At 71.5% G+C, this 43,483-nt stretch carries 37 protein-coding genes, 1 tRNA gene and 1 pseudogene; 29 read left to right on the forward strand and 10 right to left on the reverse strand.

What is annotated here, in order from left to right:
* Nucleotides 1-52: 52 nt before the first annotated feature.
* The 8 genes and pseudogenes from DT057_RS18400 to DT057_RS18435 all read right to left on the reverse strand — a co-directional run.
* Nucleotides 53-438: pseudogene (locus DT057_RS18400) on the reverse strand (transposase family protein); the annotation flags it as partial.
* A 36-nt stretch (nt 439-474) separates the two neighbouring features.
* Nucleotides 475-666: a hypothetical protein gene (locus DT057_RS18405; RefSeq protein WP_128563560.1), complete on the reverse strand. Its 192-nt coding sequence runs from the start codon at nt 664-666 to the stop codon at nt 475-477.
* A 94-nt stretch (nt 667-760) separates the two neighbouring features.
* Entirely contained in the window at nt 761-1,078 is a 318-nt protein-coding gene (locus tag DT057_RS18410) for a hypothetical protein (RefSeq protein WP_128563561.1), read from the reverse strand.
* Nucleotides 1,079-1,662: 584 nt separating this feature from the next.
* Complete coding sequence (locus DT057_RS18415; RefSeq protein ID WP_128563562.1) at nt 1,663-3,804, reverse strand: TonB-dependent receptor; 2,142 nt, start codon at nt 3,802-3,804, stop codon at nt 1,663-1,665.
* 440 nt (nt 3,805-4,244) lie between these two features.
* Entirely contained in the window at nt 4,245-4,577 is a 333-nt protein-coding gene (locus DT057_RS18420) for a hypothetical protein (protein WP_128563563.1), read from the reverse strand.
* A 317-nt stretch (nt 4,578-4,894) separates the two neighbouring features.
* Nucleotides 4,895-6,853, reverse strand: coding sequence for a N,N-dimethylformamidase beta subunit family domain-containing protein (locus tag DT057_RS18425; protein ID WP_128563564.1), 1,959 nt, complete (start codon nt 6,851-6,853; stop codon nt 4,895-4,897).
* A gap of 288 nt (nt 6,854-7,141) precedes the next feature.
* The gene (locus DT057_RS18430; protein ID WP_128563565.1) at nt 7,142-8,182 is read right to left on the reverse strand and encodes a hypothetical protein; all 1,041 of its coding nucleotides are present in this window, start codon (nt 8,180-8,182) and stop codon (nt 7,142-7,144) included.
* A gap of 492 nt (nt 8,183-8,674) precedes the next feature.
* On the reverse strand, nt 8,675-10,741 hold the full coding sequence (locus tag DT057_RS18435; RefSeq protein WP_128563566.1) for a hybrid sensor histidine kinase/response regulator: 2,067 nt from the start codon (nt 10,739-10,741) through the stop codon (nt 8,675-8,677).
* A 682-nt stretch (nt 10,742-11,423) separates the two neighbouring features.
* On the opposite strand from DT057_RS18435, the gene DT057_RS18440 reads away from it, so the two are divergent.
* The 13 genes from DT057_RS18440 (at nt 11,424) to DT057_RS18500 (ending at nt 26,775) form a co-directional block, all read left to right on the forward strand.
* Entirely contained in the window at nt 11,424-12,821 is a 1,398-nt protein-coding gene (locus DT057_RS18440; RefSeq protein WP_128563567.1) for an LLM class flavin-dependent oxidoreductase, read from the forward strand.
* Between the two features lie 182 nt (nt 12,822-13,003).
* The gene (locus DT057_RS18445) at nt 13,004-14,392 is read left to right on the forward strand and encodes an LLM class flavin-dependent oxidoreductase (RefSeq protein ID WP_128563568.1); all 1,389 of its coding nucleotides are present in this window, start codon (nt 13,004-13,006) and stop codon (nt 14,390-14,392) included.
* A gap of 105 nt (nt 14,393-14,497) precedes the next feature.
* Nucleotides 14,498-15,337, forward strand: a complete 840-nt coding sequence (locus tag DT057_RS18450; RefSeq protein ID WP_203236316.1) for an ABC transporter permease — start codon at nt 14,498-14,500, stop codon at nt 15,335-15,337.
* Between the two features lies 1 nt (nt 15,338).
* A complete protein-coding gene (locus DT057_RS18455) occupies nt 15,339-16,145 on the forward strand; it encodes an ABC transporter ATP-binding protein (protein ID WP_128563570.1) in 807 nt (268 codons plus the stop codon).
* Between the two features lie 43 nt (nt 16,146-16,188).
* Nucleotides 16,189-17,268 (forward strand): ABC transporter substrate-binding protein, encoded by a 1,080-nt coding sequence (locus tag DT057_RS18460; RefSeq protein WP_128563571.1) that lies wholly within the window; start codon nt 16,189-16,191, stop codon nt 17,266-17,268.
* Nucleotides 17,269-17,348: 80 nt separating this feature from the next.
* Nucleotides 17,349-18,080: an SDR family NAD(P)-dependent oxidoreductase gene (locus DT057_RS18465; RefSeq protein WP_128563572.1), complete on the forward strand. Its 732-nt coding sequence runs from the start codon at nt 17,349-17,351 to the stop codon at nt 18,078-18,080.
* Nucleotides 18,077-19,438, forward strand: a complete 1,362-nt coding sequence (locus DT057_RS18470) for an LLM class flavin-dependent oxidoreductase (protein ID WP_128563573.1) — start codon at nt 18,077-18,079, stop codon at nt 19,436-19,438. The genes DT057_RS18465 and DT057_RS18470 overlap by 4 nt, the downstream gene beginning before the upstream one ends.
* 308 nt (nt 19,439-19,746) lie before the next feature.
* Nucleotides 19,747-21,108, forward strand: coding sequence for an NtaA/DmoA family FMN-dependent monooxygenase (locus DT057_RS18475; protein ID WP_128563574.1), 1,362 nt, complete (start codon nt 19,747-19,749; stop codon nt 21,106-21,108).
* The gene (locus tag DT057_RS18480; protein WP_128563575.1) at nt 21,105-22,325 is read left to right on the forward strand and encodes an acyl-CoA dehydrogenase family protein; all 1,221 of its coding nucleotides are present in this window, start codon (nt 21,105-21,107) and stop codon (nt 22,323-22,325) included. The genes DT057_RS18475 and DT057_RS18480 overlap by 4 nt, the downstream gene beginning before the upstream one ends.
* 30 nt (nt 22,326-22,355) lie before the next feature.
* The gene (locus DT057_RS18485; RefSeq protein ID WP_128563576.1) at nt 22,356-24,014 is read left to right on the forward strand and encodes a rhodanese-like domain-containing protein; all 1,659 of its coding nucleotides are present in this window, start codon (nt 22,356-22,358) and stop codon (nt 24,012-24,014) included.
* 173 nt (nt 24,015-24,187) lie between these two features.
* Nucleotides 24,188-24,952 (forward strand): ABC transporter permease, encoded by a 765-nt coding sequence (locus DT057_RS18490; protein WP_238314321.1) that lies wholly within the window; start codon nt 24,188-24,190, stop codon nt 24,950-24,952.
* Entirely contained in the window at nt 24,939-25,703 is a 765-nt protein-coding gene (locus tag DT057_RS18495) for an ABC transporter ATP-binding protein (protein ID WP_128563578.1), read from the forward strand. Before DT057_RS18490 ends, DT057_RS18495 begins: the two co-directional genes overlap by 14 nt.
* A 40-nt stretch (nt 25,704-25,743) precedes the next feature.
* Nucleotides 25,744-26,775, forward strand: a complete 1,032-nt coding sequence (locus DT057_RS18500) for an ABC transporter substrate-binding protein (RefSeq protein WP_203236317.1) — start codon at nt 25,744-25,746, stop codon at nt 26,773-26,775.
* A gap of 605 nt (nt 26,776-27,380) precedes the next feature.
* Here the strand turns inward: DT057_RS18500 and DT057_RS18510 are convergent.
* Nucleotides 27,381-27,470 (reverse strand) — tRNA-Ser (locus DT057_RS18510).
* 567 nt (nt 27,471-28,037) lie between these two features.
* On the opposite strand from DT057_RS18510, the gene DT057_RS18515 reads away from it, so the two are divergent.
* The 16 genes from DT057_RS18515 (at nt 28,038) to DT057_RS18590 (ending at nt 42,205) form a co-directional block, all read left to right on the forward strand.
* Nucleotides 28,038-28,388 carry a hypothetical protein gene (locus DT057_RS18515; protein ID WP_128563579.1) on the forward strand — a complete coding sequence of 117 codons (351 nt, stop codon included), beginning with the start codon at nt 28,038-28,040 and terminating at the stop codon, nt 28,386-28,388.
* Between the two features lie 250 nt (nt 28,389-28,638).
* A complete protein-coding gene (locus DT057_RS18520) occupies nt 28,639-29,121 on the forward strand; it encodes a hypothetical protein (RefSeq protein ID WP_128563580.1) in 483 nt (160 codons plus the stop codon).
* A gap of 301 nt (nt 29,122-29,422) precedes the next feature.
* Nucleotides 29,423-30,583: a substrate-binding protein gene (locus DT057_RS18525; protein WP_128563581.1), complete on the forward strand. Its 1,161-nt coding sequence runs from the start codon at nt 29,423-29,425 to the stop codon at nt 30,581-30,583.
* A 100-nt stretch (nt 30,584-30,683) separates the two neighbouring features.
* Nucleotides 30,684-31,520: a branched-chain amino acid ABC transporter permease gene (locus tag DT057_RS18530; protein WP_128563582.1), complete on the forward strand. Its 837-nt coding sequence runs from the start codon at nt 30,684-30,686 to the stop codon at nt 31,518-31,520.
* Nucleotides 31,513-33,312 (forward strand): branched-chain amino acid ABC transporter ATP-binding protein/permease, encoded by a 1,800-nt coding sequence (locus DT057_RS18535; RefSeq protein WP_238314323.1) that lies wholly within the window; start codon nt 31,513-31,515, stop codon nt 33,310-33,312. The genes DT057_RS18530 and DT057_RS18535 overlap by 8 nt, the downstream gene beginning before the upstream one ends.
* A gap of 2 nt (nt 33,313-33,314) precedes the next feature.
* Nucleotides 33,315-34,025 carry an ABC transporter ATP-binding protein gene (locus DT057_RS18540; RefSeq protein ID WP_128563583.1) on the forward strand — a complete coding sequence of 237 codons (711 nt, stop codon included), beginning with the start codon at nt 33,315-33,317 and terminating at the stop codon, nt 34,023-34,025.
* A gap of 110 nt (nt 34,026-34,135) precedes the next feature.
* Nucleotides 34,136-34,888 carry a DUF1028 domain-containing protein gene (locus DT057_RS18545; protein ID WP_128563584.1) on the forward strand — a complete coding sequence of 251 codons (753 nt, stop codon included), beginning with the start codon at nt 34,136-34,138 and terminating at the stop codon, nt 34,886-34,888.
* Entirely contained in the window at nt 34,885-35,766 is an 882-nt protein-coding gene (locus DT057_RS18550; RefSeq protein ID WP_128563585.1) for a nitrilase family protein, read from the forward strand. The genes DT057_RS18545 and DT057_RS18550 overlap by 4 nt, the downstream gene beginning before the upstream one ends.
* A gap of 57 nt (nt 35,767-35,823) precedes the next feature.
* Nucleotides 35,824-36,129, forward strand: a complete 306-nt coding sequence (locus DT057_RS18555) for a hypothetical protein (protein ID WP_128563596.1) — start codon at nt 35,824-35,826, stop codon at nt 36,127-36,129.
* A gap of 169 nt (nt 36,130-36,298) precedes the next feature.
* Nucleotides 36,299-37,090, forward strand: coding sequence for a DUF2189 domain-containing protein (locus DT057_RS18560; protein WP_128563586.1), 792 nt, complete (start codon nt 36,299-36,301; stop codon nt 37,088-37,090).
* Between the two features lie 128 nt (nt 37,091-37,218).
* Nucleotides 37,219-38,058 (forward strand): cytochrome c oxidase subunit II, encoded by an 840-nt coding sequence (locus DT057_RS18565; RefSeq protein WP_128563587.1) that lies wholly within the window; start codon nt 37,219-37,221, stop codon nt 38,056-38,058.
* Between the two features lie 13 nt (nt 38,059-38,071).
* Nucleotides 38,072-39,847, forward strand: a complete 1,776-nt coding sequence (locus DT057_RS18570; RefSeq protein WP_128563588.1) for a cytochrome c oxidase subunit I — start codon at nt 38,072-38,074, stop codon at nt 39,845-39,847.
* The gene (locus tag DT057_RS18575; RefSeq protein WP_128563589.1) at nt 39,844-40,548 is read left to right on the forward strand and encodes a cytochrome c oxidase subunit 3 family protein; all 705 of its coding nucleotides are present in this window, start codon (nt 39,844-39,846) and stop codon (nt 40,546-40,548) included. Before DT057_RS18570 ends, DT057_RS18575 begins: the two co-directional genes overlap by 4 nt.
* Before the next feature lie 18 nt (nt 40,549-40,566).
* Nucleotides 40,567-41,334 (forward strand): heme-copper oxidase subunit III family protein, encoded by a 768-nt coding sequence (locus DT057_RS18580; protein WP_128563590.1) that lies wholly within the window; start codon nt 40,567-40,569, stop codon nt 41,332-41,334.
* 9 nt (nt 41,335-41,343) lie between these two features.
* A complete protein-coding gene (locus tag DT057_RS18585) occupies nt 41,344-41,673 on the forward strand; it encodes a cytochrome C oxidase subunit IV family protein (protein ID WP_128563591.1) in 330 nt (109 codons plus the stop codon).
* 88 nt (nt 41,674-41,761) lie between these two features.
* Nucleotides 41,762-42,205: a YybH family protein gene (locus tag DT057_RS18590; RefSeq protein WP_128563592.1), complete on the forward strand. Its 444-nt coding sequence runs from the start codon at nt 41,762-41,764 to the stop codon at nt 42,203-42,205.
* Nucleotides 42,206-42,406: 201 nt separating this feature from the next.
* Here the strand turns inward: DT057_RS18590 and DT057_RS18595 are convergent, their stop codons facing one another.
* Nucleotides 42,407-43,273, reverse strand: a complete 867-nt coding sequence (locus DT057_RS18595) for a UTP--glucose-1-phosphate uridylyltransferase (protein ID WP_128563593.1) — start codon at nt 43,271-43,273, stop codon at nt 42,407-42,409.
* Nucleotides 43,274-43,483 lie beyond the last annotated feature (210 nt).

Consider the following 43,483-nt stretch of genomic DNA (forward strand, 5'->3'; position numbering starts at 1 on the left):
TGATCTCAACCCCAATCTCGATCCGCAAACCTGTTACTCGGACGGGCTCCTAGGCCTTGAAGCGCGACCGCCGCGGCTTGTCCCCGTCGGCTTCCGCCAGCCGGCTGATGCCGTGACGCGGCAGGCAGCGGTGGAGGCTGGAAAGCGTGAGGTATGGGAAGGTGGCCTGGAGCGCGTAGAGGCAGTCGTCGAGCGGCAGGAGTACGCGGCGACGACCGGCGCGACGACCGCCTCGTCCTCCGGCGACAGCACGGGCGAACGTGGACCCTTCGGCCCCGTGCGCTGGTCCACAACCGAGGTCCGCTGCTTCCACTTGGCAACCGTCTCCGGATTGACCCCGTAGCGCTGCGAGAGCGCCCTCAGGCTCGCTTGACTGTGCTGGATCGCCCGACGGACAGCCTCGGTCGTCGTGGCGCTGTCGTGATGAACCTGGCTCATCGCGCATCTCTCCACTGCCGAGTGAAGGACGCACTATCAAATCCTGAGATCAGACACGGCGCAGACCAGCAATGCGTGGTGCAGTTCGCCCGCGACCACGCCTCTCATCGCCCACGCACCCGGATGGTCTGCGGCGTTCCGCTCCAGACCGATGGCGGTGACGGCGTGATGCCCTCCGACCCGTTCGACGGCGATCTGGCCACCGGCATCCACCTGGTCGACCCGCACGCGGCCCGATCGGGATGGCGCGAGGGGCACGTCCCGGGTGGCAACGGGGCCGGTCGCGCCCTTCTGGACACCCGCCGCGGCGGGAGCGTCGGCCTCAGGCCGAGAGGTTCACGAGCTGACCCTTCGCGCCGCTGCCCGTCATCATCGTCTTGATCGTCTCCTTGATCTGGTCCTCGACCTTCTGACGCTGGGCCAGCGGCAAGGAACCCAATTGTTCCTCCGTCAGGTCCATGCTCTTCAGGATGTTGGCCCGCATCCGCTCCAGCGGCGACATCTTCGCGTACTTGAGAAAGTCGCTCTTCACCGACTCGGACGACGTGCTGCCGGCGTCCTTGGCGGCGGGACTGACGCTCGTGCTGACGGACCTGGAAGCAGGCCATGCAGGAGACGCACCGGTGCTCGAAACGTTCATCAGCCGAACTCGCCTGGACGGTGTTTCGCGTCGCAAGGCGGATGCCAGGGGAGGCGCATCAATTCGGCCAGACTCGTCAGAGACTTACGCGGTTGGATCGCTCATCCGGGCGGCGTGGCGGTCGGCCGGAGCCGGCATCTCTTGCCTGGGAGGAGACGATCTTGCCGCGTGGCGGCCTGCCGCTCGCCGGGCGCCGTCGCGTGGTTCGCCGGCGTCGTGGGTGATGGCGGCTCGCCGCCCCACCCGGCCGTTCCCGGAGCCGCGCGACGAGGTGCGTGACGCGCGCGAACCGGCGTGGAGGTGGCGTCCGTCTCGCCCACCGTGCCCGGCGGTGCCTTCGACCGCGACCGTGAGGCGCAGGATCCGCGCGTGCCCAACCTCCGGGTTCCTCCCGGCCCGCTACGAGCGGGCTCCTCGGCTCGCCAAGGGGCCGATGGCCTGCGGCGCGGCAGTCCACCGGGCGGTCCTGGCCTCGGCGGACCCCAGAGCATTTTCCGGCGAAGTGGACACCGGTTCGCCGCAGACAATGCGGCAGAATCAAAAACCTAGAGCCGCGGCCGATTGCAGCGTGATCGGAGGCTGCTCTAGAACCGCGCCGTCAGGAACAACCGGACGCTGCGGCCCGGCAGCAGGATCTCGTCCTTCTTGAACGAGGCCGAGTTGCGGATGTCGTCGTCGAGGAGGTTGCGGCCCTGCACGCCGAGCGTCACCTCGCTCGCGCCGTACACCGCCGGGTCGAGGGCCCGGGTGTAGCTCACCTCCGCGCGCAGGTCGTTGTAGCCCGGGGTGTCGGTCTCGAACGGTGCGATCTGGGTGTGCGCGAAGGCGTGCAGCAGGTTCACCCGCGCGAACCAGCCGTCGGCGCGGACGTAGACACCGCCGCCGAGCCGGTAGGGCGGGATGCGCGGCACGTTGGTGCCGTCGTCGAACCGCGCACGGACGAAGTCGAACTGGCCTTCGACGCCGAAGAAGCCGGTGCCGACCGGGACGGCGTCGTACTGCCCGATGATCTCCGCACCGTAGAAGGTCGCGTTCTGCTGCGAGTAGACGATCTGGCGCAGTTCGTCGCCCGAGCCGCAGCTCGCGAAGTCGTCGTTGCAGAAATTCCCGGTCAGGCGCTTGTAGATGAAGCCGGTGTAGCGGGTGTAGTAGCCGGTCGCCTCGAACCGCAACGGGCCCTCGCCGTGGCGGATGCTGGCTTCGAGCGTGCGCGCCCGCTCCAGCCGCAGGGTGGGATCCCCGATCTCGAAGGTGGCGGTCGCGTCGTGCGGTCCCTGCGAGAACAGCTCGTAGCCCGTCGGCGCGCGCTCCACGTAGGAGGCGGTGAGGCTCGCCACGAAGCCGGAGGGCAGGTCCTGGAGCACGCCGGCGCTCGCGCTCTTCGGGGCGAACCGGCGGGTCAGGGCGTAGCCCGGCGGGTCCTCGCCCTCGACCGGGAGGTAGTCGCCCGGGAACCGCACGGCGGTGCTGCCGAGGCGGTCGCCCTCGATGCGGCCGGCGGCCTGGAGCCGCGTCCCGGGCGCGATCTCGAGCTCCTCGAACAGGTAGACGGCGTTCGCCCGCGACTCGGTCCGCGGCAGGAACGCCTCGAGCTCAGTGTTGATCACCCGCCGGTCGATCTGCACCCCCACCGCCCCCGTGAGCGTGCCGAGGGCCGTGAAGACCGGGACGTGCTGGGCCTCGACCCGCGCCTCGGCCTCGCGGTTCTTGAAGACGGCCTGCCTGGCGTCGATCCCCTCCGCGCCGATGCCGATCTCGTCGTGGCGGTAGACCGAGTAGCCGGCCCAGTAGCGGATCACCTCGAGCGGACCGTCGAGCGGGCGGTACTCGCCCCGCGACAGCACCCGGTCCTGGTTCGGGGTCAGGCGCGTCCGGGCCCGCTCCGCCTCGCCGCCCGGTATGGCGTAGACGGCGTCGTAGTGACTGACCGAGACGCCGACGAAGCCCCGGTCGCCGATCGCCGAGAGGCCGACGGCGCCGCCCTGCGACGCGTTGGCGGAGTTGCGCTGGATCCCGCCCGGGATCGCGTAGCTGTCGGCGGCGGTCCCGAAGCCGTCCGCGTGCACGGCGATGCCGTCCCCGCCCGCATCGATCATCGCGGCGCCGAGGCGGCCGTTGTCGACCGTCGAGTAGCCCGACGTGACCTGCCCGGCGTAGCCTTTGGCCGGGATGACGGTCGGCACCCGGTTGTTCTCGGCCGAGACCACGCCGCCGATCGCGCCCGAGCCGTAGCGCAGCGTGGCGGGGCCGCGGATCACCTCGAGGCGGTCGGCCACCAGCGGGTTGATCGGCACGGCGTGGTCCTCGCCGAGGTCGGACACGCCGCCGTTGACGATGCCGTTCTCCTGGATCCGCACCCGGGCGTTGTCGAGACCGCGGATGATCGGCCGCGAGGCCGCGCCGGGTGCGTAGGTCGTCGAGGACAGGCCCGGACGGTCGAACAGCGCGTCGCCGAGGGTGCGGGGCTGGTCGCGCGCCAGCTGCTCGCGCGTCACCACGGTGACGGGCGAGAAGGTGGTGGTCGCGACCGGCAGCACCCCGACCGGGACGGTGGCCCCGGCACCGGCGGCCGGTCCGGTCGCGGGCCGGGTCACGATCGGGCTCGGCGACACGACGTCGATCTGGTCCAGCCTGATCTCCTCGGCCCTGCCGGCGGCCGGGGCGAGCAGGATCGCGGGCAGCGCGGTGCCGAGCGCCAGGGTGCGCGGGCGGATGCGGGACGGCATCGGGGTCTCACACGAACGTTATAATGTTGCATTAGCACGTGCTGGAGCCGCGCTGGCAAGCGCCCGGTCGGCGCCCGACCGGGAATCGCCGACGCTGTAACACTATTACAACAAGGCGCGCCGAACGGAGCCCGGCGGGACCGTACGCCCGGCCAGGATCGCCCGCCCGGCCGGAGGGACGGGCGGTCGTGGTGTCGTCCCGTGAACAATGCGCTTTCGCCGCCTGCGCGTTCCGCGAGGCTCCGGGAAGGCCTGACGTCGACCCGCTCCTGCTGCGCGTCCTCCCCGGCGATCATCGCCCACGCGGGCCGCGCCTGCGGGGTCGCAGCGTGACGGTGTGGCGCGCCGGGGCGGACGGGCGGTGTCCCGAGCGATCCCCGGACCGCCGCCGGGGACTGCTCGGGGCGCGATGCGGGGGAGGATGCCGGCGGGAACGCCGCTCAATCGCGGGCGAGACCGTTGGCCGGACCGCCGGCATGGCTGCCGGAGTAGCGGTAGGCCGGCGCCCTCACCCGCTGCGGCACCGGCTGTGGCGTCCCGTCCGGGATCAGTGCGTCGGCGGGCCCGCCGGCGTGGGATCCGGCGTACCGGTAGACCCGGGGAGCGAGCGAGCCGGTGGCGAGCGGGAACTCCGCGGGCGGCGCGGCACCGGTCTGCCAGGCCGGGACGCTGAAGGTGTGGCCCCAGGCGTCGAAACTGCCGGCCTCCCGGGCCAGGGCGGACCCCGTCGTGCCGGCGAGGAGTGCGAACGTGAACAGCAGCGTACGGGACATCGGATCATCCTCCATTGCAGGTCGGCGGCCCTCGCCGCGAGAGTTGATGGAGGTCATATTGCCGGAACGACGTCGGTATCGTAGATGCACGTCAGTCTCTGGCGCCTATACCTGTAAATCCCTTGCACATACCTTGGTATGCTGCGGCGTCGGCAGGCAGGAGGACGGCAGGCGGCAGCGGCGGCCGTCCCACGGGCCGCCGGGACGCGTTCGGGCCTGGCCGCGTGGCGGGGGGTCGTGCGCCGCAACGCTCTCCGGCGCCGGCGCGACCGGATCGCGGCCCCGGGGGGCGCACCGGTCGGCGGCCGCGCCGCTGCCTACAGGCCCATCATCCTGCGCTTCGCAAGCAGCCGACGGCGCCTGGCCACGAAGGCGAGCAGAAGCGCGCCGCAGCCGAGCACCAGCCCGACAAGGCCCGCGTAGATCAGTCGCGCGAAACCGCTGACCTTGATGGTGACGCTCGTCGGCACCGGCTGCAGGTTCCCGCTGTCGTCGACGGCGCGCGCCAGGATCGAGACGAAGGAGCGGCGGTCCGGCGTGAACGTGTAGCTCCAGTCGCTGACGCCGTTGGCGGGGTGCCAGTTCGCCCCGCCGTCGACCGACACTTCGATCCCGGCCGGCACGCCCCCCTGGTCGGTCGCCGAGCCCGAGACGGAGACCGGAAGGTGGAACATGTGGTCCTCGAGCGTCCGGGGAGACCGGATGGAGGCCACCGGCGGCACGGTGTCGGGAGGCGCCTGGGTGACGACGAGCGCCCCGTTGGGCGAGGCCGGGAACAGCGACATGTCCGCCAGCAGGTTCACGGTGGCCTGCTGCAGCCTCAGATCCGTCGGGGCGGACTGCTTGTCCGGATCGTCGTGCGTCGCATCGAGCGCCCATCCCCACAACGTCGTGCCGGCTGCAAAGACCAGGGAGCCCGACTTGTGGCGGAACAGGGTGACGTTGTGCGTCACCGTGTCGGATCCGTAGTTGGAGCCGAAGTCGCGCAGCGCGGCTTCGACGTCCAACCGGGTCGAGGACAGGCGCACGAGCCCGGCCGGCCGAGAGCCGTTGTCGAGATCCGAATCCCACTCGAACCCGACCGTGCGCAAGCCCACCAGGACGGACTGGCTCCTGCTCAATGTGTCGAGGCCGGTGTTGCGCCAGAAACGCGCCTTTGCCTGATCGGCCGACACCGTGACCGCGTCGAACCGGCAGCAATTCGCGACGTAGATCGTGCCCTTGAGCGCGTTCTCCGGCCGGGCACTGTCGTTGGGAGGGCTGAAGCGCGGGTCGCGCCAGGTGCCCGTCGCGAGCGGCGAGGGATCGATCTTCTCGCCGGCATGCGTTTCCTTGTAGCAGACCAGCGTCCGGTACTCCCGTCCGGACGCATCGATCGACGGCTCCCACCGCGTCTTCCAGAACACCGAGTTGCCGCTGAAGAACGCCAGGTTTACTCCGGCGTCCCGCGCCGCCTCGACGTTGTCGCGCTGGTCGCCCGACCAGTACTCATCGTGACCGGACGACACGAACAGCTTGTGCCGCCGGATGAGGTGCCCGCGGCGCGCGGTGTCGACGCCGCTGAGGTAGCTCACGTCGTACCCGTTGGCTTCCAGCCAGCGGATCATCGGGTACTCGTTGGCCCAGAAGGATGTCCGCCGGTACTCCGAGCCGCGCACGATCAGCGGGCGGTTGTAGCTGACCTTGTAGGCGCGGCCGGCCGGCTCCCCCTCGTAGAGCGAGTTGCCGCCGTAATCGTTGTAGGCCTGCCACGTCGTGTCGGAGGTTTGGAGCAGGATGCCGGACCCGCCGTCGTCATCCCGAACGACGAACATGATGTGGCTGGCGCCGGACGTGTCGGAACGGATGATCCTGGCGACGTAGACACCGGATCGGGATCGGGCAGGGACGTCCCACGATGCCGAGACCTGCCAGTTCCCGCAATCGACGAGTCCGGTCTCGGCCTGCTTCAGGCACTCGGGCTGACGCACCGCGAACGTCTCCGCCTCGCCGATATCGGCGACTTTCCGCGCGCCCGCTCCCCTGTAGTACCCGACGCGGTAGATCTCCACGCGAAAGGCGGACGCGTCCGTGGTGACCTTGAAGCGGACCGTCTCACCGCGATTGATGCTGATGTCCGTGGCGAAGCCCTGGATCGTCGGATCGCCGGCCCCGTCGACGTCCCACAGTGCGGCCGGCGTGCCCTCGAGGGCGTTCTCGTCGACGACGCTCCTGACGCTCTCGCCCGCGGCCCAGCACCGCGCCTCGTCTACGAGGCAGAGCGCCAGGACGATCATCACCCCTGCCCAGCGCGCCAGCCACCCGCAATCCCGCTCTGCTCTCACGTCCAGCCATCCCCGTCGATACGCCAGCTGCGTCGCCGAGCGAGCGCGACAGCGTCGTCCGGCGATCCGGTCGAGACATCGGTCTCCGCGCACGAGCCGACCTAGAGCAGCATCCGATCACGCTGCAATCGGCCGCTGCTCCAGGTTTTTGATTCTGCCGCATTGTCTGCGGCGAACCGGTGTCCACTTCGCCGGAAAATGCTCCGGCGCCGATCCCGGCAGAGCGCCCGGCGCCGGACGTTACTTGACGATCTCGGTCCAGATGACTTCCGGCGCGTCTGCGAGCCTGAACGACAGCGTGTAGCGGACGATGCTGGCCGCAGGCCGGCTCCAGACGTGGTTCTCAAGTACGCTTCCCTGTGCATCTCGGATCCTCACCTGTGAGATCGTCCCGTCGGGCTCGCGCCGGATCTCGGACGTCGCCACCAGGGTGTCCTCGCGTCGGATCTCCACGCGATCGAGAAGGCCTGAGACGTTCGGGCACACGCTGAGCTGGACCTCTTCGAAATCGAGCGTGTCGGGCATGACGGGATCGGAGAACAGCGGATGGCTCCTCGGCGTCCGGGTGGCGTGGTGGTACGTAAGGCGGCGGGGGCAGGCGGCATCCCCGTCCGTCTCGTAGAAGCCGGCGAGCCGTTCGAGCCGCCGAATCTCGCGTGCCTGCCTCGTGCTCAGGTCCGTGCGCGATCCGTTCAGGCCGTTCGCGAGGTCTCCCGCGTGCAAATCGAATGCCTGAAGGTCCGCTCGCGCGGAGCGCAGCAGGGCGTCGTCGTCGATCATCCCCTGGATCGCCCGCGCCATGCCCCGTTCGGCGAGGGCGCGCTTGCGGCGCTCGATCTCGACCTGCGCGCCGCACCCCCAGACGCCGCAGGACGCGCGTTCCGCGTCCCGGAGCTTTGCGCTGGCCGCGGCCCAGTCGGCTTGGAACGCCGCGAGCGCGTGCCCGTTCGCCGCCCGGTTCCGGCCCGCGGTCTCGACGGCGGTGCTCAGCGCCTCGTAGCGAAGCAGGCGACGGACGCGCCGGCTCAGCGCGGCCAGGGCCGACGTCTCGGGATCGAGCGCCCGCAGGCGCAGCAGACGATGGAAGATCGCGGATTCGCCGAGGTCGGCGACCGGCTCGCGGAGCCGGGAGGTGAGACCCTCGCCCATCCCGCCCATCAGCCGGAGAGCCGATTGCGCCGCCGCGGGAAGTGCGTTGACCTCGTCCGATCCGACGTCTCCCCGCCGGTACGGCGACCACGCGCCGCGGAACGGATACCAGAAGTAGACGGGGTTCCACACGAAGGCGCGCGGGGGGCTGCCCGGCGAGGGATCCAGGTAGCCGCGGTACCGGTCGTAGGCGGGCTCCGCCGTCGCGCCGGCAGGCCTGACGATGCGCTCGCGGACCGCCCTGCCGGGACTCGCGGCCGCACGCGGCGGCTGGGCCTGGCGGCCGCCGCCCGGCTCTGTCGGGGTGGACGCGCGCGTGACCCCGGACCCCAAAGACTGAAGCAAGACCAATGTGCACAGTGCATGTATCAACATACATGATTCTCGATCAGTCTTGCGTCACTGCGACGCCGCTTCATAGATGAAGTGTAAGATCGTCACAAGATCGGTCCGGGTCGTTCGGGGAGAGGTCGGCCGGAGCGCGTCCGGGTCCGGGCGCCGGCGGCGCGCCTTCGGCGGTCCCTGCGGATTGTGGCGGCGTTCGGGGTCCCGGCGCCCGCCCTGTCCCGGCGTCGGCCCGGCCGCACCCCGGGCGCCGGCCCTGCCGCACGCCGGGCGCGTCGATCAGCGTGGCGCGTCGGCGCGGCGCCCGGACCGGGAGGGATCGCGGCGCGGCGGGTTCGCCACCTTGCGCAGCAGGCGCGAGAGCTGTTCGATCGAGTAGGGCTTGTGCAGCAGGTCGAAGCCCGCCGTCCCGGTCTGGGCCAGCACGTGGCTGTAGCCGGAGGCCAAGAGCACTGGCAGCCCGGGATACGCGTCACGGATGCGACGGGCGAGCTCGATCCCGTCCATGCCCGGCATCACGACGTCCGAGAACACGACGTCGAACCGGTCGGCATCCTTGGTCAGCTCGGCCAGGGCCTCGAGGGCATTGCTGGTCAGGACCGACTGGTAGCCGAGATCGTTGAGCGTCTGGACCGCGAAGGTGCCGACGGCGGCGTTGTCCTCGACCACGAGCACGTAGGTCCCGTGGCCGTCGATCAACGGCTCGGGCTCGAGGCCGGACGCGGCCTGCACCGCGTCGAGGGCGCGGGGCAGGTAGAGGGTGAAGGTTGTGCCCTGGCCGAGCACGCTCTCGACCAGCACCTCGCCGCCCGACTGCTTGGTGAACCCGAACACCTGTGAGAGCCCGAGCCCGGTCCCCTGCCCTATGACCTTGGTGGTGAAGAACGGCTCGAAGATCTGCGCGAGGTGCTCCTCCGGGATACCGCTGCCGGTGTCGCTGATCGCCACGGCCACGAACGGGCCCTGGGCGGCAGGATGGGCGCGCACCGCCGGCATGGCGTCGACCACCCGCACGCTGATGGTGAGCCGCCCTTCGCCGCCCATGGCGTCGCGGGCGTTGACGGCCATGTTCACCAGGGCCGTGTCGAACTGGCTCGGATCGGCGTTGACGGAGCAGGCCTGCGCCGGCAAATCCGTGACGATGCCGATGCGCGAGCCGATCAGCGTGACCATCATGTCCGAGAGCGCCCGCACGCTCTCGCAGGCGTCGAACACCTTGGGCTGGAGCGCCTGGCGCCGCGCGAAGGCGAGGAGCTGCGCCGTCAGCTTCGAGGCCCGATCGACGGTGTCGGAGATCGCCGCGATGTAGCGCTCGCGCCGCGCGCTCGGCAGATCGGGCCGCTTGAGGAGGTCGGCGGACGACCGGATGACGGTGAGCAGGTTGTTGAAGTCGTGGGCCACGCCGCCCGTGAGCTGACCGATGGATTCGAGCTTCTGGGACTGGCGCAGGGTGTCCTGGGTCGCGGCGAGCTCCGCCTCCGCCCGCAGGCGGGCCGAGATGTCCCTGGCGTAGTGGAAGGCGCCGACGATGCCCCCGCCGGCATCGCGCAGGGGCGCGTAGGAGACCTCCCAGTAGGGCTTGGCGAGGGTCGGGTCGCCGAACTCCTCGGTGACGATGTAGGTCTCGCCCGCGAGGGCGCGGGTCATGAACCCGCGGATCACGGGCGCCTGGTCCGGGGGGAAGAGGTCGGGAAAGACCTCGCCGAGCTGCACCCGGTGGCCGAAGATCCGGTAGAACTCGTCGCTGTGCGCCTGGTTGAAGGCGATCAGGCGGAACCCGGTGTCGAACGCGCAGATCGGCGCGGCGCTGGCCTGGATGATGTCGGCGTAGAGCTTGAGCTGCGCCGTGCGCTCGGTGTCCTGCTCCTCCAGCGTCGCGTTCAGCGCGCGCAGCTCGTGTTCCCGCCGCTGCAGCTCGGCCTGCGCGCGGACCCGCGCCGTGGTCTCGGTGCAGGCGCAGAACATCCCCCCGACGGTGCCGTCCTGCTCGCGCACGGGGGAGTACGAGAACGTGAACCAGGTGTCCTCCTCGAACCCCTTCCGCTGCATGCGCAAGGGCAGATCTTCCGAGAACGTGGCCTCGCCGGCCATGGCGCGCTGGACCAGCGGCTCGACGTCGGACCAGATCTCTTCCCAGATCTCCCGGAACCGGCCACCGAGCGCCGAGGGATGCTTGCGCCCGAGCACGTCGATGTAGGCATCGTTGTAGAGGAAGCCGAGACCGGGCCCCCAGGCCACGAACATCGGGAAGGCCGAGCCCAGCATCAGGCTCACGGTCATCTGCAACGGCGCCGGCCAGGACTCCGGAGGCCCGAGCGGCGAGGCCGACCAATCGTGCGCGCGCATCAGCGCGCCCATCGCGCCGCCGCCGGTGAGGCACGGCACGGCTGACGTCGGGTCAGACCTCACTGCGCGCGCCGGAGGGCCTGCCGGTGGGTGTCGCGGGCCTGCGGGCGCGGCCCGATCTCAGGCGATCGCGGGCGAAGGCGTCCTGCGCCGGCGTGATCGACACGGTGGTGGTTCCGCAGACGGACATGCCGCATGATAGCGAGATCGCGCACGCGAAGTCACTCCGTTGATGACGTAAGGGGGCGCGAGCCCCGGCACCCGCGTCGCACCGAGGCCCGTCCGGCCCGGGGCGGCGCGTTCTATGTGGCGAACACGATCCTGTGACGCACAGGCTGCCCTCATGCGAACTTGTCGTAAGCTCTGTAATTCAAAATCTCGCATCATGCGCAACACCCCTGTGCAGTAATAATCTGGATGTACCTTTTCATCTGCAATCCAGAGAAAATTCATCCACAAGCTGTGGTTCTATAAAAAGAACAATTTCGTTGACGGATGCGCGTGGCGACGGCAGGTTCGACGGGCAGGGCGGCTGTCGGACCGTCCGGCCGTGCCGGCGAGGCCGACACCCGGCTGGAGCGCGTCGTCGATGGGTGCGCGAGCCGGCGCTCCGGGGACCGGCCGCCACGCATCCGCCGCCGCGGTCGCCGGGATGACGCACCTGACGCAGGATCACGCCGTCATGCCCAAGGAAATTCGCGTTAATGCCTTCGCCATGCCGTCGCCCGTGCATCATTCGCCGGGACTTTGGCGACATCCCGCCGACCGTTCCCTCGACTACACCCGCCTCGACTACTGGACCGAACTCGCGCAGATCCTGGAGCAGGGGAAGTTCGATGCCCTGTTCCTCGCCGACAGCATGGCCTCGAACGACGTGTTCGGCGGTTCCTATCACGCCGCTCTTCAGGTCGGCGCGCAGGTGCCGAAGCTCGACCCCATCGTCAGCATCGCGGCGATGGCCCGCGTCACCGAACATCTCGGCTTCGGCGTCACCAGCAACGCGCTCTACGAGCCACCCTTCCCGTTTGCGCGGCGGATGAGCACGCTCGACCATCTCACAAGGGGCCGCATCGGCTGGAACATCGTCACCGGACACGCGACGTCGGGGGCCCGCGCGGTGGGCCAGGCCGGCCTCACGCCGCACGACGACCGCTACGACATCGCCGACGAGTATCTCGACGCCGTCTATGCCCTCTGGGAAGGCAGCTGGGACGACGATGCGGTGCGGGGCGACCGCGACGGCCGCGTCTTCGCCGATCCGAGCAAGGTACGGCGGATCACGCATCGCGGCCGGCATTTCCACGTCGACGCGATCCACCTCGCCGAACCCTCGCCCCAGCGCACGCCCGTTCTCTTCCAGGCGGGAGCCTCGTCGCGCGGGCGGGCCTTCGCGGCGCGCCACGCCGAGTGCATCTTCGTGAGCGGGCCGAGCCCCGCGGTGATCGCCCCCGTGGTGGCGGATACCCGCCGGCGCGCCGCCGAACAGGGGCGCGATCCGGCCGCGATCCTCTTCTTCTCCATGGCCACCGCGATCGTCGGCGAGACGGAGGCGGAAGCGCGGGAGAAGCTCGAGGATTACCGCCGCTACATCAACCCACAGGCCGCCCTCATCCTGTTCTCCGGATGGACCGGCATCGACTTCTCGACCTGGGACCTCGACGCCCCGATCCGCTTCGACGACCGCAGCCAGGGGCTGGTCTCCGCGCTCGAAGCCTTCTCCGTCGCCGATCCCGGCCGGGTCTGGACGGTGCGGGAACTGGCCGAGCACAACGCCATCGGCGGGCGCGGTCCGGTGTTCGTCGGCTCGGCGGCGCAAGTGGCGGACCAGATCGAGGCCTGGGTCGCTGCGACCGACGTGGACGGCCTCAACCTCAGCTACGCGGTGACGCCCGGCGGCTTCGCGGATTTCGGTGCCTTCGTGGTGCCGGAATTGCAGCGGCGCGGCCGCTACAAGGCCGACTACGCCCCCGGCACCCTGCGCGAGAAGTTTTTCGGCGCGAGCCGGCTGCCCGCGAGCCACCCGGCCGCAGGGCACCGTCCCGACAGTCGCGCGGCCTCGTCCCTCGCGCGTGCCGGTTGATCGGCCGGCGCGCCGCCGGCCCGCTCTCCCCCGTACGGAGACCGCGTCGTACGCGACCTCGAGGCCCACGTCGTCCAGGCCGGACGCGACCGCACCGCCCGGATCCTCGGACGGCCCTCCCTCGGCGAAGCCTTCGACCAGACCCTTCAGCGCCGACGCCAGCGCGGCCAGGAGACCCCGCCGTGACCCGACAGATCCGCCTCACCGGCTTCATCGCCTTCAGCCCGGTCCACCTCTCGCCCGGCCTGTGGGCCCATCCGCGCAGCCGCGACCTCGACTACAAGGATCTCGACCACTGGGTCGACCTCGCGCGGCTCCTGGAGCGCGGCAGGTTCGACGCTCTGATCATCGCGGACGGGATCGGCATCCACGACGTCTATGGCGGCACGGCCGACGCGGCGATCCGCTCCGGCGCGCAAGTGCCGAAGCACGATCCGCTCATGCTGGTCTCCGCGCTGGCCCACGCGACGACCCATCTCGGCTTCGGCGTCACCGCGTCGACCTCGCACGAGCTGCCCGCCGTGCTCGCGCGCCGCTTCTCGACCCTCGACCACTTCACCGACGGCCGCATCGGCTGGAACATCGCCACGGGTGTCTCCGACAGCGGCGCCAGGGCCTTCGGCCGCGAGGCAGTGATCGGGCACGATGCGCGCTACGAGCGGGCGGACGAGTTCCTCGACGTGACCTACAAGCTCTGGGAGGGGTCGTGGCAGGACGGCGCCGTGCTGCGCGACCGCGCGAGCGGCCTCTTCGCGGATCCCGGCAAGGTCCACCGCATCCGCCACCGCGGCGCGCATTTCGACCTCGACACCATCCACCTCGCCGAGCCGTCGCCACAGCGCACCCCGTTCCTGTTCCAGGCCGGAGCCTCGCCGCGCGGCCGCGCCTTCGCGGCGCGCCACGCGGAGGCGGTGCTCGTGGGCGGACCCACGCGGGCGAGCGTGGCGTCGTCCGTACGCGACATCCGCGCCCGCCGCGCCGCCCTGGGTCGCGATCCGCGCGACATCGCGGTCTTCACCCTCGCCACGTTGATCGTGGCACCGACGCGGGAGGAGGCGCGGGCGAAGCACGATGAATATCGCCGCTACAGCGATCCCGACGGGGTGCTGGCGCTGTTGTCGGGCTGGACCGGCATCGACCTCTCCCGCTTCGACCTCGACGCGCCGCTCCGGCCGGGCGGGCAACGGGACGATGCCGTCCTGTCGGTCATCGACGGTTTCACCCGCGCCGATCCGGACCGTGTGTGGACGCTGCGGGAGGTGATCACCCACACCGGCATCGGCGGGCGCGGCCCCCTGCTGGTGGGCAGTCCGGCCGACGTGGCCGACGAGATGGAGGCCTGGGTGGCGGAAGCGGACGTGGACGGCTTCAACCTGAGCTACGCGTTCCTGCCGGAGACCTTCGCGGACGTCGTGGACCACCTCGTGCCCGGATTGCAGCGGCGCGGCCTCTACAAGCGGGATTACGCGCCGGGCAGCCTGCGGGCCAAGCTGACCGGCAGCGACCGCTTGAAGCCGTCCCACCCGGGGGCGGCCTTTCGCGACCGAGCACGGATCGCGCCGGCAGCCTGAGCCCGGGCCGCACGGCCTCGCACGGGGACACACCGCGCCACGCCTTTAGTTGACAATTTTGATGGACTATGTTCTCTAATGCCTGGAAGCATTGGTGACCGTCACGTGATCTCCTCATCGGCCGCGGCCATCGTGGTTCCGCTCCGGCTGACGCCGCCGCCGCGGCGGCGGTGGCGCCTCGCGGGCCACGGTCCGGTCCGGTTCGTACTCCCGGCCCTGGTGCTGGCCGCCTGGCAACTCGCCTCGTCGCTCGGCCTCATCAATCCGCGAACCCTCGAGTCGCCGGCCGCCGTCCTGGAGGCGCTGGTCGAACTCGCCGCATCCGGGGTCCTGCTCGACAGCCTCGCCGCCTCCTTCCAGCGGGCGGCGGCAGGGTTCCTGATCGGCGGCGGGATCGGCCTCGGCCTGGGTGTCGTCGCCGGCATGTCCCGCATCGGTGAATACACCTACGACGCACTCCTGCAGATGCTTCGCATGGTGCCGTTCCTCGCCGTCATCCCGCTCTTCGTGATCTGGTTCGGGGTGGACGAGCGGCCGAAGATCCTCCTCATCGCGCTGGCCTGCATCTTTCCCGTCTACCTCAACACGTTCTCGGGCGTGCGCCACGTCGATCCGAAGATCGTCGAGGCCGCCACTGTGTTCGGCATGAGCCGGCTTGCCATCGCCACGCGGATCGTGATGCCGCTGGCTCTTCCCTCGATCATGGTCGGCCTCCGCTACGGGATGGGCGTGGCGCTGCTGTCGCTGGTCGCGGCCGAGCAGGTCAACGCCACCTCGGGCATCGGCTATCTCGCGCTCAACCCGCGGGCGTCCCTGCGCACCGACATCATCATCGGCGTGGTCGTGCTGTACTCGGTGCTCGGCCTCCTCGTCGATCTGCTGATCCGCCAGGTCCAGGCCTGGATCCTCCCGTGGCACCGCACGGTCCTGGAGACGGCCCGCTGAGATGAACGCTCCCTCCGCTCTCGCGCACGCCTGCGCCGACGAGGCGCCGCCCGCGGTCGACCCGGTGGTGCTGAGAGGCGCAACCAAGGGATTCGGCCCGCGGATCCTGTTCGAAGGCGTCGACCTGCGGATCCGCCGCGGCGAGTTCGTGGCACTGCTCGGCGCCTCGGGCTCCGGAAAGACGACGCTCCTGCGCATCCTCCTCGGCCTCGACACGCTGGATGCCGGCGCAGGGGCGGTCGCAGCACCCCGGTCCGCCGTGTTCCAGGAGCCGCGTCTCGTGCCGTCGCAGACGGTGTGGCGGAACGTGCTGATGGGCCTGCCGTGGCGGGCGCAGAGGCGCCGGCGTGCCCTGGGCGCCCTGGAGGAGGTCGGCCTCGGGGCCCACGCCGACGCGTGGCCCGTCACGCTCTCGGGGGGCGAGGCGCAGCGCGTGGCGCTGGCCAGGGCCCTGATCCTGGAGCCCGCGCTCCTGCTCCTGGACGAGCCTTTCGCGGCCCTCGACGCGCTGACGCGGCTGAGGATGCAGGATCTCGTCCGCCGGCTGTGCGCCCGCTACCGCCCCGGGACGCTGATCGTCACGCACGACGTCGACGAAGCCGTCCGGCTGGCCGACCGCGTGCTGGTGCTGCGCGACCGGCGGCTCACCCTCGACGTCGCGGTGGGCGCCGCCCAGGATCCGGCTTCGGCCGCGGGAGCGCGCCTGCGCGCAAGGCTCCTCGCCGAACTCGGCGTCGCGCCCGACGACGCCGGGATCGCCGCCCGCGGCAGCACCGCGCCGCGCGCCGCGGTCGCCGGCCGGGCCTGAGCCCACTCCTCGAACGACACCCCACACCAGGAGGTCAGCGACCATGCGGCGCGTCCCAGCTTCTCCGTCATTCGCGCGCGGCGGGTTGTCCCGCCGCGAGGCCCTGGTCCTGACGGCCGGCGGTCTCCTCGCCGCCGGCACGTCGAGGGCGGTCGCGTCCGATGTCGACCTGTCCGGCGTGACCCTGCGCGTGGGCATCTTCGAGGACGTGCGGCGCGACGCGATCGAGGCGACGCCCTTCCTGAAGGGAATTCCCTACAGGATCCAGTGGGCGCGCCTGAACGGAGCCGGCCCGACCGTCCAGGCGCTCGGCGGCAACGCGATCGACCTGAGCTGGGGCCTCAGCGACACCGCCGCGCCCAAATCCTCGTCCGAGGATCGCCGGAACTGGACCGCGGCGAACGCCCCGATCAAGCTCGTCGCCCTGCTCAAACCGGTCGATGTCGAGAATTTCTCCGCGTCGCTGATCGTCGCGCACAAGGATGCGGGCGTACGGACGCTCACGGACCTGCGCGGCAGGACCTACGCCTTCAACGAGGGCGGCAACATCAACGCGCTGGCCCTGCTCGCCCTCGACAAGGCCGGGCTGACCCTGAAGGACGTCCAGCCGCGCCTGCTCACCTACGACGCGACCTCCACGGCCGTCATCGCCGGTGCCGTCGCCGCCGCGCCCGTGACCCGCGCCCGCGTGGCCGACGCGCTGGCGGACGGCACGCTCGTCGCCCTCGCCCGCGACGTCGACGTCGACTTCCCCGGCTTCACGTCGGTGACGGCGCGGACAGGGGCCATCGAGGATCCCAAGCTCGGCGCCGCGATCGGCGATTTCCTCCACAGGCTCGCCCAGTACCTGAGATGGGCCGCGCGGCATCCGGAGGAAACCGCCCGCGCCTACGTGCGGACGCAGCAGTTGAGGGACGCCGCCGCCCTGTTCGCGGCCAGGAGCAGCGCACTGACCCTGGTCCCGGTCAGCCCCGGCAGCCAGGAGTTCAATCAGGAGATCGTGGCGACCGAGAAGCTGGCCAAGGTCGGCTTCTATCCCCGGCCGGTCGATTTCCGGACCGTCGTTGACGACCGCTACACGGCGCGGATCCTCGACGGCGACCGCAGCGGCCAGGCCGGGTGAGCCGGCAAGCCGCCGAACCCGCCGGACATCCAGCAGAGCCGCGGGGGGGCGACGGTGGGACACCTGGGGGGGGGACGCGGATGGACTTTCAGGACAAGGTGATCTGGGTCACCGGGGCATCGGGAGCACTCGGTCTGGCGAGCGCGCTGACGCTCGCCCGTCGGGGAGCGACGGTGGTCGCCTCGGCGCGCAGCATCGAGACGACCGATTTCGGCGGCGCCGACATCCATCGGCTTCCGGTGGACGTCACCGAGACGTCGAGCGTGGACCGCGCCTTCGCGGCGCTCCTGGCTCGTCACGGCCGCATCGACGGTCTCGTCGCCAGCACCAACGTGGGCCGGTTCGGCGACTTCCTCGACCTCGACGATGACGCCTGGAGAGCGGTGTTCGAGGCCAAGCTCCTGGGCTCGGTGCGCCCGGTGCGCGCGGCGCTGCCGACCCTCGTGAAGCAGGGGGCCGGGGCGATCGTCCTCATCAGCGGCCGCGGCGGCATCGATCCTCCGCCGCACCACTTCCCCGGCTCCAGCGTCAACGCCGCCCTCGATCTTCTGGTGCAGGGACTGGGGCGGCGCTACGGGCCGGACGGCATCCGCGTCAACGCCGTGGCGCCGGGGCCGATCCAGTCGCCGCGGCTCGCGGAGATGCGGCAAGGGGGGCAGGCCCCGCCGGCGAACCTGCAGACCGCCACGCCCGGTCCCGGCCTGCCGCAGGACGTGGCGGACGCGGTCGCCTACCTCCTGTCCGACGCCGCCCGCTTCGTGAACGGGGCGCGGCTCGCCGTGGACGGGGGCGGTCCCCCGCTCGTCCGATGAGCGCGACCCTGCATCTCGCCGGATTCCTCAGCGCGGGTCCGGTGGTCCACAGCCATGCGCTGTGGCGCAACCCGCAGCACCCGACGGACTTCCTGTCGGCGGCGCATTATGCCGAGATCGGCCGCGTGCTGGAGCGCGGCCGGTTCGACCTCCTGTTCTTCGCAGACCGCCTCGCCCTGGCCGACCGGTTCGGCAACGACCGGGAGACCGGGCTGCGCCTCGGCGATCAGGACGCCACGCGCCTCGATCCGCTGCCGGTCCTGGCCGTCATCGCGGCGGCGACGCGGCACATCGGGCTCGGAGCGACGCGCTCGACCACCTACGAGCACCCCTACCACGTCGCGCGCGCCTTCCGGACGCTCGATCACCTCTCGGGCGGGCGCGCGGCCTGGAACGTGGTGACCTCGCTCAACGACGGCGAGGCGCTGAACTTCGGGTTCGACGCCCACATGGATCACGGCGCCCGCTACGACCGGGCCGATGAATTCCTGGAGGTCGCCACCAAGCTCTGGGACAGCTGGGACCCCGACGCGCTGGTGCTCGACCGCGGGCGGGGCATCTACGCCGACCCCGCGAAGGTCCGCAGCATCGACCACGTCGGCCGCTACTTCCGCTCACGCGGCCCTCTCAACATCCCGGCAAGCCCCCAGGGCCGTCCGGTCATCATCCAGGCCGGCGCCTCCGGGCGCGGCCGTCACTTCGCGGCGCGATGGGCCGAGGTGGTGTTCTGCCTGGCACCGGATCCGGCCGCCATGGCCGCCTTCACGGCCTCGATCCGGGAGGGCGTCGCCGCTGCCGGGCGCCCGCCCGGGTCCTGCAAGGTGCTGGCGGCCGTGATGCCGTTCGTCGGCCGCACCCGGAGCGAAGCCGAGGACAGGCGCGACGCCCACAACGCGCTGGTCGACCCCCGCGTCGGGCTGAGCACGCTCTCCGCGCACCTGAACCTGGATCTGTCCGGCCTGCCCCTCGACCGGCCGATCGAGAGGCTCGCCGGAACGGGAACTCAGGGCAACCTCGCTCATGTCCTGCGGATCTCGGCGGAGGAGGACCTGACGCTCGCGCAGATCGGGCAGATCTACGGGCAGAGCGTCATGGTTCCCCAGCTCTGCGGCACCGGCCGCGAGATCGCGGACGAGATCGTCGCCATCTTCCGCGCGGGCGCCTGCGACGGCTTCATCATCTCGCCGGCGTTCCTGCCGGACAGCTTCGTCGACTTCGTCGATCATGTCGTCCCAGCGCTGCAAGAGGGCGGCTGGGTCCGCCGGCATTACGAGGGGCAGACCCTGCGCGATCGGCTGCGATCGGAGCCGGCCGGACCGGCCGGCACACGGCACGCCCCAGCCCATGCCGCACCATGACGTCCGTCTCCCTTTCACGGCATGCGCGCGATGAGATCGCTGCTCCTGGATGAATAAAGGAAAATATATTCGTTTGACACTCCGGCGAATATCTTCGATCAATCAGGATGAAATGCACGAACGTTCTTGAGGTCTATCAGTCTACGCTGATCCGTTCGCCCGCAACCGTGATCGTTTCGAGATCCGTGCGGCCCGACCGGCCGCCGTGAGGTCGCGCGTCCATCGCGTGATCATCCGAGGGGACTTCGTCTCGTGGCTCCGACTGCTGGCGGGCGCCGAGAACCGCACCGAGGGCGATGACCGTTTCCATGGGATCCAGGCCGCAGCTTCACCTCAACCTGAACTTCCTGAATGCCGGGACCTTCGCGTCGGCTTGGCGCTGGCCGGCCTCGAGGCCGCACGATTTCGCGGATGTCGGGTTCTACGTGCGAATCGCGCAGATCGCCGAGCGGGCGACCTTCGACGCCGTCTTCCTGGCAGACGTCCCGGCGCTGTCGGACCGTCCCGAGTTCCGGCCGTTCAACGCCTTGGAGCCCACGATCGTCCTCGCCAGCATCGCGGCGGCGACGTCGCGGATCGGGCTGATCGCGACTGCCTCCTCGAGCTTCAACGAGCCCTACAACGTCGCCCGCCGCTTCGCCTCGCTCGACCACGTCAGCCACGGGCGCGCCGGTCTCAACGTGGTGACGACGGCTGATCCGGCGGTCGCCGGGAATTTCGGCGCACAGGTGCGGGCCGACCATGCGGCGCGCTACCGCCGCGGCGCCGAGTTCACCTCCCTCGTCAAGGCGCTCTGGGACAGCTGGGACGACGACGCCCTCGTCGGCGACCGGGACGGGGCGCGCTTCCTCGACCCCTCGCGGCTGCACCCGCCGGACTGGCGCGGCGAGCACTTCACGGTCCTCGGGGCGCTGAACGTGCCCCGGCCACCGCAGGGGCAGCCGGTCCTGGTGCAGGCCGGAGGGTCCGACGACGGCAAGGCGCTGGCCGCCGCGCATGCCGACGCCGTCTTCTCGGTGGCCCACACGCTCGAGGATGCGGTGGCGTATGCGCGCGATCTGCGCGCCCGCGCGGCGGCTCACGGGCGCGACCCGGACGGCATCCTGATCTTTCCCGGGCTCGTCACGGTCATCGGCAGCACCGAGGAGGAGGCGCGGCGCCGGGAGGAGGCCCTCTGGGACCTCGTCCCGCTGGAATACGGCCTGCGGCGCCTCGCGGGCATCCTCGGCGTCGACCCCGCGCGGCTGCGTCTCGACGCGCCGCTGCCCGCCGACCTCGCCCTGCCCCGGGACGGCATGCAGACCTTCTTCAAGGGGGCGGTGTCGCTCGCGGCCCGCGGCGGCCTCACCGTCCGCGAGCTGATCCGGGCCCAGGGCGGCGGCACCGGGCACCGGATCATCGTCGGCACGCCGGAGACGGTCGCCGACGACATCGCGCGCTGGTTCCGCTCGGGCGCGGTCGCCGGCTTCAACATCATGCCGGACGTGATCGCGGACGGGTTCCCGGCCTTCGCCGACGCAGTGGTCCCGCTTCTTCGGCGCAAGGGCCTGTTCCGGCACGCCTACGAGGGCGCGACGCTGCGCGATCACCTCGGGCTGCCCCGCCCCGCCCGGCGCCCGCACGCTGCGCCGCTCCGGCCCGAACCCCTGCTCGAGGACATCCAGCCATGACGATTCCCTCTCCGCCGCCGAGCATCGCCTCGGACGGCCCCTTCGCGTTCGGTTCCGCCGACCTCGCCGCGCTCATCGGCGCGATCGCGGACGGCGCTGCGGCCCGCGAGCGCGGGGAAGCGAGCGCCCTCGAGGCGATCGGGCTCGTGCGCGGCGCGCGCCTCGGGGCCTTCCGGCTGCCGCGGCACGAGGGCGGCGCGGGCGGGTCGCTCCGCGAGCTGTTCGAGATCGTCATCACCCTCGGCGAGGCCGATTCGAACATCCCGCACATCCTGCGCAACCACTTCGCCTTCGTGGAGCGGGCTCTGCGCAACCGCGCTGTTTCCGGCTACGAACGCTGGCTCGACGCCGTCCGGGCCGGACGATTGTTCGGGCTCGGCGCGAGCGAACTCGGCACGCAGAACATCGGCGACGGGGCGAGCGACACGCTCCTCGTGCCGAGCCAGGACGGCTTCCGGCTGAGCGGGCGCAAGTACTACAGCACCGGCAATCTCTACGCCGACCTTCTGTTCATCAACGCCCGCACGCCGGACGGCGCGGGCGTGGCCGCCATCATTCCCGCCGACCGCGCGGGCGTGGACCTCACGGACGATTGGGACGGAATCGGGCAGCAGCTCACGGCGAGCGGCACCACGGTGCTGGAGGACGTGGCGGTCGCCGCCGACGAGGTCGTACCCCTCGCCCAGGAGCGGCGCATTCCGCACGAGGCTACGTTCCAGCAGCTCTACCTCACGGCGATCATCGCCGGGATCCTGCGGGCGGTGGCGCGGGACGCGGCCGCGCTCCTGATCGCGCGCCAGCGGAACTACTACCACGCGGTCGCGGCCAAGCCCGCGGAGGATCCCCAGCTTCAGGAGACACTGGGCCGGCTGGTCAGCACGGCCTACGTGGCCGAGGCCGCCGTGCTGGGGGCCGCCGAGGCGCTGGAGCAGGCCTTCGCCTCCGCCCTCGCGGGTCCTCCCGACGAGGCGCTGTTCCGCGAGGCTTCGCTGCGGGCCGCCAAGGCGAAGGTGGTGGTGGACGACCTCGCGCTGACCGCGGCGACCCGCCTGTTCGATGTCGGCGGGGCTTCCGCGGCGAAGCGCAGCGCCCGGCTCGACCGCCACTGGCGCAACATCCGGACAATCTCCTCGCACAACCCCGTCGCCTACAAGGCGCGGGCGATCGGCCGCCACGTCCTCGACGGGACGCCGCTTCCCGCCGCCGCCTACTTCTGACCGCCCCTGCCGCCGGAGGAGCCCGCTCTCATGACGCTTGCCGTAGAACCCCGGACGACCGCGGGCGGGTCGATCCCGCTGACCGACGTCGAGACGCTCGCGCGCCTGCTCACGGACGGCGGCGAGAGCGCCCTCGTCGACGTGCGCGAGGAGGGCGTGCAGGCCCGCGACGGCCACATCCTCGTGTCGGTCCCGCTGCCGCTGAGCCGGCTCGAGCTGCGGGCCGGGCTGCTGCTCCCGCGCGGGGCCGTCCGCATCGTGGTGACCGATGCGGGGGAGGGAACGCTCGCGGCCCGTGCCGCGCAGCGGCTGAAGGAACTCGGCTACGCCGACGTGTCGATCCTCGACGGCGGCGTCGAGGGCTGGCGGGCGTCGGGCCGCGAGGTCTACACGGGATCGAGCGCCTACAGCAAAGCCTTCGGCGAGTTCGTCGAGCACGCCTACCGGACGCCGCACCTCTCCGCCGCGGAAGTGAAGCGCCGCCTCGACGCGCAGGACGACATCGTCGTGCTCGACGGGCGGACCCTTCAGGAATTCGAGGCCTTCAGCATTCCGGGCGCCCACGCGGTGCCGAACGCCGAACTGCCCTACCGCGTCCACGATCTCGTGCGCTCGCCAGGAACGCTGGTGGTCGTCAACTGCGCCGGCCGCACCCGCTCCATCATCGGCGCGCAGGCGCTGATCAATGCCGGGCTCCCCAACCCGATCACTGCCCTCGAGAACGGCACGATGGACTGGCTCAAGGAGGGTTACGCCCTCGATCACGGCGTGTCCCGCCCGGCTCCGGCCCCGAGCCCCGGCGGTCTCGCCGAAGCCCGCAGGAGCGTCGAGCGGCTGACGCGCCGCTTCGGGCTGAGCTGGCTCGACGAGGCGGGATTGGCGGATCTGGAGGCGCAGCGCGATGCGCGCACGCTCTACCTCTACGACGTACGCACCCGGGCGGAGTTCGAAGCCGGCCACCTGCCGGGATCGCACTGGGCCGAGGGCGGGCAGCTGGTGCAGGGCATCGACCGGTTCGCGGCCGTGCGCAACGCCCGCGTGGTGGTGATCGACGATGCGGAGGGCGTGCGTGCCGCGATCACGGCCTCCTGGCTCGTGCAGCTGGGCTGGGGCGAGGTCCACGCCTACCGCCTGCCGGCGGAGCGGCGCGAGGCAGGCCAGGACCGTATCGCGCCACTCGGCACGCCGGCGGGAGCGACCGACCCGATCTCCCCGCGGCAGGCGGAATCCCTGCTCGCGCGCGGCGGGGCGGTCGTGCTCGACCTCGCGACCAGCCTCGACTACGCGGCCGGGCACGTGCCGGGCGCCCTGTTCGCGGTGCGCTCGCGCCTCGCCGAGGGCCTCGACCGGCTGCTCCCGGGCGAGATCGTGCTGACCTCGCCCGACGGGATCCTGGCGGCCTACGCCGCCCCCGAGCTCGCGGGCTTGATCGACCGGCCCGTGCGCGTCCTCGCCGGTGGGACACGGGGGTGGCAGGCGGCCGGCCTTCCGGTCGAGACCGGCGAGACGGCGCTGCACCACGCGGCGGACGATGTCTGGCGCTCGCCCTACCACGCGGCGGGCGACCGGCAGGCGGCGTTCCGCGCCTATCTCGACTGGGAGGTGGGCCTCCTGAAGCAGATCGCGCGCGACGCCACAGTTCGCTTCAGGACTTTCCCGCCCGCGGAAGCCGCCGCCATCCCAAGATAGCCGCCCCTGCCTCCGATCAACCCGACCTCGCCGGCCGGGACGCGCGACGAGCCTCCCCGGCGGCTGGAGCCCCGATGCCCCCCGTACCCTCATCGACGCCGGTGGCCGCCGGTCCGCCACTCGCGCTCGTGGACCTTCCCTCGGACTCGCTCGCTCCGACCCGATCCGCCGGCGTGGCGCCTGGCCGCCTCGCATCCCGCGCCCTCGCCCCCCTGCTGCTCCTCGGCGCCTGGCAACTCGCCTCGGCGACCGGTTTCGTCGCTCGCGAGGTCCTCCCGCCGCCGACCGACGTCGCCGCCGCCTACGGAGAGCTGATCTCCACCGGCGAGCTGCAGGAGGCGCTCCCGGTATCCCTCGCGCGCTCCCTCGTCGGCCTCGCCCTCGGCGGCGGCACCGGGCTCGTGCTCGGCCTCTGCGCCGGATTGTGGCGCAGAGGCGAGGAACTGTTCGACGCGCCGCTGCAGATGCTGCGGACCGTGCCGTTCATCGCCATGATCCCGCTCTTCATCATCTGGTTCGGCATCGGCGAAGGAGCCAAGATCGCCCTGATCTACGCGGCGACGATCTTCCCCGTGTACCTGAACACCTATGCGGGCGTGCGCGGCGTCGATCCGAAGCTGATCGAGGCGGCGCGGGTGTTCGACCTCGCGCCGCGGGGCATCGCGCTACGGGTCATCCTGCCGACGGCGCTGCCCTCGATCCTGGTGGGCCTGCGCTACTCCGCGGGCGTGGCTCTGCTGGCGCTCGTCGCCGCCGAGCAGATCAATGCCCGCTCGGGGATCGGCTACATCCTGATCAACGCCAACGTGAACCAGCGCGCCGACATCATCATCGCGGGGATCATCCTCTACGCGCTGCTCGGCATCCTCATCGACATCATCATGCGCGCCGTCGAACGGCTCGCGCTGCCGTGGAGGGGCAAGCTTGTCCTCGCTTAACGTCGCCCGCCTGGATCGGGAGGAGGCCGCCGACGCGCGGCCCCTCGCGCTCGAGCTTCACGGCGTCCGCCGCCTGTTCGGCACACGCGCGGTGCTCGACGGCATCGAGCTTGCCGTCCGCCGCGGCGAGTTCGTCTCCCTGCTCGGCGCGTCGGGCACGGGCAAGACCACGCTGCTGCGCATCCTGGCGGGTCTCGACCGGGCAACCTCCGGCCACGTGCGGGTCGCGGCCGCGCGCTCGGTGGTCTTCCAGGAGCCGCGGCTCGTGCCGGCCATGCGGGTCTGGCGCAACGTCGTGCTGGGCCACTCGCGCGGCCGCGAGACGCGGCGGCGTGCCCTGGACGCCCTGGCGGAGGTCGGCCTCGGGTCCCACGCCGACGCGTGGCCGCGGACGCTGTCGGGGGGCGAGGCCCAGCGCGTCGCCCTCGCCCGCGCCCTCGCCACCGAGCCGGGCCTTCTGCTGCTGGACGAGCCCTTCGCGGCCCTCGACGCCCTCACGCGCATCCGCATGCACGCCCTGGTGAGCCAGCTCTGCGAGCGCCACCAGCCGGCCGTCGTGCTCGTCACGCACGATGTCGACGAGGCGATCCTCCTCTCGGACCGGATCCTGGTGCTCGCCCAGGGCGGGATCCGCTTCGACGCGCGCGTGCCCTTCCCGCGCCCCCGCCAGCGGCTCGACAACGCCTTCGGGGCCTTGCGGGCACGCCTGCTCGCCGAACTCGGCGTCGCGCCAGAGGACGCGGTCGCCTGAGCCCGACACCGATCCCCTCAATCCACGAGGTCGTTCCCCGATGCCGAACCTTGTCACCCTGTCGCGGCGGGCCCTGCTCGCCTCAGCCCTCGCGGTCGGGCTGCATTCCGCCGCCCGGGCCGAGCCGCCGGCCGACGCGGCGCCGCGCACCAAGCTCCTCGTCGGCTTCCAGGACTGGACGCTGCCCGAGACCGTGGCGGCTTCCGGCGTGCTCGCCGGGGCTCCCTACGACATCCAGTGGGTGGTGCTGCCCGGCCCGGCCGCCCAGCTCTCCGCGCTCTACTCCAAGGCCATCGACGTCGGCCACATGGGCGACACCTCCCTGATCATCGAGCAGGGCAAGGCGAAGACGCCCTGGACGGCGCAGACCGCACCGCTGCAGATCGTGGCCGGGTGGCGCGCGACCAACGCGAAGTACCCGCCGATCGTCACGGTCGGCCGCGTCGCCGCGGGGGTGAACACGCTCGCCGACCTGAAGGGCAGAACCTGGGCCTACAATTTCGGGGGCTTCAACTACCTTCAGTACGTGCTGTCGACCCTGAAGGCCGGCTTCGGACCCAAGGACTACGAACCTGTTCAGCTCGCCGACCAGAACGCGACGTCGGCCGCCTTCCTGGCCGGGCGCGTGGACGGCTTCTCGGGCAGCGCCATCGTGGTCGCGGAGGCGGTCGAGCGGGGCACCGCCAAGGTCCTGGTGACCAGCGACGACCTCGATATTCCTGCCCTCAACGTGCTGTCGGCCCGCGGCGACGTCCTGCGCGACCCGGCCAAGAAGGCGGCCCTCGGCGACTTTCTCGCGCGCGTCCGCCGGCACTGGGACTGGTTCGCCGTCAATACGGCCACGGTCGAGACCCTTCTGGTCGAGAAGCTCAAACAGACCCCGGCACGGGCGAGAGTCTCTGCCGAGTACCTCAAGGCCAGCTTCCAGCCGCTCGACGACGATCTCGTGCGCCGCGAGCAACGGATCGCGGACGTCTTGTTCGAGGCGAAGGCGATCCCGAACAAGATCGACGTCGCGGTCGAGTTCACTCGCGACTTCAACACCGCGACCGTGCCGGCTGCGCAGAACTGACCACACCTCGGAGCGAGGCCGCTGAGACGGCGGCGCACCGCGCCAGCGGCACATCACGCGCGTGCGCCTGGGCGGATGGTCTCCGGTGGCAGCCCAGAGGACCGGATCCACCCGTCGAGGCGCTCGCCCGCATCTTGCCATCCCGGGTGCTGGCCACCGCGGGCGAGCTTCGCCTCGTCAAGGATTCGGACCAGTCCCCCGAACACCGGCTCATCCTCGGCGACATCCCGCTCGCTGCTCTCCGTCTGGAGCAGAGCGGTGAGGCCGGCCTCCAACCTGCCCCCCCGGGCCACGCACTGGACCTGCGTTGTCTCGGCCGCCCAGTCGCGGGACGAACTGCGGAAGCCGTGAACCGTCAGGTCGCCGTGCCTTGCCGGTGACCTGCCGCCAAAGCCCGCTCCCGTCCCCGTACAGGCCGGGGTCTCAGCTTCGCGACTCCGATGGCTGCCAGCTTCCCGGCCATGCCTGCGCTACTCACGTGGTTACCCACATGGTGTTCGCGGATATAGGCGCATGCCAGCGGTCCGCCGCCCGCATCCTATAGCGGAAAAGCTCGTGTTTCTCGGGATTTGGACGACGTCAGCGAATGGCTGCGAAGGGCCATCTGGCGGAGAGGGAGGGATTCGAACCCCCGATGGACTTGCGCCCATGCCGCATTTCGAGTGCGGTGCATTCAACCACTCTGCCACCTCTCCAAAGCCTTGAGATCGTTGCACAATCGGAGCCGCCGCAGGGTGGTTGGGATCCCTGATCGCTGCCGTTCTGCTACTCAACGCCTTTCGGGCGTCTCTCTAGCGCCTGTTGCAGGGCCTCGTCAACGCGGGCGGCGGCGTCTTCCTGCATGCGGGGCGGGACGAGGGCGCGGCGGTCGGCGGCCGGCGATGGGGCGCGACGCGTGCGGGCGGCGGCGCGCCTGGAGCGGCGCGTCGCGGGTGTCGGCGGACGTCGCGCCGAGGCCAGGACGCCGCCCGGCCCGATGATCGACACGCCTTCGCACGGCAGGACGCCGGATCGGAAAGATGGGCCGAGACGTGGCAGGCCGGCCGCAGGACGCTTCCTCTCGGAAACCCGCGTCGATGGCCGCCGCGTCTGCGAGAGGGAGCAGCGCGAGACTGCTCGCGCGAGGGCGCGCTGGCCGCGGCGGAGGGTGCAGGACCGGGAGCCGGTGGTTCATCCGGAAGACGGATGCTGACATCCGGGCGGGCGTGATTGATACTGGCGCCGTGCACCCTTCCGATAGACATCGGCGGACTGGAGGCGGCATGCTGACGAGATTGGTCCCGATCCTGGTTCTGGTGGCGTCACCTGCTCTGGCCCGGAGCGCTCCCTATGTCGGGGTCTGGGCACAGAAGCCGGCCGATTGCGGAGTCGCGATCGGGGACGGGTCCGGCAGCCCGATGGAGATCACGAAGACGACGGTCTCCGGCTGGGAATACCGGTGCGACATCAGGAGGGTGTCCGCGACCCGCGCCGGCTGGACGATGCGGCTCGCCTGCGCTTCCGAGGGGACCGAGTCGACCGAGACGATGCGCTTCCAGCTCGTGGATGGCGGGCACCTCCACGAGACCGGGTCATGGGGCACGCACGACTACGTTCGCTGCCGCCGCGACTAGAGCAGCATCCGATCACGCTGCAATCGGCTGCTGCTCCAGGTTTTTGATTCTGCCGCATTTTCTGCGGCGAACCGGTGTCCACTTCGCCGGAAAATGCTCTAGGGCGGCACCCGATCACCGCGCGGTCGGGTGCCTCGCCAGCGCCTCGCTGCGACGCGCTTCCCCGCGCCGGACCGCTGTCCGCTCCGGCGGGGAGCCCTGCGGACGCCTGTCGTGCCCTTACGTCCGCTCATCGTGCCGGAGAGACTTGATGCGTGCCGTTCCTCGCAAACTCATTGCCCTCCCGGCAGCCGTCGTGCTTCTCGCGTCGCTTTCCCCGCGCGCCGTCGAGGCGCAGCCACTACCACCTCAGGTCCAGACCGACATCGACGGCGACATCCGAGAATGCAAGCCACAAAAGGCAATGTTCGGGGATCGTTTCATCACGCGAAAGGACGTCAACGGTGACGGCATCCAGGACTACATCCTGGATTACGCCGCATTCAAGTGCGGAGACAATGCGGGATTTTACTGCGGATCGGCGGGATGCGTCACGACGGTGTACGCGTCGATCTCGCGCGGCGGGTACGTGAAGGTGCTCAACGAGAATGTCCGGGCCGTCCGGTTCAAGGCCGTGGGCGGCACGCCCGCCATGATCCTGGACCTCCACGGCTCGTCGTGCGGCCTGAGCGGCGCTGCGCCGTGCACGAAGACGCTGTACTGGAACGGAGCGAAGTTCGTCGCGTCCCGCTGAAGTCCCGGTGCATCGGCTTGCGGCGGCTGCCGCGGCCGGCGCCAGCCGCCGCGGAGGCGTGAGAGGCGAGCGCGCCGGGATCGCACGGCCCGCGTCGCGGGACGAGGAATGTTGACAGTCCGAGGTCCGCGCCCCTAGCCTGCACGTCGCCCGCCCCCGGCGGGCACGCGGCAAGGGCGCCGCTCACATCGGCAGCAAGGCCTCCAGTCAAGCGATCGGCACGGTCGCGGGCTCGGGGCCTTTTTTCGTTTTCGGTGCTGGTTTCGGCGCGGCGGCGCACCGCCGACGAGGGGAGAGCGAGATGACGCGGATCACCACGAGGCTCGGCCTGCTCCTGGGGGTGCTCCTCCTCGGCACCGCCGGCGCGCGGGCGCAGGAGACCATCAGGATCGGGATTCCCGTGGGCCTGAGCGGCGCCAACAGCGTCGTGGCGCCCTCGGTGGTGCAGTCGGCCGAGCTCGCCGTCGAGGAGATCAACGCCCGGGGCGGCGTCCTCGGGCACAAGCTCGCCCTCGAGGTCGCGGACGACGGCAGCGGCGCCGCCGGGGCCCAGAAGGCCTTCGACAGCCTCGTGTTCCAGAAGAAGGTCAACGCCCTCATCTCGATGGAGACGAGCGCGGCCCGCAACGCCGGCCTGCCGATCGTCGCCCGCGCCAAGGTCCCCTACATCTACACCTCGTTCTACGAGGGCCGCTCGTGCAGCCCCTACATGTACGTCGACGCCTGGGTGCCGGACCAGCAGGTCGCCCCGATCGTCGACTACTTCATGAAGGAGAAGGGCGCCAAGACGTTCTTCCTGATCGGCAGCGACTACGCCTTCGGGCGCGGCATGCTCGACTTCACCCGGGAGTACATCAAGAAGACCGGCGGCCGGGTGCTCGGCGAGGAGTACCAGCCGATGGACGCGAGCGACTGGACGGCGGTGATCAGCAAGGTGCGGTCGGCGGCACCCGACGCCATCATCACCTCGACGGCCGGGGGCGCCCCGAACGTCACGCTGACGAAGCAGATGCGGGCCGCCGGCCTCAGGAGCCTGTACGGCAACCTCGCGGTGGACGAGGGCACCGCCAAGAGCATGGGCGCGGACGGCGACGGCATCTTCATCTCCGCCTCCTACATCACCGGCATCGACAGCCCGGCGAACAAGACGTTCCTGGCGGCGATGCAGAAGAAGTTCGGCTCCGACCTGAAAACCCCGAACGACCTCTCGGTGCCGCAGTACGAGGCCGTCTACCTCTACAAGGCCGCCGTCGAGAAGGCGGGCTCGACCAAGCCCGACGCCGTGCTCAAGGCCCTGCCGGAGGTCGCCTTCGACGGCCCCCGCGGCCGGATCCAGATGAGCAAGCAGCACCATACGCCCCTGACCATGTATCTCGGCCAGGTCCAGGCCGACGGCAGCGTCAAGGTGCTGAAGAGCTTCAAGGACGTCGATCCGGGCGACCAGTGCCCGAAGCTGCCGTGACGCCCCGCGCCGGGCCGGCGGCGGAACCGGCGCCGCGCGATCCCGCCCCCTCGCCCCCGGGCGGCCCCGCGCCGGGCGCGCCCGCGACCGCGAGGCTCGCGTGACGGCGCAGATCCTCGACGTCCTGACCACGGCCGCGATGCTGTTCATCGTCTGCCTCGGCCTGCAGATCGTCTACGGCGTGATGCGGATCATCAACTTCGCCCACGCCGCCTTCCTGACCATCGGCGGCTACAGCGCCCTCGTGGCGGCGCAGCTCGGCCTCAATCCCTGGCTCGCCCTGCCCTTCGCCGGGCTCGTCGGGCTCGTCCTCGGCGCGCTGGTCGAGCGGCTGATCGTGCGCCCGCTCTACGCCCGCCCTCTCGACGCCATCCTGGCGACCTGGGGCCTCGGCATCGTCATCGGGCAGCTCGTCACCATAGGGTTCGGGCGCGAGGTGCAGTTCGTGCCGAGCCCGGTCCAGGGCACCGTCGAGGTCGCGGGCGCGACCTACTCGCTCTACCGCCTGCTCCTGGTGCTCGGGGCGGGCCTCCTCGGCCTCGCGGTCGCGGCGCTCCTCTCGGGCACGCGCTTCGGGCTCGTGACCCGGGCGGTGATCATGAACGAGAGCCTGGCCGAGGGGCTCGGCATCAACAGCGGCCTCGTGCGCTTCGCCTGCTTCAGCGTCGGGGCCGGGCTCGCGAGCCTCGCGGGCGCGGCGATCACGCCCCTGTCGAGCGTCGACCCGAACATGGGCGTGCCCTGGCTCGTCGGCGCCTTCATGCTGGTGATGGTCTCGGGCGCCTCCCTGCGGAGCCTCGCCCTCGCGACCCTGCTGCTCGGGGGCGCCCAGGTGCTGATCAGCGCCTACGCGAGCCCCGTGCTCGGCGGCCTGACCATCGTGGTCCTGGCGGCGGTGATCCTGCGCCTGCGCCCGAAAGGACTGGCCCTTGACTGAGCCGCTCCCCGCCCGCGAGGCCCCGGCCGATCCCGCCCTGCGGCGCGCCGCCCTCCTGTTCGCCGCGACGCTCGCCGCGGTCGCGGCCGGGCCCTTCGTGCTCGACGCCTACACGGTCAACATCCTGATCCGGGCGCTGCTCTACGCCGTGGTGGCGCTCACCGTGGACGTGCTGTGGGGCTACACCGGCATCCTCACCTTCGGCCAGTCCGCCTTCTTCGGCATCGGCGCCTACGCGGCCGGCCTCGCCTTCACGCATCTCGGCTTCAGCCCGGGGGTCGCCGTCCTGGCGCTCGTCGGCGGCATCGCGGCGGCGGGTCTCGTCGGGGCGCTCGTGGGCTGGCTCGCCTTCGGGTACGGCGTCACGCCGATCTACGTCTCGGTCATCACGCTCGTGCTGCCGATCGTGGTGACGCAGCTCCTGTTCTCGGGCGGCACCTTCACGGGGTCGAGCAGCGGGCTGTCGGGCTTCGACACGCTCGACATCTCCATCGAGGCCTGGTTCTGGCTCGCGGGGGGCGCCTGCGCCACCCTGACGTTCCTGGCCTGGATCGCCCTGCGCAGCGACGCCGGCCGCCTGCTGGTGGCGATCCGCGAGAACGAGGGCCGCTGCCAGTACCTCGGCATCGACACCGCGCGCCTGAAGATCGGCCTGATGGCGCTCTCGGCCGCGGTCGCGGCGGTGGCGGGCTACCTCTACGCCGGGTTCACGGACGTGATCGCCCCGGAGCTCGCCGGCTTCGTGTTCGGCACCCAGATCGTGATCTGGGTCGCGCTCGGCGGGCGCGGCACCCTGATCGGCCCGGTCGTCGGCGCGGTGGTGATCGAGGTCGTGAGCGCCTACCTGAGCGGCGAGCTGCCCTACGTCTGGAACCTCGTCATCGGGGCGGTGTTCGTCCTCGTCATCGTGGCGGCGCCGGGCGGGGCCGCCGCGATGGTGCGCCGGCTCTGGATCTGGACGGGCCGCGGGCGCGCCCGGGCCGGGCCGGGCCCGGCGATCGAGGTCGTTCCCGCGGCCGGCGGCGGCCCGCTCCCCGACGAGGCCCTGGCGCTCGAGGACGTGTCGCGCCGCTTCGGCAGCCTCGCGGTGCTCCAGGGCGTGAGCTTCCGGGTCCGTCCGGGCGAGCTTCTGAGCCTCGTCGGCCCCAACGGCGCCGGCAAGACCACGCTCATGCGCTGCATCGCCGACGGCACCGAGCGCAGCGGGGGCGGCGTGCGGATCGGCGGCCACGCCGTCGGGCGCGGCCCCCCGGCGGAGTGCGTCGCCTACGGCCTCGGGCGCAAGTTCCAGACCGCGAACGTCTTCGACGGGCTCACGGTGGCCGAGTCGCTGCGCGTCGCCCGCGCGCGGCGCGAGACGCCCTCCCTCTGGCGGCGCAGCGCGACCCTGCGGCTGCCGGCGGCGGCGGCCCGCGTGGTCGCGGCGACCGGCCTCGACGAGCGCCTGGCCGACGAGGTCGTCCACCTCTCCCACGGCCTGAAGCAGGCGCTCGAGCTCGCCATGGTGCTGGCGCTCGAGCCGCGGGTGGTGCTCCTCGACGAGCCGACGGCGGGCCTCACCAAGCCCGAGCGCACCCTGATCGGCACCATCCTGACCGACCTCGTGGCGAGCGAGCGGCTCTGCGTCGTCCTGGTCGAGCACGACCTCGACTTCGTGCGGCAGATCTCCTCGCGGATCATCGTGCTGCACCAGGGCCGGGTCGCCCTCGACGGCAGCGTCGCGGAGGTCGTCGGCTCGGAGCTCGTGCGCAGCATCTACGCGGGCGAGCCGCAGGCCCTGGCGGAGGCGTGAGGATGAGCCGGGACGCCGTGCTGGAGCTCGCCGCGGTCAGCAGCGGCTACGGCGCCGCCATCGTGGTGCGCGGCATCGACCTCGCGATCGGACGCGGCGAGATCGTCGCCCTGCTCGGCAAGAACGGCATGGGCAAGACCACGCTGCTGCGCACCATCATGGGCTACCTGCGGCCCGCCGAGGGCGCGATCCGCCTGGAGGGCCGCGCCATCGCGGGCCTGTCGCCCCACCGCATCGCCCGCCGCGCCGTCGCGTACGCGCCGCAGGAGGCCGCGATCTTCCAGGACCTCAGCGTGGGCGAGAACCTGCGCCTCGCGCTCAGGCGCGGCGGCGTCTACGCCGAGGAGCTGACCCGGGTCACCGAGGCCTTCCCGTTCCTGCGCGAGCGGGGCGGGCAGCGGGCCGGCTCCCTCAGCGGCGGCGAGCAGAAGATGCTGCTCGTCGCCCGCGCCCTGATGGCCCGGCCCCGGATCATGCTCCTCGACGAGATCACCGAGGGGTTGCAGCCCTCGGTGATCCGGCGCCTCGCCGCGGTGCTCCGGGCCGAGCGGCAGGATTCCGGCACCGCGATGCTCCTCGTCGAGCAGAACGTCGCCTTCGCGCGCGAGGTCGCCGACCGCTACGCCGTGCTGCGCCGGGGCGAGATCGTCGATGCCGGACCGGTGGGCGCGGCCGACGCCGAGGGCCGCATCGAGGCCGGCCTCAGGATCTGAAGGGCGCGCGGCGGCGGAGCGCCGCGGCGCGCTCCCTCGCGAGGACCCGCGACACCCCGGCGGAGCGCCGCGGGGCACCGTTCACGCCACCCGGATCAGGATCCCCCCGCATGCCCGAGCTCACCACCTTCTCGATCGTCGCCCGCTGCCCCCGGACGGGCGATCTCGGCGTCGCGGTGGCGACCGCGGTCCCGGCGGTGGGCGGCCTCTGCCCGTTCGTCGCCTCGGGCGTCGGCGCCGTCTCGACCCAGTCCTGGGTCAACCCCTACCTCGCCATCGACGCCCTCGCGGCCATGGCCGGGGGGGCGAGCGGCCCGGACGCCCTCGCGGCGGTGCTCGGCGACGACGCGGGCCGCGCGCTGCGCCAGGTCGGCGTCGTGGACGCGGCCGGGCGCGCCGCGAGCCACACGGGCGCGGATTGCACGCCCTACGCGGGCCACCGCCTCGGCGACGGGATGGCGGTCCAGGGCAACATGCTGACCGGCCCCGAGACCCTCGACGCCATGGCGCGGGCCTTCGCGGACGCCGCCGAGGCGGACCTGCCCGAGCGCCTGATGCGGGCCCTCGAGGCCGGCGACGCGGCGGGCGGCGACAAGCGCGGGAAGCAATCGGCGGCCCTGAAGATCCACGGCACGGAGGCCTATCCGAGCCTCGACCTGCGGGTCGACGAGCACGCCGCGCCGGTGACGGAGCTGCGCCGGGTCCTGGAGATCGCCCGGCACCAGCTCGTGCCGTTCGTCGCCGGGATGCCGCGGCGCGGGCAGCCCGCCGCCGGGCTGCCCGCCGACACCGCCGCGATGCTGCTGCGCCCGCCGCCCGGGCGGCCGGGGGGCGGCGGCAGCCTGCCGGAGCCGCGGGCATGAGCGGGCGGGACGCGCTGGAGAGCCCGCTGCGGGTCGCCTGCCTGCAGATGGAGCCGCGGGTCGGCGCCAAGGCGGACAACCTGGCGCGCAGCCTCGCCCTGGTGGCGGAGGCCGCCGGTGCGGGCGCCGCCCTGCTGGTGCTCCCGGAGCTGTGCAACACCGGCTACGTGTTCGCGACCCGCGAGGAGGCGTTCCGCCTCGCCGAGCCGGTGCCGGACGGCGAGAGCTGCCGGGCCTGGGGCGAGGCGGCGCGGCGCCTCGGCGTCACCATCGTGGCGGGGATCGCCGAGCGCGCCGGCGACGCGCTCTACAACGCGGCCGTCGTGCTCGGGCCCGACGGCCCGGTCGGCGCCTACCGCAAGAACCACCTCTGGGGCGACGAGGCCCTGTTCTTCGAGCCCGGCGACCTCGGGGTGCCGGTGTTCCGGACGCCCTTCGGCCGCCTCGCGGTGGCGATCTGCTACGACGTCTGGTTCCCGGAGACCTTCCGGCTCGCGGCCCTCCAGGGCGCCGACCTCCTCTGCGTGCCGACGAACTGGGTGCCGATGCCGAACCAGCCCTCAGGCCTCCCCGTGATGGCGAACCTGCTCGTCATGGCGGGCGCGCACGCCAACGGGCTGTTCGTGGCGGCGGCCGACCGGGTCGGCGTCGAGCGCGGCCAGCCGTTCCTCGGCCGCAGCCTCATCGTGGGCAGCGACGGCTGGCCGCTCGCCGGGCCGGCGAGCCCGGAGGCCGAGGAGATCGTCGCCGCCACCCTGAACCTGTCGCAGGCGCGGCGCGGCCGGCGCCTCAACGACGTCAACCACGTCCTGCGCGACCGCCGGACCGACCTCTACGGCGAGGTCCTGGGCGCCGGCATCCGCAAAGGGTGGTACTGAACGGGCCGGTCCGGACCCTGGTGGCACCGGCGCGGGAAGGAGCCCACGATCGTGACGATGAATCTCGACCAGTTCCGCGCCTCGCTCCGGGACGCGGCCCCCTCCCCCGCCCTGGCGGCCCCGCTCGCCGCCCTGTGGTGGGCCGGCCGGGGCGCCGACCCGCAGGGGTGGGAGCGGGCGCACGCCCTCGTGCAGGAGGAGCCCGGCGCGGACGCCGCCTGGGTCCACGCCCATCTCCACCGCGTCGAGGGCGACGCCGCGAACGCGCGCTACTGGTACCGGCGCGCGCAGCGGCCGGCGGCCGAGGGCGCCCTCGAGGCCGAGTGGGACGCCATCGCGGGCGCGCTCCTCGGCCGCGCCTGAGCCGGCGGGCGACGGCGCGACGCGCCGCCAAGCAGAAAGCATGGGACAGAGAGTAGGCAATACGCTAACATCGCGGTCAGTCGCGCTCGGAATCTGAGCGGCGTACTTGGCCGCGGGTGGATGCTCGGGCGCTCGTCGTAAGTGTGTCTTCCGTCCGGGGGGCTCTGCGATGGCGATGCTTCGTGCGGTCTCCCCACATCCGGGCATGGTGCGCCCGAACCTGCGCGTCATCGGGATCCCTGACCTCAAGGCCGCCCTGGCGAAGGGCCTCGAGGATTTCATGGCGATGCCGACGCACGTCCTGTTCCTGATCGTCATCTACCCGATCACCGGCGTGATCATCGCGGCCGTGACCTTCGACCAGGACCTGGTCCCGCTCCTGTTCCCGCTCGCCTCGGGCTTCGCGCTGATCGGCCCGTTCGCGGCCATCGGCCTCTACGAGCTGAGCCGGCGCCGGGAGCGGAACCTCGAGGTCTCCTGGGCCAAGGCCTACGCGCCCCTGTCGTCCCACGCGGCCGGCGCGATCGGGGCGGTCGGGCTCCTGCTGACGGCGATCTTCCTCGCCTGGCTCGTCGCCGCCATGGGGCTGTACTGGGCGCTCTACGGCGGCGAGAGCCACGCCTCGGTCTTCGCCTTCGCCGAGGAGGTGCTCACCACCCCGCGGGGGTGGGCCCTGATCCTGTTCGGCAACCTCGTCGGCCTCGCCTTCTCGCTCGCGGCGCTCGCGGTCAGCGCCGTCTCGTTCCCGCTGATCATCGACCGCGGCGCCGACGCCGGGACCGCGATCGAGACCTCGGTCGCCCTCCTGCGGGAGAACCCCCGCACGATGCTGACCTGGGGCCTCATCGTGGCGGGCCTCCTGGTGCTCGGCATGCTGCCGCTCTTCGTCGGGCTCGCCCTCGTCATGCCGATCCTCGGCCACGCGACCTGGCACCTCTACCGGCGGGCCGTCGCTCCCTGAACCCCGGGAGCGGCCCCGCGACGGGCAACGGACGGATCCCGATGGACTAAGCGGACGCGCCCCGAGATGCCCGCCGGAGGACCCGGGGACGGTCCCGCCGGCGGCCGGGCGCCAGGGAGGCAGCGGCCATGGCCCTCATCCTCGTCCTGATCGCCCTCGGGTCGATCGCCTTCCACCTCCTCAGCCCGTGGTGGTGGACCCCGATCGCGTCCAACTGGGGCTACATCGACACCACGCTGATCATCACGTTCTGGATCACCGGCATCGTCTTCGCCGCCCTGGTGCTGTTCGTGGCCTACTGCGTGTTCCGCTTCCGCCACCGGCCGGGCTCGCGGGCGGCCTACGAGCCCGAGAACCGCCGGCTGGAGGGCTGGCTCACGGGCCTGACGGCCCTCGGGGTCGCCGCCATGCTGGCGCCCGGGCTCGTCGTCTGGGGCCAGTTCGTCCGGGTGCCGGGGGACGCGACGGAGGTCGAGATCGTCGCCCAGCAATGGCGCTGGAGCTTCCGGCTGCCCGGCGCCGACGGGCGCCTCGGCGCCGCCGACATCCGCCACGTCGGCGACGACAACCCCCTCGGGCTCGATCCCCAGGACGCGGCCGCCCGGGACGACGTCGTCATCGACGGCGGCGACCTGCACCTGCCCCTCGGCCGGCCCGTGAAGGTGCTGATGCGCTCCTTCGACGTGGTCCACAATTTCTACGTGCCGGAGTTCCGGGCCAAGATGGACATGATCCCCGGCATGATCACGTACGTCTGGTTCACCCCGACCCGCACCGGCACCTTCGACGCCCTCTGCAACGAGGTCTGCGGGGTCAACCACTACGCCATGCGGGGGCGGGTCGTCGTCGACGCGGCGCCCGCCTACCGGACCTGGCTCGACCAGCAGAGGACGTTCTCCCAGTTCGCCGCCGCCCCGGCGGGGCGCGGACGCGCCGCCGCGCCCCGGCAGGTGGCGCAGGACCGTTGAGGAGGGTGGTGGGATGGCCGACGCGCAACTCGGAACCGCGGGCCCGTTCCCGACGTCCGGCCCGGACGAGGACGAGCTCTACCATCCGCGAAGCTGGCTGACGCACTACGTCTTCAGCCAGGACGCCAAGATCATCGCGGTCCAGTACTCGACCACCGCCCTGGCGATCGGCCTCGTCGCGCTGGTCCTGTCGTGGCTGATCCGGCTCCAGCTCGGCTTTCCGGGCCTGGTCTCGTTCATCGGCCCGGCCGAGTACTACCAGTTCCTCACCATGCACGGCATGATCATGGTCGTCTACCTGCTGACGGCCCTGTTCCTCGGCGGCTTCGGCAACTACCTGATCCCGCTGATGCTCGGCGCCCGGGACATGGTGTTCCCGTACGTGAACATGCTGAGCTACTGGATCTACCTGCTCGCCGTGCTGGTGCTGGTGGCGAGCTTCTTCGCGCCGGGCGGCCCTACCGGCGCCGGCTGGACGCTCTACCCGCCCCAGGCCATCCTGGCCGGGACGCCGGGTCAGGAATGGGGCATCGTGCTGATGCTCCTCTCGCTCATCCTGTTCATCATCGGCTTCACGATGGGCGGGGTGAACTACGTCGTCACGGTGCTGCAGGCGCGGGCGCCCGGCATGACCCTGATGCGGATGCCCCTCACCATCTGGGGCATCTTCACCGCGACCGTGCTCGCGCTCCTCGCCTTCCCGGCCCTGTTCGTGGGCGCCGTCATGATGCTGCTCGACCGGCTGCTCGGCACGAGCTTCTTCATGCCGGCGATCATCGAGGCCGGCCAGCGCCTGAAGTACGGCGGCGGCAGCCCGATCCTGTTCCAGCACCTGTTCTGGTTCTTCGGCCATCCGGAGGTCTACATCGTCGCGCTGCCGGCCTTCGGCATCGTCTCGGACCTGATCAGCACCCACGCGCGCAAGAACATCTTCGGCTACCGGATGATGGTCTGGGCGATCGTCGCCATCGGGGCGCTCAGCTTCGTGGTCTGGGCCCACCATATGTACGTCAGCGGCATGAACCCGTATTTCGGTTTCTTCTTTGCCACCACGACGCTCATCATCGCGATCCCGACCGCCATCAAGGTCTACAACTGGGTGCTGACGCTCTGGCGCGGGGACATCCACCTCACCGTGCCGATGCTGTTCGCCATCGCGTTCATCGTGACGTTCCTGAACGGGGGCCTGACGGGCCTGTTCCTCGGCAACGTCGTGGTCGACGTGCCGCTCTCCGACACGATGTTCGTGGTCGCCCACTTCCACATGGTGATGGGCGTCGCCCCGATCCTGGTGATCTTCGGCGGGATCTACCACTGGTACCCGAAGGTCACCGGGCGCATGCTCGACGAGCGCCTGGGCCGGCTCCATTTCTGGGTCACGTTCCTCGGCGCCTACGCGATCTTCTTTCCCCTGCACTACATCGGCCTGCTCGGGGTGCCGCGGCGCTACTTCGAGATCGAGGGCCTCGGCTTCGTGCCGCCCTCGGTCGCCTCCCTCAACGCCTTCGTGAGCATCGTGGCGTTCATCGTCGGCGCGGCCCAGCTCGTCTTCCTGGCGAACCTCGCCCGCAGCCTCACCCACGGCGCGCCCGCCGGCGGCAATCCCTGGCGCGCCACCACGCTCGAGTGGCAGACGCCCCGGACCCCGCCGGCCCACGGCAATTGGGGCGACGCGCTCCCGGTCGTCTACCGCTGGCCCTACGATTACAGCGTGCCGGGCGCCGACCGGGACTTCGTGCCCCAGAACCAGCCCGGGCTCGCCGGGGCCGGCACCGGGACCGCCCCGTGAGCCTCGTGCTCCTCTACCTCGCGGTGCTGGGCGGGCTCGCGGCGCGCTGGCTGTCGCGCCAGCGCCTCGGCGAAAAGCCCTGGCTCGAGGCGGGCCCGGGCCTCGCGCCGCCGCCGCCGGACCGCCCCGCCGCCCCGGCCGCGCAGGTCGGCCTCGCGCTGTTCCTCGCGGCGGTCGGGCTGCTGTTCGCGCTCCTGGCCGGCGCCCACGGCATGCGGGTGCCGGCCGGGGCCTGGCGCGTCCTGCCCGATCCGCGCCTCGTCTGGCTCGCGACCGGGCTCCTCGTTCTCGCGAGCGCCGCCCTGCACGTCGCCGCCGGCGCCGCCCGGCGCGGCGACGGGGCGGGGGCGCGGGCGGGCCTGCTCGTCGCGGGCGCGGCGACCCTCGGGTTCCTCGCCGGGCAGGGCCTCGCCTGGCGGCAGCTCTGGGGCAGCGGCGCCGCCACCGCCCCGGACGCCGCCGGCGCCTTCTTCTACCTCATCACGGCGCTTCACGCCCTGCATCTCGGCGGCGGCCTCGTCGCCCTCGGGAGCGTCACCGCCGCCGGCCTGCGGGGGCTCGGGCCGGACGGCCTCCACCCGCGCATCGCGCTCTGCGCCCTCTACTGGGACGCCCTCATGGCGATCTGGCTCGTCCTCTTCGGCCTCCTGTTCCGGACGCCGTGGTCGGGCTGGATCGACGCCCTGTGCGGCCCCGCCTGACGCCCGCGAGGAGACACCATGACCCACCCGGCCCGTCCCGACGCGACCCTCGGCGCCGCGGCCCCGCGCGGGCGGGTCGAGCGCCCCGCCGGCAGCGCCGCGGCGCGCCCGACCCGCTGGCGGCGCCTCTCCGACGACTGGTCGGCCGATCGCCAGGCCTTCGCGGGCGCCTCCTGGCGCAAGGCCATGATGTGGATCTTCCTCCTCAGCGACACCTTCGTGTTCGGCTGCTTCCTCATCGGCTACATGACGGTCCGGATGTCCACGACGGTGCCGTGGCCCAACCCGAGCGAGGTCTTCGCCCTCGAGATCGGCGGCACGACCCTGCCCCTGATCCTGATCGCCATCATGACCTTCGTGCTCATCTCGAGCAGCGGCACCATGGCGATGGCGGTGAATTTCGGCTACCGCCGGGACCGCAGGACGACGGCGCTCCTGATGGTCGCCACGGCGATCCTCGGCGCCACCTTCGTGGGCATGCAGGCCTTCGAGTGGACGAAGCTGATCCACGAGGGCGTCCGCCCCTGGGGCAACCCCTGGGGGGCCGACCAGTTCGGCTCGACCTTCTTCATGATCACGGGCTTCCACGGCACCCACGTCACCGTCGGGGTGATCGTCCTCCTGATCGTGGCCCGCAAGGTCTGGCGCGGCGACTTCGACAGCGGGCGCCGCGGGTTCTTCACGAGCCAGCGCGGCCGCTACGAGAACGTCGAGATCGCGGGCCTGTACTGGCACTTCGTCGACCTGGTCTGGGTCTTCATCTTCGCCCTGTTCTATCTCTGGTAGGAGCCACGGATGTCCGCGAGCGCGCGCCACGATGCCGTCCAGGGGCATTCGATCCGCCTCTACCTCCTCGCCTGGGGCTGGCTGTTCGTCCTCAGCGCCTGCTCCTACCTGGTGGACTACTTCCACCTCCAGGGCGGCCTGCGCGGGTTCCTGATCCTGCTGTTCATGATCGTGAAGGCGGGCCTGATCGTGGCGGTGTTCATGCACATGGCCTGGGAGCGGACGGCCCTCGTGTACGCGATCCTGGTGCCGCCGGCGGCGCTCCTGGTGTTCGTGGCGATCATGGCGTTCGAGGCGAGCTACACGCTCCTCACCCGGATCGCCTTCCTGGGCGGGTAGGGGACGGGCGCGCGCATCCGGGCCCGGCCTGCTATCCTGGCGGGATCCCGCGAGCCGCCCACGAGGCTTGCGGAGACCGGAGGAATTCATGCGCGCGACGCACCCGATCCTGCTCGTCGTCCCGGCGGCCCTGATCCTCGCGGCGGCCGGGCCGGCGAGTGCGCAGGACATGGCGACGATCCAGGGCCTGAACGACCGCTTCACGGCCCTGTTCAACGCCGGCGACGGGGCCGGTGTCGCGGGCCTCTACACCGACGAGGCGACGATCCTGCCGCCCGGCGCGCCCCGCCTCACGGGACGCGCCGCCATCGAGACCTTCTGGTCGGGCGCGAGCCGGCAGTTCGGCGACATGACGCTGACCACCGCCGAGGTCACGCCCCTCGGGCCCGACGCGGCGCGGGAGATCGGCCGCTTCACGCTGAAGCCCAGGAGCACGCCCGCGGGATCGCTCGCCGGCAAGTACGTCGTGATCTGGCAGCGGACCGCCAGCGGGTGGAAGCTCGCCACCGACATCTGGAACACGGACCAGTAGCGCGCCGCACCGCCGGGGCCGGCGCCAAGCCAAAAAAAAGGCCGTCCTTGCGGAGCGGCCCGAAGTCTAGGGAGGAAACGCCCAAAGAGGGCAGCGGGACCGCGACGCCATCGCGATCCCGCACTGCACAATTTAAGCGGCGGCGCACCATTGGCAAGGCCGCGCGGCCGGAATTCCGGCCGCGCGGCGCGCATGGCTCGGTCACGCTCCGCGCATCAGGGCTTCGATCTCGCGCTTGAGGTCGTGGCGCAGGTCGTCGCGCTCGAGCGCGTAGGCGAGGTTCGCCACGAGGAAGCCGAGCTTCGAGCCCGTGTCGTAGGTCTTGCCCCGGTAGCGCATGCCGAAGAACTTCTGGACCTGGGACAGGCGCTTCATCGCATCGGTGAGCTGGATCTCGCCGCCCGCGCCCTTCTCGCCCTTGGCCAGGATGTCGAAGATCTCCGGCTGGAGGATGTAGCGCCCCGAGATGATGAAGTTCGAGGGCGCGGTGCCCTGCGGCGGCTTCTCCACCATGCCGGTGATCTCGAAGGTGTCGCCGAACTCCTCGCCGACGCTGACGATGCCGTACTGGTGGGTCTGCTCCGGCGGGACCTCCTCGACGGCGATCACGTTGCCGCCGTGGCGGGCGTAGGCGTCGAGCATCTGGGTCATACCGCCGCGGCTCAGCATGTCGGGCAGGATGACCGCGAAGGGCTCGTCGCCGACGATCTCGCGGGCGCACCACACGGCGTGGCCGAGGCCGAGCGGCTCCTGCTGGCGGGTGAAGCTGGTCTGGCCGGCGGCCGGCAGGTCGGCGCGCAGCGCCTCGTAGGCGGCCTGCTTGCCGCGCTCCTGCAGGGTGCGGTCGAGCTCGAAGGCGACGTCGAAGTGATCCTCGATCACCGCCTTGCCGCGGCCGGTGACGAAGATGAAGTGCTCGATGCCGGCCTCCCTGGCCTCGTCGACGACGTGCTGGACCACCGGGCGGTCGACGACCGTCAGCATCTCCTTCGGTACGGCTTTCGTCGCCGGAAGGAAGCGTGTGCCCAAGCCGGCGACCGGCAGGACGGCTTTGCGAATGGGTTTCATCGTGCGTGATCCAGTCATCCCTCGGGAGCGGTGCAGGTGCCCGGCAGGACCAAACATACCCGATCGGCCCACCACGGGCTTCGGCCGGACGTTCGCCCGCCACGCAGCTTTGCCGCCGGACAGCTTAATTGACGCTGAAGCAATGCGCGGTATCGATCAACCCAGTCGAGACAGGGGATGGGCACCATGGCGGTTCTTGTGACGGGCGGG

The sequence above is a fragment of the Methylobacterium crusticola genome (assembly GCF_003574465.1).
Classification (GTDB): Bacteria; Pseudomonadota; Alphaproteobacteria; order Rhizobiales; family Beijerinckiaceae; genus Methylobacterium; species Methylobacterium crusticola.

Coding starts and splice junctions, on each gene's coding strand:
- DT057_RS18410 (WP_128563561.1), bottom strand. CDS start 1,078: ATGAACGTTTCGAGCACCGGTGCGTCTCCTGCATGGCCTGCTTCCAGG.
- DT057_RS18415 (WP_128563562.1), bottom strand. CDS start 3,804: ATGCCGTCCCGCATCCGCCCGCGCACCCTGGCGCTCGGCACCGCGCTG.
- DT057_RS18420 (WP_128563563.1), bottom strand. CDS start 4,577: ATGTCCCGTACGCTGCTGTTCACGTTCGCACTCCTCGCCGGCACGACG.
- DT057_RS18425 (WP_128563564.1), bottom strand. CDS start 6,853: ATGATCGTCCTGGCGCTCTGCCTCGTAGACGAGGCGCGGTGCTGGGCC.
- DT057_RS18435 (WP_128563566.1), bottom strand. CDS start 10,741: ATGCGCGCGCACGATTGGTCGGCCTCGCCGCTCGGGCCTCCGGAGTCC.
- DT057_RS18440 (WP_128563567.1), top strand. CDS start 11,424: ATGCCCAAGGAAATTCGCGTTAATGCCTTCGCCATGCCGTCGCCCGTG.
- DT057_RS18455 (WP_128563570.1), top strand. CDS start 15,339: ATGAACGCTCCCTCCGCTCTCGCGCACGCCTGCGCCGACGAGGCGCCG.
- DT057_RS18460 (WP_128563571.1), top strand. CDS start 16,189: ATGCGGCGCGTCCCAGCTTCTCCGTCATTCGCGCGCGGCGGGTTGTCC.
- DT057_RS18465 (WP_128563572.1), top strand. CDS start 17,349: ATGGACTTTCAGGACAAGGTGATCTGGGTCACCGGGGCATCGGGAGCA.
- DT057_RS18470 (WP_128563573.1), top strand. CDS start 18,077: ATGAGCGCGACCCTGCATCTCGCCGGATTCCTCAGCGCGGGTCCGGTG.
- DT057_RS18475 (WP_128563574.1), top strand. CDS start 19,747: ATGGGATCCAGGCCGCAGCTTCACCTCAACCTGAACTTCCTGAATGCC.
- DT057_RS18480 (WP_128563575.1), top strand. CDS start 21,105: ATGACGATTCCCTCTCCGCCGCCGAGCATCGCCTCGGACGGCCCCTTC.
- DT057_RS18485 (WP_128563576.1), top strand. CDS start 22,356: ATGACGCTTGCCGTAGAACCCCGGACGACCGCGGGCGGGTCGATCCCG.
- DT057_RS18500 (WP_203236317.1), top strand. CDS start 25,744: ATGCCGAACCTTGTCACCCTGTCGCGGCGGGCCCTGCTCGCCTCAGCC.
- DT057_RS18515 (WP_128563579.1), top strand. CDS start 28,038: ATGCTGACGAGATTGGTCCCGATCCTGGTTCTGGTGGCGTCACCTGCT.
- DT057_RS18520 (WP_128563580.1), top strand. CDS start 28,639: ATGCGTGCCGTTCCTCGCAAACTCATTGCCCTCCCGGCAGCCGTCGTG.
- DT057_RS18525 (WP_128563581.1), top strand. CDS start 29,423: ATGACGCGGATCACCACGAGGCTCGGCCTGCTCCTGGGGGTGCTCCTC.
- DT057_RS18540 (WP_128563583.1), top strand. CDS start 33,315: ATGAGCCGGGACGCCGTGCTGGAGCTCGCCGCGGTCAGCAGCGGCTAC.
- DT057_RS18545 (WP_128563584.1), top strand. CDS start 34,136: ATGCCCGAGCTCACCACCTTCTCGATCGTCGCCCGCTGCCCCCGGACG.
- DT057_RS18550 (WP_128563585.1), top strand. CDS start 34,885: ATGAGCGGGCGGGACGCGCTGGAGAGCCCGCTGCGGGTCGCCTGCCTG.
- DT057_RS18555 (WP_128563596.1), top strand. CDS start 35,824: ATGAATCTCGACCAGTTCCGCGCCTCGCTCCGGGACGCGGCCCCCTCC.
- DT057_RS18560 (WP_128563586.1), top strand. CDS start 36,299: ATGGCGATGCTTCGTGCGGTCTCCCCACATCCGGGCATGGTGCGCCCG.
- DT057_RS18565 (WP_128563587.1), top strand. CDS start 37,219: ATGGCCCTCATCCTCGTCCTGATCGCCCTCGGGTCGATCGCCTTCCAC.
- DT057_RS18570 (WP_128563588.1), top strand. CDS start 38,072: ATGGCCGACGCGCAACTCGGAACCGCGGGCCCGTTCCCGACGTCCGGC.
- DT057_RS18580 (WP_128563590.1), top strand. CDS start 40,567: ATGACCCACCCGGCCCGTCCCGACGCGACCCTCGGCGCCGCGGCCCCG.
- DT057_RS18585 (WP_128563591.1), top strand. CDS start 41,344: ATGTCCGCGAGCGCGCGCCACGATGCCGTCCAGGGGCATTCGATCCGC.
- DT057_RS18590 (WP_128563592.1), top strand. CDS start 41,762: ATGCGCGCGACGCACCCGATCCTGCTCGTCGTCCCGGCGGCCCTGATC.
- DT057_RS18595 (WP_128563593.1), bottom strand. CDS start 43,273: ATGAAACCCATTCGCAAAGCCGTCCTGCCGGTCGCCGGCTTGGGCACA.